Genomic DNA, 56389 nt, shown 5'->3' with positions numbered 1-56389 from the left:
GCAAGAATACATCTCGCTAAAGTGAAAAACCACATCGGGGTGGAAAGAATAATTGAAAAGTTCGGCACTGATGAATTAACCCCTCATGGAATGGCAAACTTATTCATAGAAGGCAAGTGGCTGAAGGTATCTCCCGCTTTTAATAAGGAGTTGTGCAATAAATGCAACGTGGCAACTTTGGAATTTGATGGCGACAATGATTCTCTCTTTCAGGAATATGACAAGGAAGGCAACACGTTCATGGAATACCTGCATGACTATGGCCATTTCGAGGATGTACCTTTCGATTTTATTATTCGCAACTTCACTGAAAGCTACCCCCAGATCATGGAGAAGTACAAGGGGATGAACGAATTCAAAATTTAGAATTAGCAGGATTAACTACGTTGATCCTGTTAAGGGGGGATTCAATCAAAAGCCCCCGCTCATTTCATTCGTTTCGTTTTGTATTTTCTATCCTCGCACAAGCTACGCTTGGCTCGGCTATAAAACACAAAACCCCGGGCTTTCGCCTGAGGTCTTTTGATTGTCGGGGCGGCAGGATTCGAACCTGCGGCCCCCTGCTCCCAAAGCAGGTGCGCTAACCGGACTGCGCTACGCCCCGATCTATATTTGATGATTGCAGCGGTGACGGGGGGATTCGAACCCCCGATACCCGTGAAGGTATGCCAGTTTAGCAAACTGGTGGTTTCAGCCACTCACCCACGTCACCGGGTTAATCTGAATTATCCAGCCCGAGAGCTGGAAAGTGAGCAGGGTAGTGGTTGGAACCATTTTTTCAAGCCCTAAATCACTTGCTTTTTTTTGAGGAATCCAAGCACTTTTGCCTGAATTTTTTATACTCGGTTCAACAGCGTTGCCGTCTGTTTTTCTGAGCGATTGCAAAGGTAAGAACGTCTATCAAAAAATCAAATCTTGCAGCATCTTTTTTTGCAGCAAAAATACTACCGCGCTATATTTTGCTGATTTACAAAGGGTATAACCCGGAAACTTTTTTTGAAGTTCCAGGGCAGCCCTTGTTATTGATCGTGGAGGCTCAGTTTGATCTTTTTTTCGAGCTCCGAAACGGTGTCTTTGAAGATCATATCCGTCTCCATTAAGTCAGATACAGTTTTGCAGGAGTAGATGACGGTGCTGTGGTCGCGGCCACCAAAGTTTTCCCCTATTGCCTTGAGGGACTTGTCGGTCAGGTTTTTAGCCAGGTACATCGACAGTTGCCGGGCGATGACCACTTGCCGCTTCCGGGTTTTGCCCTGCAGCTTTTCAACGGGCAGACTAAAATGCTCCGCTACCAGGTTTTGAATGTAGTCTACCGTGATCTCCTTATTGATTTGGCGAACGAAATTGCGGATGACACGTTTGGCCAGCTCTATATCGACTTCCTGCCGGTTGAGGGAGGATTGGGCGATGAGTGAAACGAGCACACCTTCCAGCTCGCGAATATTATTTTGGATATTGTAGCAAATGAACTCCGTCACATCAGCCGGCAGTTCAACACCTTCCTGATTCATTTTGGCTTCCAGGATCGCAATCCGGGTTTCCAGGTCAGGCGCCTGCAGGTCGGCAGAAAGCCCCCACTTGAAGCGGGAGATCAGGCGCTCCTCCATATCGTCCAAGTCCTTAGGTGCCCGGTCGGAAGTCAGGATGATCTGCTTCCCATTCTGATGGAGCTGATTGAAAATATGGAAGAAGATTTCCTGTGTTTTCTGTTTTCTGGCCAAGAACTGAATGTCGTCGACAATCAGGACGTCGATCAGTTGGTAGAAGTTGACGAAGTCGTTGACCGCGTTGTTCTTGATCGACTGAATGATCTGATTGGTGAATTTCTCGCTAGACACATAAAGGACGGTCTTGGAGGGGAAGCTCTGCCGGACTTCATTGCCTATTGCGTGAGCGAGGTGGGTTTTGCCCAGCCCCACATCTCCGAAAATCACCAAAGGGTTGAAGGAAGTACCTCCCGGTTTTTTGGCAATCGCCACACCTGCCGAGCGGGCCAGACGGTTGCAGTCCCCTTCGATATAGTTATCGAAAAGGTAATTGGGGTTAAGCTGGGGGTCCACCTTGATTTTCCGGATACCCGGGATCACAAACGGGTTCTTTATCGTTTGGCTGTCCAGCATGCCCGGGGCAAATGCGCCCGCCTTGCCTCCGTTCTTCTTCGCGGTAGCCCCGTTCCCGTTACTATTTCCGTTGTTGTAGTTTAGCTTTCCGTTTGGAGCAGCTGCCACTGCACTTTTCGTAAGAATTTGGTATTCCAGCCGGCCGTTCTGTCCAAGTTCGCGGCGGATAGTCGTCTTCAGCAGCTTTACGTAGTGCTCCTCGAGCCATTCGTAAAAGAATTTGTTTGGGACCTGAATCGTCAACGCGTTGTCATCAAGCCTTACCGGCTTAATCGGGTCGAACCAGGTCTTGAAGCTCTGCTGATTCACGTTCTTGCGAATCGTTTGCAGACAGTTACCCCAGACTGTAGCATGATCCTTTGTCATTCTGCAGGTTTAGATATTTAATAAATAGGGCTTTTAAAGCCTAGAGTATCAGTAAGTTAAGTTTTGATAATGCAGGGTGGCGGCTTCATCAGAAATGAATAAAACCAAGTCGCATTTTACCGATGTTTTGATCTGTTGCCTTAACTATCGGAGGACTACAAAGTTGGCAAAAAAAAGCCGGTTTTTAAACTGATGTTGAAAAGTTTTAGCGAGGCTAATCTTCAATTTATCGCATAGCTGCCTAGCTGGCAAGGGGTTGAGCGGGCCAAAAAAAAATCGGGCTGCCCCGGAAGCCTTTCCACATAGGGGGCGAAAAATGTGGATAACAAGGTGTTCGTTGTTGAAAGATACCTAAAAAGCTGTTTTTCAACGGTTTAAACTATTTGCGTATCTTGTTTAAATGTTAAGTTAATGTAAAACAGAACAGTTTACAGACCTTTTTTCTTAAATTTAGTCCAATCAAAGAAATCACCTTATGCAGCGCTCTGGCATCATTATTTTGATGGCCTTCCTGGGCCTTACTGGCCTGGCAGGATGGTATTTCCTTTCAGGTTCCACCGCTACCGAGCAAGATGAAGAATTGCGGTACGAAGTGCGGCGGCAACCTTTCTCTATACAAGTCACCGCTACAGGCGAGCTTGCAGCCAAACGGTCCGTTAAAATCAGAGCCCCGCAGGGTATGCGGGCAGCTGGTATTTTTGAAACGACCCTGTCTGACCTGGTGCCCGAAGGCAGCGTGGTGGAAGCCGGGGACTACGTTGCTTCCCTCGACCGTACCGAACTGGCAGGCAAAATGAGCGACGTGCAGACGGAACTGGAGAAAATCCAAACCCAACTGGAACAGGCCCGGATCGACACGGCTATTGACCTGCGTGGGTTGCGGGACGAGCTGGCCAACCTTGAATTCAACAAACAGGAGAAACTGCTTGCCGTAGAACAAAGCAAATATGAACCCCGCTCCGTCATTCAGCAGGCCGAGCTCGACCTGGAACGGACTGAGCGCGACTTTCAGCAGCTCTTAAAGAAGTATGAGCTGAAACAACAGCAGGCCGTTGCTAAAATTCAGGAAATTGATGCGCTACTGCGGCAAAACCAACGGCAGCTCAAAGTCTATTCCGACCTCTCCGAAGAGTTCCGCATCAATGCGCCCGAACCGGGCATGGTCATTTACGCCCGCTCCTGGCGGGGCAAGAAAGAGCCGGGCTCCCGTATCAGTGCCTGGGACCCTATCGTGGCAGAACTGCCCGACCTCAGCGATATGATTTCTCAGACCTATGTAAACGAGGTAGACATTAGTAAAGTGCAGGAAGGGCAGGATGTTGCCCTTCAGGTAGATGCCTTCCCGGAGCGTAAATACACCGGCAAAGTGATTAAGGTGGCTAATATTGGCGAACAGCTCAGCGGTTACGATGCAAAAGTATTTGAAGTCGTGGTACAGGTCAATGAATCCGACTCCATCCTCCGCCCAGCGATGACGACGAGCAATGAGATCCTGACCGGCACCTACGAGGATGTGCTCTCTATTCCCCTTGAGGGCCTGCAGTCAGACAGCCTTAACTTCGTATATAAGGATAGCGGCGCGGGCGTAGTCCGGCAGGAAGTCATCACCGGCCTGGCTAATGCTGATGAAATCATGGTTATGTATGGTTTGTCAGAGGGCGATCAGATTTATCTGGTACCTCCGCCTGGCGCTGAAGAAGCGGCATTCGTCCCGGTCGACCCCAAAATCAAGGAGGATATCCGTAAACAGCAAAAAGAGGAAGAGGCTAAACGGCAAGCCGAAGCCTTGCGCCGTAAGAATTCTGTAAAAGACATTGAGCCACCGACCAACCGCAATAAAGGCGGTGGCGGGATTATCATCTTCGAATAAAAGGCCGGCAGGCAAAACCTGATATTATGCAGCGCGTACTATTCAACTTCCTGCTGGCTGTGGAAGGCGTAAATGCCAACAAACTCCGTTCTTTCCTCACAGCTCTGGGCATTATTTTCGGGGTAGGTGCAGTGATTGCCATGCTGGCGATCGGCAGTGGGGCGAAGCAGTCGATCCTGGACCAGATGAAGCTGATCGGCACCAATAATATTGTCATCAACGCCGTTGTCCCGGAAAGTGGCGGGGAATCTGCTTCCGGAGGAGAAGAAGAGGAGGAGAAAAAGCCTTACTCCCCCGGGCTGAGCCTGGCCGATTTGTCGGCTATCCGCAAGACCGTACCTACCGTTGACCAGCTGAGCCCGGAGATCATCATGAATGTGAGCGTAGTCCGGGCGGGCAGGCAGGAAAAGGGGCGGTGCATAGGCGTTGATAATGCCTTTTTTGAACTCAACGGCCTCGGAATCGGGCGGGGGATAGCCTTCCAACCCATACACCTGGAGCGTGGGGAGGCGGTTTGCATTATTGGCAGGGAGGTTCAAAAGCGCTTTTTCAGTGAAGAAGACCCTATTGGCAAACTGATCAAGTGCGGTAAAACCTGGCTGCGGGTCATTGGGGTACTGCAAAAACGCAATGCCTCAAAGGAAAGCCTCTCCCGTCTGGGCATACGCGATTACAATTCAGATATTTACATCCCGGTCAGTACCGCCCTGCTCCGTTTCCGGAACCGGGCGCTCATTACGAACGAAGACCTTGGGGATAACAGCGAGGGCAATCAGGCTAAGAACTACCATCAGCTGGACCGCCTTGTGGTCAGGGTAGACGATAGCAAAAAGCTGCGGGCCAGCGCTGACGTGATTGCCCGTATGCTCAAAAGACGGCACCTGGAAGTGCCCGATGTGGAAATCGAGGTGCCGGAGCTGCTCCTGGAGCAGGAGCAACAAACACAGGATACCTTCAACCTGGTATTGGCGGTCATTGCCGGCATTTCACTACTGGTGGGCGGTATCGGAATTATGAATATCATGCTGGCCTCCGTGCTCGAACGCATCAAGGAAATTGGGGTTCGGCGCTCTTTAGGCGCCACCCAAATGGATATCATTTTGCAATTCTTATTCGAAGCGGTTTTTATTAGCCTGATTGGAGGCCTGATTGGGGTACTGCTCGGTGTGGCAGCGGCTCAGACCATTGCGTCCTACGCCGAAATCCCGACTATTGTCTCTGCCTGGAGTATTGTGTTGTCTTTTGGAGTGGCGGCGAGTATCGGATTGGTGTTTGGGCTATTCCCGGCACGGAAAGCCGCTAAGCAAGATCCGATCAAAGCGCTTCGCTCTGACTAAAAAATCAAATCCCGATGAAACAACTGTTTTTCCTTTTTTGCCTCAGCCTGGCTACGACTATCTCCTATGCGCAGCCTGACACCTTGCGCATGGGGCTGGAAGAAGTGGTCCGTATGGCTCAAACCGGGGCCCCTGATGTACAGATTGCTCAAACGGCCGTCAAGAACGGCTTTTGGCGCTATCAGTCCTTCCTCGCCGATTACCGGCCACAAATCAGTTTTGGGGCGACCCTGCCCAATCTGAACCGCTCCATTCAGACCATTACGCTGCCCAACGGTTCTGATGCCTTCATCGACCGGGCCCTGATGAGCAACCTGGCGAACCTCAGCCTGGAGCAGGATGTGGCCCTGACCGGTGGCTCTATCTTTGCACAGACCGGCCTGGAGCGGATTGATATCTTTGAAACCGACAATAACCCGGGGTCTACTTCTTACCTGAGTACCCCTTTTGCTATTGGTTTTCAGCAGCCGCTTTTTCAGTTCAATGCCTTGAAGTGGGCCAAGAAGATACAACCCCTGGTCTACGAAGAAGCGCAGCGGGAATATTCAGAGGATGTGGAGAATGTAGCCTACAACGCTGCTGTGCTCTTCTTTGATGTGCTGGTTGCCCAGCTCAACCTCGATGCCGCCCGCCGGGATAAACGGGATGCGGATACCCTGCTCGTTATTTCCCGGGGCCGTTTTGATGTAGGGCGGATTGCCGAAACAGAACTGTTGCAGATCGAGCTGAGCGCTATGAATGCGGACGCCTCACTGGCGTCAAGTATGCTTGATTTACAGACGAGCACGGAGGCTCTGCGCAACTTCCTCGGTATTCAGGAAGCGGTCTACTTTGAGCCTGCCACGCCTGGCAGAATTCCGGTTTTTGACATCGATGCGGACAGGGCGCTGAGCCTCGCCCGCCAAAACCGGAGTGAGTCCATTGGTTTTGAGCGCCAACTGCGGGAGGCAGAAAGAGAACTCGCCCGTGCCCGGGGCACGACTGGGCCTTCTGCTGACATCAACGGCTACTTCGCCCTTTCTCAAACTGCCAATATGTTTGGGGATGCCTACGTGGACCCGCTCGATCAGGAACGGCTGAATATACGACTGAACGTACCAATTGCCGATTGGGGCAAAGCCAAGTCCAGGAGAGAAATCGCCCGCTCTAACCAGGAATTGACGCAGTTGCAGGTACAGCAAAACCGGATCAACTTCGAGCAGGAAATCCTGATCAAGGTTCAGCAATTCAGCCTCCTGCGCAATCAGGTGGACCTTGCCCTGCGTGCCTACGATGTGGCCCGCCGCCAGCTCGAAATCACCCGGCAGCGGTATCGGATAGGCAAGATCGCAATTGCCGACCTAAATATCTCCATTAGTCAGGAAGCAAGCGCCCGTGCCGCCTACGTGAGCGCCCTGCGCGACTTTTGGCTGGCTTATTATGACTTGCGCCGCCTGACGCTTTATGACTTTGAGAACCAGGAGAGCCTGAAGCGCAGCCGGGAGTAAGCTTGTTTTAGCTTAGCTTGGCCAGCAGCCAGTCCCGGTTGTTGAGAGGCGTGGTGGCTTCAACTTTAGCCCTGAGCTTTGGGTACGACTCCGGTAGGTGCCGTAGCAGCGCCCCGGAAAGCTGGATGAAATTTGTATAGGGCGTTTTTACTTTTGTGGAGATCGACCGGTTCCGCCGCAGGAATACCTGAAAAGCCTTTAGCGAAGCTTCGAGTGCATCCCAGGCGCCCTGTTCATAGTAGATTTTGGCCAGCAGCGTCCGGCTGCCGAGGTTGTAGTGGATATCCGTGAACTCCACCTGCCGGAGCTGATCAAGAGCGGCCTCGTAGTCTGCCCTGAAGAAGTAAAGCTCGGCCAGATTGTAATGCAGCGCATCCTTTTGCTGATCAGCGGGCAGATAGTCGGAGTAAACTTTGACAAAATCCTCCACCCAGTCGTATCTTTTCAGGTTCAGCCCCAGCTTGACCATGTTTTTGTAGGTCCAGGGCGACAATTGCTTTTCCTCAATCAGAATTTCCTCATCAATTCCCTGCTGATACAAATTCAGTAAATGTGGCGCAAAAGACCGTTCGCCCTCACGTATCCTGCCAATACAATAATTAATGGCGTAATAGAGTAGGGGGCGGGCGGTTTCCGAACTCAGCCGGGCGCTCCATTCCCGGAACAAGCCCACATAATGGAAAAAAGTCTCCTGATGCCGGGCGGGTGCCTGCAGCATCTGATAGAGGTATAAGTAAAGCTGGTGTAGTGGTTTTTGACTAAGGTCTTGTCCAGACAAATGGTTGATCACGGGCTCCACCAATGTGGGATCAAAATCCTGATCAATCAGGCGCTGCCGGTTGAGCATCTCGCAGGTGTACTGCAGCTTCTGTAGCATGAAGAAATCATCAAGGGCGCGGTTAGCTTCCTGCAAATAGGGGGTAGGCTGCCGGGTATTTTGCCGGAAAAACTGCTGTTCGGCCAGGTCGAGCAATTGCCAGCTTTGCAAGTGATGCGTAGGGCTTAAAGGTGCCTTTTCCAGCGCATCGCTGGCTTTGCGGTTGGCTTGCCGGTAGTGCTTGCCCAATTGGAGCCGGACCAGTTCTTCCGCCTTGATTTGTTCGGCAAGGGCGGTGTCCTCCTGCAGGCGCTTCCAAACCAGCCAGTCTTCTGCCAGTTTCAGCAGGTCGCTCATCAGCTGATTGAGCATTTGGTAGCGGTAAGGCTGTTTTGGGAACAGCGCTTTAAATACGGCTTCCCGTTCCAATGTTTCAGGTTTCCACTCCTCTGTCCACAGGGCGTGTAAATGGGCCAGTAAGCGGTGCGCATCCGGATTGGGATTGTGGAAGGGGCGCTCCACAAAAGAAAGCAGGCTGCGCCAGTCGTAGCCGTCAAGGGTCTGGAGGAATTGGAGGAGCTTGGTGCTTTTCATGGATCAGATATGCCTTGTTTTTTAGAGAATCCTCAGTTGCTTTTACCGAAGGAGTAGAACATGGCCTTGCCGGGCTACCTTACGCCCGCTTGCCAGCTCCCGAAATTGGGCTACATAGGTATATAAACCTGAAGTTACCGGCTGCCCGTTCATTTGCCCATCCCAGATTGAATGATTCCTGTTTCCCTCAAATACCATACCTCCCCAACGATCAAATACCCTCATAATAATGGGCTCGAACCCGTCCCCCTGTGGGAAAAAGTAGTCGTTGATACCATCGCCATTTGGGCTAAATGCCGTTGGGAAATAAATTTTAGCGGCGCAATCTTCCACTGCAATATTAATAGTATCCGATACTAAGCAATCCTGAACCTGGGCAGAGACAATATAGGTGCCTGCTGTCTGTACACTTCTAACAGGTTCCGTTGCTCCATCCTGCCACAACCATTGGGCAGCCTCCAGGTGGAGGGCATTCAAGGTCAGGGGCGATTGCAGGCAGATGGTAGTGTCTTCTCCAAGATAAAGGGGAGGTTCAGCGTGAATTTCATCAAAGAAGCTAACCTCAATATCAATCGCCTGCTCGCCGCAAAAGCGGTCCGTAATGGAAAGGCGGTAGTTGCCACCGCTAAGGATTTCCCGCCCGGCTGAGGTGCTTCCGTTTTCCCAAAGGTAATTGACTGCACGAGGATGCGAAACATCTAACACGAATGGCGGAGGATCGCAAAGGGTGGTGTCTTTCGGCACTCCATAATTTGGGGCATCAATCACAACAATAGTTCTGGAAAAAGTATCCGGACAGGTATTGGTATTGATGATACGGCTTATGGTGTAGGTACCTGTCGATTCATAACATAAATCACCAAGAACAGGAAAAAAAGAGGAATCAGGCGAAGTGCCGCTCATAAACCATGAATAGCCCGAGGCTCCGGCATTGCAGGGGATTTCCGGCTGAAAACAATCGCCTACGCAAAGGGTATCAGGTGCTTCGAAGAAAGAACTTGGGAATGGGCACTCCGGGCAGAAGTCAACCAGTGTTGCAGTATCCTCAACAAATGAGATAGGAGAAAAAGGAGGAAAAGTGATGATGGTATCAACCAGCTCAATTGCAGCGTCCTCAAAGGTAATAGGGCACTCCTGAGTCGAATAGCAAAGAGATTCAAACCTGCATTCTTCAAGCTCTCCGAATGCATTGGTACGAATAATTGGCGAGACTGGCGTAAATAGCTGGTTTTGGAGCAAGAATATGGACTGATCGTCTGTCTTGGCAAGGTGATTGAAGCGCCGGGTAGAAAAATCAAAAAACATTTTTATCCACTCTGCATTTCCGAGCGCATCAATTCTTAGAAGGCCGCCTTTAAAGTTCTCCGTATTCTCAATACTGACTAAAACTGAACCGTCTTCAAGAAGAATGGGATTGGCCAGATAGCCGAGATCGTAAGGGGCATCAATTATTCGGGACCAAACAATGGTACCATCGGGTTTGCTCCTGACAAAGCAAGTGGCAGCAGTTTGACTGTCCATTGAGAACCCCCCGTACAAAAGGTCTCCATCGGCATATTCCAGGTAAGGAGCCAAACTGGCCGAAGGGGCATTTCTCACCCATTGCAGAACGCCGTCTCCATTGATCTTAATAATCACATCCTTACCGCCAAGGGCAAAATACTGAAATACCATGCCTCCATCGTCAGTGCGTACTAAATTACTCCCCCGGGTAGCCAAATCATTTTTAATGCATTTTGACCAAACGGTCTGCCCGGATGAATCTAACCTTACCAGGTATTGATCGAATACATTCGTTGAAGCATGCAATAGTATTACATCGTCATCAATTGCAATGATATCCGGAGGGGCAACCGTGTACTCCATTATTCTGATGGACCACTGAGGCGTACCATCACTACTAAGCCTCATAAGGTGATAATCCGAATAGCTATTGGCTAAATTGTCATAAATGCTGTATAATGCAGCCAGGTCTCCGTTGTCCAGTTCGGTTACTTCCCAAATATGCCCTTTGATATCCGGCACTTTTGTCCAGAGGTGCTCTCCCTGAGGATTAATGCAGGTGATAAAGGGCTGAGGGTCATCGTTGCTCCATTGACTGCCTGCAACCAGGATTTTTTCATTTCTATTTGCAACCAGCGTGTTAAGATGATACTGCTTCCCTTCAGAGCCCAAAACCTTGACCCAGTTTTCCTGCCCACCTATTAATGCCGGGAGTAAAAAGCAAAAAAACAATATCAGCGTGGGCCTATCCGGTGAGGTATTCATACTCCAGTCATTTTACCAAGCTGCTGCTCAATATTCAGCTGAAATACATCCTTGAAGAAAGCAAAGGACAAAAAGCCGACAAATCAGAGCAGGAAAACTCAGGTTTAAATATTTATCTGAACCTAAACATATCATAAAATACTGATAACCAGTGTTTATATTTTGATTAGCTTAGGATTTATACATTTACAAATATAAAAAAATGTAGTTGTACCCCCTCCACCTTCCCCTTACATTTGTAGCGTGAGAAAAAGCAATCACCCATGCGGAAGATATTTTGGATAGCAACTTTTTGGATCATCGCGACGAGCTTGCAGGCGCAGGTTTACCCGGGCGATGCCAACAACAGCGGCAAAGTCGATCAGGCAGATGTGCTTTACACCGGCTACGCATACGGCAGTGCCGGACCGGCGCGGATTGAGACCGGGACGATATTCGAAGAAATGCCAGTTTCTTTAGATTGGCAACAAACCTTTCCAAATGGCGTAGGCTATGCCCACGCCGATGCCAATGGCAACGGACAGGTCAACCTTTCAGATATGCTGGCGGTGGTGACCAATTTCGGGCAAAGCCACTCCACACCGGTCCCGGTTGTTTTCCCTGCTGCTGTACCGGGCATGGATGCGGCGCTTACCTTTACGCCTGATTTGCTGAACCCTCCGCTTACTGCGGGTTCGATTGTCAATATCGCCCTGGATTTGGACTACCCAAACCTGCCCACCGAGGTAAACGGGCTGGCATTCGAGATTGCCTTCAATAAAAACTACATTCAAAGCATTTCCCTCAACTACGATCAGGATTGGCTGGGCGGCACCTCAGAATCCTTCCGCTTCCAAACCATCAGTACGAGTCAGACTGACCGGCTGAAGACGGCTTCAACTCGCTATGGGGTTAACCCCACTGCTGCAGCGGGCAGGGTAGGGATGTTGTCCATCGTCATCGAGGATGACCTGATCACCTTCATGCAGGCCGACAGCACCCAAATCCTGTTGAAAATCCGGGAAGTCATGCTCGTTGACGACAGCCTGGAGCTCCAACCTGTAGTGACAGACAGCCTAATGCTTACGGTTTACAATCCTAGTTTTCTGGTCACGCAGACCGCTGCGGAGGAAGCGGGGGATATGCGGCTCCTGCCCAATCCCGTAAGCAACGGGCGGGTGCTGGTTGGAGCCCCCAAAGACATTGAACGCATCTGTGTATTCAATATGCTGGGGCAGCCGGTTTATGACCAACAGCCCGGTACGCCCACCTTTGAGCTTGCCGTGCCGGGCAGCTGGCCTACTGGCTACTACCTGGTCCGCCTGCAGCAAAGCGACGGACTGTTAAGTGAACAACTTTTGTACATCATTCAATAGAGTTTATTAATCACCCGATTCAATAATTAATCACCCGATTTTATGAGAACCCTAACTGTTTTATTGTTATCCCTCTGTAGTATCTTCAATAGCTACGCTACAGAACTCAGCGTTTCCGGAAGCCTTCTGTTTGGTGAAAACCAAGAGCCGCTTCCAGGATTTGAAGTGGAGTTGTTTTTGCTCTCCATTGACGAATTGATGAGCACCGTTACCGAAGACGACGGTAGCTACACCTTTACTTTCGAGCATGATTTTTCTGATTCGCCCACTTTGCCTGCTACCGTCAGTGTGGTGGACTTCTGCACGGGCACAGTACTCTTTGAAGCGTTGGTGCTGTTAGAGGACTTTACTTCTGCAACTGGCGTTGACCTGATTGTATGCAGCGATATCAACCCACCGCCACCGCCAGAGCACTGCGAAGCTTTCTTCTTTGTTGAGCAAATTGGCGTCGACCCTTTCGAAGTGCAGTTCTTTGACCTGTCCAGTACTTCAACGCCTATTGACTCCTGGGCGTGGGACTTTGGCGATGGGAATACGAGCGATGAGGCTTCGCCTATTCACACCTACGCCGCAACGGGCATTTATGAAGTGTCGCTAAGCATTACATCGGATACCTGCACCTCTACTTATACCAGCCCGGTTTTTGTAGACGACTTCGTACCTTGCGATTGCGACTGGAATGAGTACGACCCGGTCTGCATCGAGGTCGCCCCGGGCATGGTGGAGCTCTTTGAAACCTTCTGCTACGCACAGTGCGCCGGATATGGTGTTGATGATCTCGTGGACTGCAGCGATAACGGATTTGATCTCTGCGAAGCCTTTTTTAGCTACGAAGCCGGAGTGGACGGCCTGACATTGGATTTCTTCAACCTATCCTTTACTTACGGTGACAGTATCACTAGTTTCGAATGGACATTGCCGGATGGAACCGCATCCAGTCTTGAGAACCCCAGCTTTACCTTTGCGGAACCTGGCGCTTATGTAGTTGCTCTAACTATCGTGACGGAAAGTGGTTGCACAAGTACTTATACCCAGCCGGTCTGGGTAGAGAACGGCAATGGCGGCCCCTGCAACTGCGATGATGTATTCGACCCGGTTTGTGTGATCAATGATGCTGGCGTGATCATCACCTTGCCCAGTGCCTGCGTAGCCATTTGTTCCGGCTACGGTCCGGAAGATATTTACGAAGATTGCAACTTTGACGATTGCGACTGCCCGCTCGTTTTTGACCCGGTTTGTGTGGAATTGATCCCCGGTATTACTTTTGAGTTCCCTAATGCCTGTGTGGCAGAATGCGAAGGTTTTACAGCGGATGACTTTGTCAATTGCGAAGGCGATGACAGCTGCATTTGCCCGGCTATCTACGATCCGGTATGCGTGGTGGAGAACGGCGATACGCTCAGCTTCCTGAACCCCTGCTATGCGGGATGTGAGGGCTTTGGGCCTGATCAGTTTATGGACTGCAATATTGATCCGCCCTGCGGTTGTGATGATTTCTTCGATCCGGTGTGCGTAGCTACACCTTCCGGGCAAATCCTGACTTTCCCCAATGCCTGCTTTGCCGAGTGCGAGGGCTACGATGCGTCTGTCTTTTTTGACTGTGACGAACCCAGTGATTGCAATTGCTATCAGGTGTATGCCCCAGTCTGTGTTACGCTGCCTAACGGCATTGAGCTGGTCTTCCAAAATGACTGCTATGCCGAATGTGAAGGTTTCGGCCCAGATGAATATGCGCCCTGTAACGGCGGCGGCAATGCGTTCTGTGAGGCCATTTTCGATATTGTAGAAACGGATGTGCCCGGACAATTGCAATTCCTTGATTATTCCTTTGCAGACGACGGGGAGATTACGGAGTGGTTCTGGGACTTCGGCGATGGCAATACCAGTACAGAACAAAATCCGGTACACAACTACACCATTGATGGAATGGTAGAAGTGCAGTTGACCATCACCACAAGCTCAGATTGCAGCAGCACATTGGTATATCCGGTCTTTATTGGTAGTGGCGGTGGTGCCGGCAGCGGGCCTGACTGCCAGGCGATGTTCTCCTTCGAGCAGGACGAAGATGACCTGCTGTCTTTTACTTTCATGGATATGTCCATGGGCAATGACACCGACTCCTGGTTCTGGAACTTTGGCGATGGCAATAGCAGCACGGAGCAAAACCCCGTTCATACCTATACTCAGCCTGGGCTTTATCTGGTCACACTAACAACGACCAGCGGCGACTGCACCAGCAGCATGAGTATGATCATCCTGACCGATTTTGACATATTCTATGACGAAGGCTGCCTGGCCCTTTTCCTGCCCTTCAAAACCGATAGCCTGACCTACGCATTCCTGAACCTTTCTTCTGACTTCGAAGCAGACTACTTCTGGGATTTCGGCGACGGCACTACAAGCACGGAAGCCATGCCGGTGCACACCTATGCTGCACCGGGCAACTACGGAATTTCGCTGACGATGACGACACTGGATGGTTGTGTGGCAACTTTCACTGTGACCATCAATCCGGTAATCAATGGCTTTACCGGTCAGCCTTCCTTCCTGATGGCGGTTAATACGGAAGAAAACTTTGAACAACCACTTGGCCAGATCAAGGCTTACCCGAACCCCGCCCACGAACAAGCTACGCTTGATCTAAACCTTCAGCAGGGAGGCGCCTATGAACTGCGCCTGCTCAACCTGAACGGACAAGCCCTCTGGCAGCAGTCCTACAACTGGAGCGCCGGACGGCAGCAGATCGACCTCGACCTGTCGGACGTGCCTGCCGGTATGCTAATGCTGCAGGTGCGCGGCGAGCAGGGCACGGAAACCCTGCGCCTGATTAAGCAGTAAACCCGCTTGTTAGAGATCACCCAATAATACCCCGATTGTTGACAAAGAGCCTGTACGTACCACAACGTGCAGGCTTTTTTTAAATTGGCTCAGAGCTACTGTGGTCCAAGGCACGCGGAACGCAGCGTGCGCTCAAAAGAACGATTTTGAGCATTGTAAGTAGTTTTTAGTCAAGTTCGTTATCTTCGCCCACCGAAAATAAAACCGAATTCATGAAAAATATTGCAGTCATCGGTGCCGGCACAATGGGCAACGGCATCGCCCACGTTTTTGCCATGAACGGCTACAACGTCAACCTCGTGGATGTTTCCGCAGAGGCGCTCGACAAAGCGATCGCGACCATCACCAAGAACCTCGACCGGATGCTCAAAAAGGAGCGGATCACCGAGGAGGTTAAGCAAAAGACCCTCGGCAATCTGACCAAATATACCGATATTAAAACAGGAGTTGCAGAGGCTGATCTAGTCGTGGAAGCTGCGACCGAGCGTGTAGACCTCAAGCTGAAAATCTTCAAAGACCTGGACGCAGCAGCCCCAAAGCAAGCCATTCTGGCAACCAACACTTCTTCTATTTCCATTACCAAAATTGCTGCGGTCACCGAACGCCCCGGGCAGGTCATCGGCATGCATTTTATGAACCCCGTGCCGGTGATGAAGCTGGTGGAAGTTATCCGGGGCTACGCGACCACCGATGAGACCACGGATACGGTCATGGACTTGTCCCGTAAGCTGGGCAAAGTACCGGTGGAGGTCAATGATTACCCGGGGTTTGTGGCCAATCGTATCCTGATGCCCATGATCAATGAGGCCATCATCTCCCTGCACGAAGGTGTAGCCGGCGTGGAAGAGATTGATACCGTGATGAAGCTCGGCATGGCACACCCAATGGGGCCTCTGCAGTTGGCAGATTTTATCGGGCTGGATGTTTGCCTGTCTATTATGAATGTACTGTACGAAGGTTTCGGTAATCCGAAATACGCCCCTTGCCCGCTGCTGGTGAATATGGTTATGGCTGGCAAGCTCGGGGCAAAGTCCGGTGAAGGTTTCTACGCCTACGGACATGGTACCAAGGAGTTGATCGTGGCGGATACTTTCAAAAAATAACAACCAAATTGTTTTCTTGTCTTGATTTTAAACATTAATTGTTTTAGATTTGCAACAGAACGCATTTCTTAAAACAAAAATGGGACAAGACATGGAAAGCAAAAGTACCCACAACAACACCCTGTCCCTTCAAGCTCTGGCGGACGCCCTTCACCGCAACTGGTTCAACGGCGTCCTCCTGGGCCTGGGGATTTACATTCTGTTTTTTAAAAACATTAGCATTCAGTTTAACCTGAATAGCATCGAGCAACCGGTTGCAGTCGCAGAACAGGGCATCATGCCGTCGTTTGGGCAGGCGCTGCCCGCCAATTACAAAGCTGAAAAGCGCGCCAACACCCAACAAAATGTCTCACAGATCAAGTGGGATTCCCGTCAACCTGAGGACTTCCCAAACCTTACCTTCGTGCTCAACGAAGACTACGCCGAGCGCCACCACGTGCGCCCGGAGGTGGCAGAGGCGGTCAATGCCAAAGTAGAGGCTTATCTGGAGCAGTACAAAATGCTGGCGATTAGGGAAATGGAAGACTACGGAGTCCCGGCAAGCATTACCCTGGCTCAGGGGCTGCTGGAATCCAACGCCGGAGAGAGCCTGCTTGCCAAGGAGTCCAATAACCATTTTGGCATCAAGTGCAAGCGCCAATGCCGGGGCTGTACCTGCCGCAATTATTCAGACGACGATATCTACGATATGTTCCGGGTATTTGGGGATGTAAAGGAGAGCTTCCGGGCGCATTCTGAGCTGCTCAATGGAGAGCGGTACAAGCATCTGCAACGGTTGCGCATTTCTGACTACAAAGGCTGGGCGCGCGGTCTGAAAAAGGCGGGCTATGCTACCGATAAGGCTTATGCAGATAAGCTGATTCGCATTATTGAGCACCTGGACCTGAGCCGGTTCGATCAGCTGGGGGCATAGACTAACCTCAGCGCCTTGTTTTGCAGTGCCTCAATAGAAAACGCCGGGAGAGCACAGTGCTCCCGGCGTCTTTGGCTTGTACATTCGCAACTCAATAGGGTGCATATGCACAGGGGTAGCGCCCAAGTCGATACGGTTATAAATTCTTAATCTCCGAAGCCAGATTGCTCAGCGTATCCTTCGCATCCCCAAACAGCATACGGGTCCTTTCGTGGAAGAACAACGGATTTTGAATGCCCGCGTAGCCCGGGCGCATGCTCCGCTTGAGAACAATTACGTTTTTAGCCTCCCATACCTTGAGCACCGGCATGCCATAGATAGGGCTGCCAGGATCATCTTCAGCCGCTGGGTTGACCACGTCGTTAGCCCCTACAATGACCACCATGTCGGTGTTCTTAAGGGCGTCGTTAGCTTCTTCCAGATCGAGTAGTTTAGGATAAGGGACATCTGCCTCGGCCAGGAGGACGTTCATGTGGCCCGGCATACGGCCTGCCACCGGATGTATGGCGTAGCGGACTTCCACACCGTTCTTCTCCAGCAGTTCGTCCACTTCCTTACAGACCTTTTGCGCCTGAGCAACGGCCAAGCCGTAGCCAGGTACGATGATAGCGCTCTGAGCATAAAACAACTGAATGGCAGCATCATTTAAAGTCACTTCTTTAGCAACTTGATCACCATCAGCGCCTTTACCGGCGGGACCATCGCCACCACCGAAGCCACCAACGAGCACGTTAATCAGGGAACGGTTCATGGCTTCGCACATGAGTACGGTAAGGATGGTGCCCGAAGCACCGACCAAGATACCGCCAACCAGCATGAACTGGGAGCCGTAAATCAGGCCCGTAACCGCCGCAGAAAGCCCGGTGAAGGAGTTGAGTAGGGAAATAACGACCGGCATATCTGCTCCGCCAATTGGAGCGACGAAGGAGAAACCATAGATCAGTGCCAATACCATGAACACGGAGCCCATGAGCAATCCGCCCTCCATGCCACTGAAGACCAGGTAGCCACCCAGGCCCAAAGTAATGAGCAGCAGCACCATATTAACGATATCGTGCCGGGGCAGGGTAATAGTACTGTCCCAGACCAGCCCCTGCAATTTGGCGAAAGCCAGCATACTGCCGGTGAAGGAAATACCGCCAATGAGGAGGGCCAGCAAAATGATAATCAGCCCGGCCATGTCCAGTTCCTTGATACCGCTGTAGTAGGGCACCAATTCGGCATACGCCAAAACGACCGCACAGGCACCTCCCAGACCATTGAAGATGGAGACCATCTGCGGCATAGCGGTCATCTGTACCTTTTTTGCAGAAACCAGCCCTACGATAGCGCCAATGATGAGGGCACCAATGATCCACAAATAATTATTGGAAGCGCCTTCAATCGGCTGCCCGATCGCAGCGATAATGGCAATGACCATGCCCACGCCGGCTACCGTATTGCCCCGTCTCGCTGTATCCGGTGAACTGAGGAGACGAAGGCCCCAAACAATAGCTAATGCCCCAATCAGGTAGGCTATATTGATGATAAAGTCGATAATCATGATGGGTTACTTTTTCTTTTTGAACATTTCCAACATACGGTCGGTGACCGCAAAACCGCCCGCCACATTGACCATTCCAAGAATGACACCCAGAAAGCCCAGCCCCAGGGTCAGGTAGTCATCGGGCTCAGCCTGCCGGATGAGCAGGATGGCACCAATAATCACCACGCCCGAAATGGCATTCGCCCCCGACATGAGGGGCGTGTGGAGCACCGTCGGTACTTTGGAAATGACTTCAAAGCCAAGAATAATGGTAAAGAGTAGCAGATAGATGAGCAGCAGGTTGCCCTCATCGTTGAAAAACTGAATAAAGGTATCCATGATTATTCGTTTTCGTTGGCCTCGGGTGCAGGGGTGATGTAAGCGCCCCGGATGATCTCGTTCCCGAGATCGAGGTTCAGCACTCCGTCTTTGACCAGAATTTTCAGGAAATTGACCACGTTATTGGAGTACAACTGACTGGCATTCTGTGGCATCAGAGCTGCCAGGTTAGAATTCCCCAGGATGCTGACCCCGTTGTGGACGATGGTTTGGTTGTCTTGTGTAAGCTCGCAATTGCCGCCGGTGGAAGCCGCCAGGTCTACGATGACCGAGCCGGGCTTCATCTGGTCTACCGTGCTTTTGGGGACGAGCAGTGGGGCTTTGCGCCCACGAACCTGAGCCGTGGTGATGATGACATCCGCTTTCATGGCCCGGTTTTGAACTTCCTCCCGCTGCCGCTTCAGGAATTCTTCGGACTGCTCAACGGCATAACCACCGGCACCGGTGTCTTCCTTGGCACCCTCTATTTCGATAAACTTAGCACCAAGGCTTTTGACTTCCTCTTTGGCTGCCGAGCGGGTATCAAAGGCTTCCACCTGAGCGCCCAGCCGCCGGGCAGTCGCAATAGCTTGCAAACCCGCCACACCGGCACCCAGGACCAGCACGGTAGCCGGCCGGATACTGCCTGCAGCGGTAATCATCATTGGGAAATAGCGGGGTAGGAGGCGGGAAGCTTCCAGCACCGCTTTGTAGCCCGCAATAGAAGCCATAGAGGACAGAACATCCATCGATTGCGCCAGGGTCGTCCGTGGGATCATGTCCAGGCTGAAGGCTTTCAGCTCATGGGCCCGCAGACGGTCGGCGACTTCCGGATCTGCGAAGGGTTTGAATTCGGCAGTGACAATGGCTCCGGGTTTAAGTTTGGCCAGGTCGGCATCGGGGAGCGGGTGGATGCTCAGCACCATATCGGCACCTTTCAGCAAAGCTTCCCGGTCCAGGACCGTTGCGCCATCGTAGTCATCGTCTGCATAGAAAGCCCCTTGCCCGGCTCCTCGTTCCAAGCAGACCTCAATGCCCGAATCCGTTAGTTTGCCAACGGCATCGGGCGCCAGTACTACGCGAGGGTCAGTGCCCTCCTTGGGAATCGCTATTTTCATAAGTTTAAAAGTCGGTTTCTACGGAAAGGTAACACCAAATCTGACAACCGCCAAGGATTGAGGCAGCCCAAACGATGATCAGCAGAGACAGGCCGGTGAAGACCTGACCTGAGAGGTTGTACGATAACTATTTGAATATCAAAAAATTACCTTGTTCAATTACTTACGTTTATCCGCAAAATGCTCCCGGAATTTTTTCACCTTTGGGGTGATGATAAAGGTGCAGTAAGGATTGCGGTTGCCGACCTTCCGGTAATAATCCTGATGACTGACCTCAGCAGGGTAGAAGGCCTCAAGGGGAGCCAATTGCGTGACCACAGGGTTGTCCCAAAGCTGTGGAGCCGTTTCCCTGATAGACTGTTCCGCCGCGGTTTTCTGTGCCTCATCGTGGTAAAAGATTGCCGACCGGTACTGCGGCCCCCGGTCATTGCCCTGCTGATTGGGAGTCGTCGGGTCGTGAATGGTCCAGAAGATATCCAGGATTTCAGCGTAGGAAATGACTTCCGGGTCGAACTGTACCTGAACCACTTCGGCATGTTGTGTACTGCCGGAGCAGACGGCGCTGTAATTGGCGTTCTCTTTGGTGCCACCGGCGTAGCCGGAAGTAACCCGGAGTACCCCTTTGACTTCCTGATAGACGGCTTCCAGGCACCAAAAGCAGCCACCGCCGAGGGTGGCGTATTCGTGAGATTGGCTCATATGTGTTTACTTATTTAAAGTCCGGCAACACTGACGGCTGGTGCTTCATCAGCAATAGCAGCCAGGAATTGCTTCAACGCCTGCCGTTTAGGGGCGTCAAACTGATAACTAATGTATTTGGTAAAGTACTCCTCCACACTAAAATCGGGATGAGGCGAAGGCAGTAAGTATTTGAGCTTTTCAATTTGGGCCACACCGGAAGCGAGGGCTTTATTGAAGCGCTTCACGAAAGCCGCAGGCAGCGCACGATTGCTGACCCAGGCGGCAAATACGAAAGGCAGCCCGGTATGTTCCATCCAGACGGCCCCAAGATCATAAATGTATTCGAACTGCTGTTCCAGCCCGATTGTCCGGTCACCGATAACGAGCCCGGCGGTCCGGTCGCCAATCTTTTTGATGTACCCATCTTTGGCAGGTATCAGGGTGGGAGAGAGCTTCCAATAGTCGCGCAGCAACACTTTCGTGAGCTGCACTGAAGTTCGCGAGTGATGATCGAGGTATATCGTTTCTACCTCTTCCAGGGGCACATCACTGTAGATGCAGACCGTTTTGACCGCTCCGACTGTGCCAATGCAGTAGTCTGAAATAAGATGTGGGCTGCGTAGTTCAGGCAATACGGCCACCGGGACCAGCGCCAGATCGGCTTGACCCTGTGTCAGTTTCTCGGCGCAAACCGCTGGAATATTCAGCTCCAGGTCCAGCTGAGCAGCAAGTGGGCTATTGAGCAGACCGTAGAGCAGAGGCTTGGTGTTGAGATAAGAAACCGCCGTAACGCGTATTTTATCCATCAATCTTGTTTGATATTCAGGTGCTCGAGATGGGCGATATCATTTTCGAGGAGGAAAGTGTACTGCTGTTCCTGATAAGCCGCTTTGTACAGACCGGTATTGTGGTGCTTGAATGTATTCATCTCCTGAAGAGACTTCCCGCTGAGCAGGCACATTAGCGCGCGCATTGCCCGGCCGTGACTGCAAACCAAGATGCGCTCTTCCGGGCGTTGGCTGAGCAGGTCGACAAAGCGCGACAAGCGGTCGCCCATTTCCCGGGCACTTTCAGCCCCTTCCAGGCGGGCATCGAAATCACCGGCGTTCCAGGCTTCGGTCACTTCTTTGTACTGCAGGTGCATATCGGGCGTACTCGTTTTTCCTTCGTGTGTGCCCCAACTGATCTCGTTGATTTCGGCAAATTGCTCCCAGGGCAGCTCATCCTTTATAAAATGAGCCATTGTTTCGTGGGTGCGCCGGAGGGTGGAAGTCAGGATGGCATCGAAGCCGACAGACCGATAATGTTCATAGAAAGCACGGGCCTGCATTTTGCCCACCTCGTTTAGAGAAGAGTCCACTCCTGAACCCTGTACAATACCCAGGCGGTTAAACTCGGTCTGCCCGTGCCGGACAATATATACGTGTTTATTCATGCTATCGATTTACAACGGGTAAAGAGGTGTACCCCTTAAATTGTTCATCTTCCTCAAAAACGTGGTCGGTGTAGTCTTTGATGACGTTGTAAAGCGTATCGCGTTCTATCGGCTCCCGCCCAACGCGGCGGATGAGGTTGACTAAATCCCGGGTACTCATGGCGGGCGTCTGTTCCTCTGAGCCAGCCATGCTGTAGATTTTCGTGGTATCGTCAATGGTGCCGTCAATATCGTCTACGCCAAAGCTCAACAGCATTTGTGCCACATTGCGGCCAATCATCGGCCAGTAAGCTTTGATGTGGTCGAAATTGTCGAGGTACAACCGGCTAATGGCGTAGTTGCGCATATCTTCTACCACTGTGGATTCCGGAACGTGGCTCATTTGATTGTCCTTGTTGCGGAACTTGAGGGGGATGAACGTCTGGAAGCCACCTGTCTTATCCTGCAGTTGCCGCAGTTTTTCCAGGTGGTCGATGCGGTGCTCAAACTTTTCGATATGCCCGTAGAGCATCGTTGCATTGGAGCGCATGCCCAGCTCGTGCCAGATTTCATGAATACGCAGCCACTGCTCGCCCGAGCATTTGCCGCCCGCTATCTGATCGCGGATTTCGGGGTGGAAAATCTCTGCGCCCCCGCCCGGCATGCTCTCGAGGCCGGCTTCTTTCATCATCCGCATCCCTTCTTCGTAAGATACCTTATCTTTCTTGAAGATGTAGTGGTACTCCACCGGCGTCAGCGCCTTTACATGAAGCGACGGCCGGTGCTGCTTGATTGCTCTGAAAAGCTCCGTGTAGAACTTCACATCATACTGCGGGAGCACCCCACCAACAATATGCACTTCTGTAACGGGCTCATCGTCGTACTTTTCTACGATGTCCAGAATGTCCTCCAGACTGTATTCCCAGCCTTCTTCCCGCTTTTTGATCAGGCGGGAGTAAGAACAAAAGGTGCAGGTGTACAGGCAGACGTTGGTAGGCTCCACGTGGAAGTTACGGTTGAAGTAAGTGCGGTTGCCGTGCCGCTTTTCCCGCTGATAGTTGGCCAGGGCGCCCAGGTAGCCGAGCTCACCTTCCTCAAACAGGAGCTGCCCTTCTTGGGGTGTGATGCGCTCATCGTTGAGGACTTTTTCCGCAATCGCCCGTAGTGGGGCAGCCAGCGTCTGGTCTTGCAGGATGTGGTCAATTTTTCTTGCAGTGAGGGTCATATTCTTGCTTTCTTATTTGCTCAAACAATCTTTCTAAACTTTCAGTTTTCATTGAAAGTGTTAAATCTTGTTGCAAAGGTAAAGGATTGTCTGTTATTTCCGGGGCCCAACTGTCTGCAATCCCCTTGAAATGCCTCGCTTCATTTATAATTGGGTTTGCCCTGATAAAAGGGTGACAAAATAAAGGAACAAGAAATGGCCCCTCAAGTTTTTTCTGTCATTTAAAGAGTGGCAATTTTCGTCATATCAAAAAAAAGTTTCATTTTTGAAAGCAGAAACCCTACAAAACCTATCAAAATGAGCAACATGACTAAGTTGTGGGCGCTGTTGATCGGAGTCAACGATTATCCGAGCAGCCCTTTATCCGGTTGTGTGCCGGATGCCCGTGCCCTGCAGTCCTACCTGGAAAGCGACCCTCGCCTAGACACGGATGGAAGCCTCAAAACCTTGTTTGATGCACAGGCCACCAAATCAGCCATTGCTGATGGCATATTAAACCACCTGGGACAAGCCCGGCCGGAGGATGTCGTGTTGCTGTATTTTTCTGGTCATGGTGCACAAGAACGGGCAGATCCCGGCGTATGGACCGAAGAGCGGGACGGCTGCCTGGAGTCTATTGCCTGTTATGCGCCTGCGGGTGCCCCCTTGTCCCTGATGGCGGATAAAGAACTGCGCTTTCTCCTCAATCAGGCTTTCTACCGGCCCAACGAGCAGTCCCCGCATCTGCTCACCATTTTCGATTGCTGCCATTCGGGGGATAATGTACGGTCGCTGGGGCTGGAGCAGGAAGATACCCGGGAACGGCGGTTCACCTATGTATTCCCGCAACGTGAATGGTCGGATTTTCTATTTGCGGATGCCTTTCAGCCCGGGCAATTGTCCGGAGCAGGGCTGTCGGATCTGATCCCGAGTCCGCCTATGGTTCAGCTTGCTGCAGCGAAGGACGATCAGGCGGCTTTGGAAATCGGCGGCCGGGGCGTTTTTACTTCCTACCTGATACAAGTGCTGGAACAAACGGGAGGGAGCATAGACTATACGACCCTGCATCAGTTGCTTTCCAACTACATCCGATTTAAGCACGCGCAGCATCCGCAGTTTGCTACTCTCGGAGCAGGTATGGACTTGCTATATCGGGGCTTTTTGAACCAAGAGGTAGACCCAAGCGGGCGGCGCTATGGCAGAGCCAACTACAGTACGACCGAAGGCTGGCTGCTCAATATGGGGCAGATGCACGGTTTATCTGGTGGGGATGATGCTCAAATTCAACTGGAAGGCGGCGAGACGATTGATGGTAAGGTCGGGGAAGCTATGGACGTGAGTAGCACGCTGGACATCGACTTTGAGCAACGCCGCAACCTGGACAAAGCCAAAAATTACAAAGTGTTGGTGGCCTCTATGCAAAACTACCCTATACATATCTTTATAGAAGATGCAATGGGGGAGGAGCCAATGCTAAAGCGCACCCTAACTGCACTAAGAGCGCTACCAAAAACCGTACTTCTTACATCGACCGAAGTTAACGCTGATTTTGTGATCCATTTCAGGGACGGGCTGGTCTACATGACGCGAAAGTTTGACCCTTTCCGCCCGGTATTTGGTGAGGTCTTCTCTTTCGAAACCGTTGATGAGGATTCCATTCTGGAGAAGCTGATCGGGCAGGTACAGATGGCCGCCCGTTGGACCTTCACGTACAGTCTTCACAATCCACAGCTCAAAGTACTCGGGCACCCGCCGGTTGGCGTGGAAGTCCTGCAGGAAAAAGCAGGCACCTGGGGCACCGTACAACCCGATGGTGAAGACTTCCTGATTGATCAAATCGTGCGCGACCAAGCAAGTGGTAAACTGCAGGCCAGGGTAAAAGTGCGCCTGACCAATCAATTTGACCGCCCCTTGTATTTGTGCTTGTTGGTGCTCAGCGACCAATGCAAGAGTGTCCTCTCGGTAGACCGTAAGTACACCCCCGGGCTGGTAGAACAGCCCATCACCAAACTGGAACCCGGGCAAAGCCTTTGGTTATTTGGGCACCGGGGAGGCGTTATCCCGTACACGGTGGGGGCAGAAGAGCAATTCCAAAACCGCCCCTACACGCAGGGCTGGTTCAAGCTATTGGTCAGCACCGAATCTGAGATCGCCTATGACCACCTCATTGTCCCCCGCAGCCGGATGCTGCCGGACCTGGGTGGAGAGCCTGTAAAAGACTGGACAACGCAGCGGATTGGCATTCGCATCCTCAACCCCAACTACAATACGGTACAGGAAGATGCGCTCAAGCAATGGCTGTCAGACCCGGAGCGTGCGCCCCTGGCAGCCGGGCTGTACCTGGATACCGACGGGCTGGACGCAAAGCTGGTCCTCCGGCCTGAAATACAGCTGATTACCGCTGATCAGGAAAGAACACGCAGCAAGAGCTTGTTTTGGAATACCTTGCTGGGGGCTGCCAATACTTGGGCAAGGTATCAAAGGAGTCGTGATTTCAAGCGCCGGCTTCGGAAGTTCTACGACCGCCCGCTGATGGTTTCAGAAGGAGACTCCTGGTTTCAGCACCCCACGATCATGGAGATTATAGACCACCTGAGCCTGAGTTACAATATCTTCAGCCGGGGCGCTGCCGGTGACGAAATGCGCAACTACCTCATGTCGGGCGAATACCTCGATGCCTTTACCGACCTGCAGGTAATTGTGCAGGAGGTGGCAGCGTCACTTGGGGAAGCGCCCAAGAGGCCCGCTTTTTTTCTCATAAGCGGAGGAGGCAATGATATATTAGGCGATCAGTTTAAGGACTTTTTGCTACCTTTCGGGGAGGTAGAAGCAGCGGCACCGGGCGAAAAGCCGGAACGTTTCCTCAACCAACGGCTGCAGGACGAGCTTGATGCTATTATGGCGTTGTACCGGCAAGTCTTTCAGCGGCTAAAGGTAGCACAACCTGAAGTCCGCATTATCACCCACGGGTATGATTATGTCATTCCCAAAGGGCTGAACGCAGAAGGGATGAGCTGGCTGGGCAAACCGATGACGCAACAGGGTATCAAGGCGCCTGAGGACCGGCAGGCGATTGTTAACTACCTCATCGATACTTTCAATGAGCGGTTGATGGCCGTATGTGAAGATTTCGATCAGGTTACACATGTAGACTTGCGCGGTGCAGTCAAACCTTATCAGTGGGCTGATGAAATCCACCCGGACCAGGAGGGCTACCAAAATGTAGCGTTGCGCTTCAGCGCAGTGATTGACCAAATGTTGTAAAACCAATCAAACTATGGGCTTCTTTAGAATTTGTAAAAACGATATTACCGACCTGTTACGGGAGACTTTCAATGCTTTCCCCCTGCGTGTGCCCGAAACCCGTATGCAACCGCTCGTGGTGATGGGGCAGAAAGGCAGTAAAATGGACTACCGGGGCGAATTGCAATACCTGCTGGCAGACGGAAAGCCCATCGAAATTGAGATCCGGGAATCGGCTATGGCCAATGCTGCTCTGGACCGCTCCAAGTCGATCAGCCTGAGCTTTGGGCTGAAAATACTGGAAGGCTTCCTGTCGGGCTTTGGTATGTCGCCCGCTCCCATTGGCGCCAGTCTGAAAGGAGTGAGTGAGATCAGCTTTTCCTTTACCGATTGCAAGCGGCGCTTCATCGACCCGGCCCAACTGGGCAGTGTACTGCGGGGCCGCAATATTGACCTCAGTCACGGTTCGCTTGGTGTCTTTAAAGGAGAAGACGCTTACCGAATGTTGCTGATTTCGGATGCGATTGTGAGCAAGAGTTTCACCATTAACATCGAGAAAGCTAACGATAGTGAGTTTGATGCGTCTCTGCCCGAGTTGCAGCCCTACCTGGCGGATGTAGACGCCAAAGTCAAAGTGAATACCAAATCCGGCAAGTCCATTACTTTTGAAGGGGATGAATACCTGACCTTTGCCTTTTCCTGCTTGTTGCTGGAAATGGACAAGGAGCATGGTGCGCTTGCGATCGGGGAGACCGTGCGCAGCCGGGGTGCCGGTGGGCAGGAAGAAGCGACACCCTACGCCACTATTGATGAGGATGTGTTTGAACCCGGAATGATAGAATTTGAGTAGGTGAGGGGAAGTATAGCCGGATCAATGGAACGTACAGTAAGAGCTCCAAACATGCTCTAAGGGATGTGGTGCTAAAATAAGGCTGTACAACTTGCAAATTCAGTAAAAAAAAATTAATTTTGTTTTGTATTGAATTAATTAAGCTTAGGATTGGATAGTTTGTTTTTCGCTTTCTACTTTATCCTGTCTTAATTTTTTCTATTTCATTATCTTTTTTGACTTTTCCGCGCAAGCGGAGTTCTAATTACTTGTTATGAATATTTTTGTTGCTAAACTGAATTACGACACACGCGAATCTGATTTGCAGTATGCATTCGAAGAATTCGGCGTTGTCGATTCAGCAAAGATCATCATGGACCGCGACACTGGCCGTTCCAAAGGCTTCGGGTTTGTGGAAATGCCCAACGATGATGAGGCTCGTGCAGCCATTAATGCACTGAACGACCAAGAGCTTGATGGTCGCACAATCGTGGTGAAAGAAGCTGAGCCACGTGGCAACCGCGGTGGCGGTGGCGGCGGAGGATTCCGCGGAAGAAGATATTAATCGAGTGAGGCTTAGCCTCACCTCACGATAATATATTCTGATTTTGAAAAGCCCTGATCACTCAGGGCTTTTCTTGTTTTAGGCTTAGAGCGTTTTGGGTTTTTGTCTTCTAGTCGAAAACTAACCGTTTTTTGGTTAGACAACCTGCATGCGTGTCGAACACTCCGGTCTCCGGCGGCCAAAGCCCACAGGCGACGAGACACAGGCAGGAAAGTGCCCCGGTGCACCGGGACAGACCGATTCTAAAGTCCCAACACCCTCTAAAGGGCTCCTTTGGTTTCAGGCGCTTTTGGATTTGACAAAAAAAACTGATTCCATACCCGTACAAAAACGACATTCATAAATGCTATTGCGGAAAGTGGTTTTGACTTATTTTTGAATTGTATGCAAAAAAACGAGCATCATAACAAAATATGTTGCATCTTTGTACTCAGAATCAATTAAGAAACAAATCTAGTTCTTAGGTTTTTATCTCCTACCTACTACATTCTTTCCTTAGTTTTTTCATTATCACCTTATTATTAGTAAGCTGTGCACTGCACAGTACCAATTCTGTTTTATGAATATTTTTGTAGCTAAGCTCAATTACGACACACGCGAATCCGATTTGCTTGAAGCATTCGAAGAATTTGGCGCCGTCGATTCAGCGAAAATCATTATGGACCGCGACACTGGACGCTCAAAAGGCTTCGGTTTTGTGGAAATGCCAAACGACGATGAAGCCCGCGAGGCGATTCACCAGTTGAATGACCAGGAGATGGACGGTCGTCAGATCGTTGTCAAAGAAGCCGAGCCACGTGGCAACCGCGGTGGCGGCGGTGGTGGTGGCGGAGGATTCCGTGGAAGAAGATATTAATCGAGTGGGGCCTAGCCTCATCCTATGATAATATATTCTGTTTTCGAAAAGCCCTGAGCAATCAGGGCTTTTCTTGTTTTAGGCTTAGAGGGTGTTGGGATTTTGCCTTCTAGTCAAAAACTAACCATCTTTTGGTTAGACGATCTGTCTGCCAAACGGGTTTGCCGGGCAGGCAAGGGCACGAAAACCGGAGTTTAGCCTGAGTTAAATAGCCCTTCCCGCAGTTTGCGGGAAGGATTTTCGGGACAAAGTATAAGCAAAACTGCCTGCGTGTCGAACACATCGGCAGGAAAGTGTCCCAGTGCACCGGGACAGGCCGATTACTAAAGTCCCAACACCCTCTTATATTCAGATGAGCCTGCCGAAAATGTGCCTGATTGCCCGGATCTGTAAATTTTATCCCGCAAATCATTGCTCATCATCCCATCTCCAACAGGCAGCTAAGGCTTCTTATTTTCGGTTTTCAAAATAAACCACCCCTCGTTGCAAGTCATAAGTCGTGTTGAAATCCAGCAACAAAGCCTGCCCAATCAGGCCATCGGCTAATCGCTCGGAAGTTTGGCTGATGGGGTCTACTTCAAATACCACCGATACTCTTCTCCATTCTTTTCCATTGAAAGTCGCTGCGAACAGTTTGCTGCTTAAGTTATTCGTCACGGTTGAATCTGCCCCAAAACCTTGTTTGCTTTTGATTCTTCTGTTAACGGACTCCAGTAGTTTGTGTTGGGTTACCGCTCCGTTGTGAAAGGTCAGGGCATTATCGGCACCAGTATCTATTTTGAAAATCATCTGCCTGGGAGCCGCTTTCCGCCTCGTGGTGATCTCGAGGGGGATGCCAAAGTGGCCCGCCTCCAGGCCAATAATGTCATAGCCCGTCCAATTTTCCCCAGGTTCAAATCCCTCGAATGCATAGAACCGGATTTCCTGAGCGTCATTATCAGTCTCGGTGACAAAATTTTGCAGCAAGTCGCTCCCAATAATTCCGTCAATCTGATTTTTGAAATACTGGCTCAAGTGCGACAAATCCATGATGGCGATTTCCACACTATCTAAAGTTACCTGGGTACCAATACGGACCCTGTTATTGGCAGAGATGCCTGACCGGATACTTTTGCCGGCAGTACCTATCGAGATCTCGTCTGTGATTTCCAGGCCTAACGCAGTTGAGACGGCCGAATCAATAGCCGTTATCCCTGCACCCGTATCAAATAGAAAATTGAGGGGGTCTGCTTTTTCATTCAGCCTGAGCTCAATGAACATCAACCCTTCCAGAAACGCGATCGGTATGCGTGCTATTTCCTTTTGTCCTTGTACAGGCAGATTTAACAGCAGAACAAAAAAAACGATGAGACTTGATTTCATTTTATGGGAGATTTAGGCGTAACTGATGAGGTAAGGTGGGGGCTATTTTACTCCAACCTTAAGTAAGGTACATCAATTCCATCTATCCTCAACCCATTATTTGCTCGTCGCTTATACTCCATTAATGCGCTGTCAAGTAGCCAACACGCTCTTAGTCCTCCCGCTGTAAACTAAGCACCCAGTCCTGTTTCGGCCCGGTTGCAGGGGGCTGGAAGGTATTCTGCTGTTTCGCCTCCATTTTCCTGGCCTCAGTAAGCTCACCTGTCCGGGGATCAAACCACTGGTAAGTATAGTTGCTTTTGCCTAAACGTTTAAGATTGATCTGCACCGGTTCGCCCATTGGCGTGTAGGCATAGGCATAGGAGCCATCCGAAGCCACTGCTGCCATCATTTTGCCAAAGCCGCTGCCGGGGTCGTTGAGCAGCAAGTCCGCATCGGGTACCAGTAGCCGGAAGTCTCTGGACTCAAACAACTGCCTCATATAGCCCATCTGTGCAGCACCCGGGTGGGAAAGGGCGGTTTTCCAATCGGAACGTGGATAAACATTTGGCTTTCGGCCGTACTCGTACATTTGCCAGATGTTGTTATTACCATAAGTATGTCCACAGGCTCCGGAAAGTACAGACCAGTAAGCGGCATTTCTTACATCATGGGCATCAAACCAGCCGGCTTTGAAGACCGTATCGGCACCAGCTGCCGACAAAGTATATGGACTGGGCATGGGGCTGGGCTCCCAAAATCTTTTGGGGATATCTTCGTAACAAGGCTCGCCGTCCAGGCTTGGCTTTACCGGCTTCAGGGCCCGGTCTTGTTGATTGACTGTCCACCGGCTCTCCGGTGCTTCCCCGTGCCCGGACTGGTGCATGTTGAAATCCAGCCAGCCCGAACCGTGAAAGAAATCGGAAGAGCTCGTGCCGCCCTGCGGATGGTAGGTCATCAGATGCTGACCGCCATCCCCTTCTTTTATGCCTTCGGCCATGGCATTCCAAATGTCACGATGCGTTTGGGTCTCGACTTTCCGGTCGCCGCCAAGTATCCAGATGATCGGTTTGTCTTTGTACCGTTGGCCCAAAAAACGGCCGAAGCTGAAAGCGTTCTCCGGCGTGAAAATCTCCGGCCCTACGCCCCATGCCAGATTGACCTTGTCGCCCCAGGTGGGCAGCATGCCGATGTATAGCCCCAATCGTTCTGCCTGCTCTACGATGTAGTCCACATGCTCAAAGTAGCCTTCGACCGGCTTTTTGGGGTCCAGATTGTCCAGGGGGACATGCCCGTATGGGTTGGGTATGAATAAGCCGTCTATCTCAGCCAAGACAACAGCCTGAATGACGTTGAACCCTTTTCCTGCCCGGTCCCGGAGGTAGGTGGCAGCATCCTCACGGTCAAGGCGGTGGAAAAGCTCCCAGGCCGTATCACCAAGGTAGAAGAAAGGTGCGCCATTTTCCTTTTCCAAATAACGGCCATTGGCAGCTACCCTGAGGCGGGGTAGTTGGGTAGGCGGCAGCTCCCGGTAGCCAATCAGCTGAACGCCCTGATCTCTTATAGCTGCTTTTACGATAGGATGGGTAAGTAAATCAAGGTCCTGCTGCCGGTCGTGCGCCACGGGTGGTTTCCCAATAAGGTGCACAGCGTTTTGCTCAGGCGTATCGTGAGCCGGGTGAGTGACCATGAGGTAAGTGCCGGGGGCTGCCTGTTCGAGTGCATGCGCAAAAAGTTGGGCCTGCTCATCTATCGTTAGGCTGCGGTCGTTTTTGAAAGGCAGCCGCTGCACCTCATAGTCTTCGGTGAAAATATCCAGCGCATAGTCGCGACCGAGCTTGCGCAAAAGCTGCCGGGAATCCTCATTCATGCTAAGCGCGCCCATGTGCATCGTCATATGGCTGGTCTGAGGCAGGTGCTTGAGTACCAATTCTATTTGTGCCCGGAGTTCCCGTTCTACTTCTTCAAGTTTCCAGTCGTGCTCCTGCAGGGTACTTCCTTCCGGGAAATTCGGATTGGGCCAGATGGCACGGTAGAAGTAGCCGTCTTCGTCGGTCAGGCTTGGCGCATGGGTCAAGGGGCGCCATCGGACCTTTTCCCACTCGCTGGTTAGCGTGAGGTGAATACCGACATCCGTATCCAGACTGTTGGCGACTTCCACAGCTTCCATAAACCAGGGAGAAGGCGCCATAACTTCCATAGTGGTGGCTATGCCGTCCGAACAAGCCTGATAAATCCCGGAATTCGCAGAATGGGTATAGCCTAAGTCGTCCGCCCGGACAATTAACCGTTTGCCACCCTCATCATTTGGGGGCGCTTGCCCACAGAGGCTAATGGAAAGAAAAATAAAGATGATGGATGTTATAGTCGTTTTCATAGGGTCAATTAATTTCATTTTGAGTTTCCTGAGGTCCCTCTTTTTCCCAAAAAGGACCGGTATTTTGCTTTCTCGTTAAAATGTCGGGCCTATTCACCAAAATAGCGAACCTCCTCCCGGCTTGACTTCACGACATTAGCCCTACAAGTTTCATACACATACTAGATGGAAGGGGCAGTCCACTTCGGTGGCTGCTCCCAATTTATATCAAAGCCAATGAAAGACCAATTTGACAGCCGACTTTCAGCCTTAAAAGAAGCACATCTCGCCCTTGTTCAGCGGCCGAACCGGTCAGAACCATTGGGCAATGGCATTTTCAAACGTTACGAGCATCCGGTACTTACCGCAGCACATGCGCCTCTGAGCTGGCGCTATGATCTCAATCCCGCGACCAATCCTTACCTGATGGAGCGGCAGGGCGTTAATGCGGCTTTCAACCCCGGGGCGATCTACCTCGATGGGAAGTACCTGCTAGCCGTACGTACGGAAGGGGCTGACCGGAAGTCCTTCTTCGCTATCGCCGAAAGCCCAAACGGTATTGATCAGTTTAAATTTTGGGACTATCCGGTCCAAATGCCGGAAACGGAGGAGCCGGACGTCAATGTCTATGATATCCGGCTGACCCAGCATGAAGATGGTTGGATATACGGTCTCTTCTGTACAGAGCGGAAAGACCCGGACGCACAGGAGGGGGACACATCAGCTGCCGTAGCCAATTGCGGCATTGCCCGTACCCGTGACCTCAAATCGTGGGAGCGCCTGCCGGACCTCATTACCTACACCGGGCAACAGCGCAATGTGGTCTTGCACCCGGAGTTTGTAAATGGGAAATACGGGCTTTACACCCGCCCACAGGACGGCTTTATCAGCGTAGGAAGTGGCGGCGGGATCGGCTGGGGGCTCACCGACAGTATGGAAAATGCAGAAGTAAAAGAAGAGATTATTTTAGACAACAAGGTTTACCATACGGTCAAGGAATTAAAGAACGGGCTTGGCCCATCGCCTATCAAAACCAAGGAAGGTTGGCTGCATTTGGCACACGGGGTGCGCAATACTGCAGCAGGCTTACGATACGTGCTCTACATGTTCATGACCGATCCGCAGGACCCAACAAAAATCACCCACTTGCCCGGCGGTTACTTTCTGGCACCGGAAGGGCAGGAGCGGGTAGGGGATGTCTCTAATGTTGTTTTCGCCAATGGCTGGATCGTGAACGAACACGATGAGGTCTTCATTTATTACGCTTCTTCGGACACCCGTGTGCATGTGGCGACAAGCACTGTTGAGCAACTGGTAGACTATGTGAAGCATACCCCTGAAGATGGTCTGCGATCTGCTGCCAGTGTAGCTGCCCGGATGGCGCTGATCCAAAAAAACATGGAGTACTTAAAGCAGCATTCATAATGCCTGGTATCTCTTTTCCACACCGTATTTGCTCAGTATTGGCCACTGCCTGGCTATTGATCGCAGTTTTCAGCTTAGGTACTTTTTGCCAAGGCCAGGCGCAACAAATGGATTTTCAGCCCCGGGGCTGGAATACCTGGGATAACCGCAGTGTGCTTCACCATGTACTGCTCCCGGATGGGCTAGCAATAAAATTACAACTGGTCGATACCCTTGCAGGTGATGTTTTGGAGTATGCTTTCACCGGTAATAAAGTAGAGGGCACAGAGCAGGTCCGGCCATTGGCGCATACGCCCGATGGTCGTTTCACCGCTCTACAGTTGGAATGGAGAGGTTTTCGCCTGGAGGTGCATACGGTAGCTGAAGGATCGGATTTGCACCTCAAAATAGTACCGGAAAAGAGTGCGCCCAATCCTGGTTACCTTCGGGTAGAACCGGTAATGATGTACGGGCGCAAAGGAACGATTCAAAGGAAAGGGATGGGGTGGACTATTCAAACTGCCCACCGTAAGCTGGAACTTACTCCAAAAAATGGGTTCGGTAAATGGATGGGTAATGCACTGGACTTATCCCTTGGACAATCCTTTTGGATATCCACCCAGGATATATCAATCGCGCAGGCTGATGCCAGGCTTACCGCTGCCGAGACGGATTACTGGAGGCAGCGGGAGCACTATGGCGAAGCCGGCACTTCCTGGCATATCATACAAAATGCCGTCAACTGGAACGTTGTCTATGATCCCTCACTCGACCGGGCGGTGACCCCGGTCGCCCGAACCTGGAGCTATGGCTGGGGCAATCGGGAGGAAGGCGGCTTTGTTCAGTTTTGCTGGGACAACTTCTTTGTTGCTTACATGCATGCCCTGGAAAGCCGGGCGCTGGCTTTCAATGAAGTGGAACAACTCACGAGGCTGATCGATACACTTGGGTTTGTGCCCAATTACGCCGGGCCGGGTGGAGAATACAGCCGTGACCGATCTCAGCCCCCGGTAGGCAGTATTATGGTTAAAGAAATTTTTAAGCTTCATCCGGATACCGCCTTTCTGACGGCCCACTTTAGCCGATTATTGAAATGGAACCGATGGTGGGAGGAAAAACGGTCGGTGGACGGCTATCTGGCCTGGGGCTCAAACGCTTACGCTCCGGTAAAACACCCCCGGCAGCAAACGCAGCATAACCACCCAGCGGCTTCCAATGAATCTGGATTGGACAATACCCCCATGTACGATGGTGTGCCCTTTGATACTGAACAAAATGTGCTCCTGCAAGCTGATGTGGGCTTGATGGGAATGTACGTTGCGGATTGCGATGCCCTTGCCGAGATGGCTAGTTTGCTCGGGCGTGAGCCAGAACAAATAGAACTCCAGAAAAGAGCAGGAAAATTTCGTGCTCAGATTCGCACCCTATGGCACGAACCCACCGGGCTATTCCTGAACAAACGATTAGACACTGGTGATTGGTCCTTCCGTTTGAGCCCCACTCATTTTTATCCCCTGTTGGCAAAAGCAGCTACACAGAGGCAAGCCGAGCGAATGATCAATGAACATTTTTATAATCCGGAAGAATTTTGGGGCGATTACATCCTGCCTTCAGTTGCTCGTAACGATACTGCATATACCGGCAGGGATTACTGGAGAGGAAGCATCTGGGCACCAATGAATTTTTTAACCTATCTGGGGCTTCGAAACTATGCTCTGCCGGAAGCCCGGGCAGATTTGGCTAGCCGCTCCTTAAAACTGCTGGTCAAAAATTGGGAAGCGCAGGGCTGGGTGCTTGAGAACTACCATGCTGAAACTGGTGGTTATCCGGGGTACCGAAGTGAATACTTTTATCATTGGGGTGCCTTGCTGGGCATGATCAATTTGATTGAAAAAGAAGCCATAACACCTCCGGAGCACTCACTTCAAACCCCATAACTTATGAGAAGCCTAATTGTCCTGAGTTCATTTGCCTTTTTGTTGAGTAGCTGCTCCAATCCCGGCAACCAAGCTGCCAGCTCAACAGATAGACCACTAGACGGAAAAGTTGAGGAAATTTTAGGGCGTATCCATGAGCCTGTAATTCCTGGCAACACTATCGACCTCGCCGAATTTTCCGGGCATAGCCCTGACCAGGGAGGCTCCCATGATTTCTACGAGGATATCCGCCGGGCGATTGATACGCTGTCTGCAAGGGGAGGCGGCCGTTTGGTGTTCAGCCATACCGAAGGACCTGATTTCTGGATCCGCCCCACCGAGACCTACCGGATTAGAGGGCCCATACAGCTCAAAAGCAATATTGAGCTCCGTCTGCACACCAATATTCGGTTGTTTTTCGAATTCGACCCACCGCGTTATTTACCAGATGGGCAGCCGGTGCTGCGACGGTACGAAGGTACTACGCTCTATTCTTTTTCACCGCTCATCAATGCTGTCAATGCGGAGAACGTGGCCATCACCTCCGTTGGCGAACATGGCGCACTGCCTGTAATTGACGGAGACGGGGAAAAGTGGCAAAAGTGGTCCTACGGTGGTGACTTGAGGGTGCAAGAGTCAGGGCGCACACCTGCTTACAAGGCCATACGCTCAGAGTTTAATAACGCGGACCTGCCCATCGCAGAGCGAATCGCAATGGATACCGGCTACCATTTCCTGCGCCCGGACCTTATGTCTTTTTTCCACTCCCGGAATATTTTGGTCGAGGGGCTGCGGTTAGAGCAGTCACCATTTTGGGTGGTACACCCGGTATTCTGTGATAATATGATTATGCGGGATGTCATCTTTGACTGCCAGATCATCAATAACGACGGCATTGATATTGAGAGCTCCGCTAATGTATTGGTTGAGCATGTCATTTTTGACAATTACGACGACAACGTGGTCATCAAGTCGGGCCGGGACCGGGAGGGGCGGGAGGGTGCCCTTGTTGCCGGTACCTTGTTGGATGACCTGAATTCACCTTATGTGACAGAAGGCCGGATCACTGCGCCAACTCAGAATGTGGTGGTGCGGGACTGCGTCTTTAAAGGGCATTATGCCTTTTGTGTTGGAAGCGAAGCTTCAGGCGGTGTCCGCAATATACATGTGATGGACTGCTGGGGCCCTATGGAAGTCGCCAAGGGTATCTTTTTCAAAAGCGGGCGTTCAAGAGGTGGATTGGTCGAGGATGTTTACATTCGCAACCTGCGTTTCAACGAAGTGGAAAAGGAGGCGATCAGTATAGTGCCCCGATACGATAATGATACTACAAGTGCTTACCCACCAACTTTTCGCAATATCCAAATTCAAAATGTGACCGTAAATCAGGCGGGGCAGGGGCTGCTTTTATTCGGATGGCCGGATGCTCCAGTACTCGGCGTAGAGCTGGAGGACGTTTTCATTGAAACCGTATCAGGAGAAGGGGGTAACGATAAGCTATGGCTCAACCAGGTAAAAGGTATAAAACTGGAACGGGTAAACATAGAAGGAGAGGACTTTAGCGGGCGGTACAGCCAGCAGGACAGCGCCTCTCTTCCACCACGGCGCGGCTAATCGCAACCTGTTGGACTCATACGTGAAAATAGTGGACTATTGTTGGCTAAGGACGGGCTACTTTTAGCATGGTGTAGTTCATCTCACCACAGAAGCCTTTCGGCTTTTATGTGATTACTCAAGAAATTGAAAAACATGAAGCATCTTTACCTCGTACTCCTGTTGCTCCCTTCACTAATTGCAGCCCAGAACCTGCAAAGCCTGCATCTGCAGGAACCTGATTCCCTAATTCCCCATTTGTTGCGGAGCGCTGACTTTTGGAAACACTCCGTAGACTGGGAAGACGGAGGCTTTTACACCGAAGTGGAACAGGATGGTACTCCGGAGCGGACCGACCGGAAATCTTTCACCCAATGCTCCCGCCATGCCTACGGCTTTTCCCGTGCCTTTATGGTGAGTGGGGATGAGGCTTACCTCGATTATGCGGAACACGCTATTCAATTCGTTTACGACCACGGCTGGGATCAGGATAACGGCGGCTGGTACTTTAGCAGCGACAAGATGGGCAATCCTTCTCCGCCATACGGTGGAGGCTGGAATCCCAACGAAAGTAAGTGGTCTTTCCAACAGCATTACAGCATTCTGGGCATTGGGGCAATGGCCGAGGCTACCCGGGAGCCTCTTCACCTGGACTGGCTGGATCAGGGCGCTCACTTCAATGACAGTTTACTCTGGGACAGCCGTCCTGCCTATCTCGGCTATTACCACGATGCTGATGAGGACTGGGGCAATCCCCGTGGCAAAGGCTTTACCGCTACCGTGGATGCCATTACCACCTGGGTCCTGACCAAAGCGTTGTTGTCCGATGCGCCGGAAGATGAAGACCGCTTACTGGCGGTGGCAGAAAATATCATGGATCATCTCTACGAAAGCATGTTTTTACCGCAGGTGAATTTTGGCTTCGCGGAATCCTACAACGCAAACTGGGTACTAAATACCAATTCCCAGGGCGGCTCCACCGGGCACGTCATCAAGACCGCATGGTGCCTTGCACGCGCCTATATGATTGACCCTAATCCGGCTTATCTGGAAGCTGCTCAGTACATGATCGATGATATGATGTACAACGGCGGCTATGACTATAACAACGGTGGCTTGTTTACCGGCTACAATTGGGTAACAGGCGCGGTAACTCAGGAAAAAGACTATTGGATGCTGGAGCAGGGCGTAACCAGCGGACTAATCAATTATTACCTGGCTACAGACAGCATCGACCGGGAATTGAACCTGGGCATGGCAGATGGGTGTATGAAGTTCTTCATGGAGCATCTCGTCGATCCTGTTTATGGTGAAATTTTTTCCCAGACCAATGCAGCGGGCGGGGTAATCAATAATGACAAGTCAGACCCGTTTAAGGGGGGGTACCACAATATTGAACTCGCCTATCTGGCCTATATTTACAGTAAGCTTTTTGTACATGATGAAGAAGTGAAGCTGTTTTATAGGTTTGAGTCACAGCCCGAAGCAAGATCATATAAAATGACGCCTGTTGCCGTGCCGGATGTAGCGCTTAACATTTCCAATGTGCTTCTGGATGGAGAAGCGTACACTGACTACGACCCTGATAGCCGTGTCCTGAATATACCGGCAGGTACAGGTGGGATATTCGAGATTACCTACAATATGGATGAGTTTGTCGATGCTGGCGAGGTTGCTGCGAATCCGGAAATTAATTTATTCCCCAATCCATTCGTGTCTTACTTTAGTCTGGAAGGGTTGACAGCAGAAGCGGAACTGGATCTGTATAGCTCGAACGGACAGTTGCTCAAACAATATGTAAACGTACAGAATGGTCGGCAAATACAGCTTAGTACATTGCCTGCTGGTGTGTACATTGCAGTGGTCAGAGCCGGTGGGCAAACATCCCGTCAAATGCTGGTGAAGCAATAATATTTGGCACTGACAAAAATCACCATATTTAATTAAAATTGGTTTTGCAAACAAATACAGTCCCTTTGCAGATATTTGTTCTACAGAGGGGCTGCTTTTTAGGGGTATTTATAGAATTAATTTAAAGGAGCAGACTAATTTTTCATTTACTAACCCTCTTTGTTTGTGTTTTTGTCGCAGAATAGTATCAATGGAAAATTTTGTTTTGTATATTAGGGTTAGAAAACACAGCAATTCCTAAATCACCTCCTAACCAAAGAGTTCTCTATGAACTTGAAAACCACACTAACAACCCTAGCCGTTTGCCTATTTTCTTCCGGCGTTCTTATTGGGCAAATGCAAAATATACGCTTTGACCGGTTGAATAAAGAAGACGGACTGAGCCACTCTCTTGTAAATGCAGTTGTACAAGACGACGTAGGATACCTTTGGTTCGGTTCCCAGGACGGGTTAAACCGCTACGATGGATACGAATTCAAAGTTTTTCGGCCGGGCCTAAGCAAAGATGACCTGATGCATCAGTGGGTCACCTTTTTATTTAAAGATAGCTATGGCCAAATATGGATCAGGTACAACAAGCAGGGCTTAACCCGCTACAGTCCGGAAACAGAAGCCTTCCGAAACTATTTGCATGATCCTCAAAATCCAAACTCCATTGGGAGTGACTTCATAGAGGGCGAGATGGCGCATAACAAAACACTGGTTCATGAGGATGCCTGCGGCGAACTGTGGGTGGCTACAAGCAAGGGGGTGAACCGCTACCGCAGAGCGACAGATGATTTTGAAAGAATTCATTTGAAAGGCTTAAATGGGGCGCCGGAACAACCTGCTATTACCTATCTGGAATCAAACGGGGATGGTGTGCTTTACCTGGGTACCTACTATGGGCTAATACGGTACGAGCCTTCAACCGGAAAGGCGAAATTAATTATGCCGCTCGAGAAAGACTCCGGAGACTTCATTACTACGATAAATTGCGACCGCAGAGGTGCGGTATGGGCCGGAACCCGGCAAAAAGGGATCTTCCATTTCATTTTGGATGATAATGGCAATAAAATAAAAGAAACTCAATTTTTTGATTGCTTCCTGACTGATCCGAAGCAGGACGAGGTGTGCGCCTATCGTATTCTCGAAGACCGGCAGGGCGGGCTTTGGTTTGGAGTCACCCACGGTTTGTTTCACCTGCCTGCGAATGCTGATGTAAATCTGGCTTCTTTGGCTATGTTGCCCCTTGGTGATGTTGGAGAAAGCATCTCTCTGATCATGCAGGACAGCCGGGGTAAAATATGGGCTGCGCCAGGCTTTGTTAATGGACTTTTTTTGATTGACCCCAATACAAAAGGTGTTCAGAAATTCAGCTATGACCCGGAAATAAATAACAGCCTCGGGCCAAACGACATCAACTTCTTACTTGAGGATAACAAAGGTAACCTTTGGGCCGGGCATGAAAAAGGTGGAATATCAAGAGCAAACCTTTATAACAAAAAATTCTGCCACCTGAATCAGACTAACCAATTCACATCAGGCCTGCCCCATAACGACATTTATGGCATTTTCAAGGATCAGTCCGGGGGCCTATGGCTGGGCACCTATGGGGGATTGTACAGAAAAGACATGGTAACGGGTGTTGAAACCGTTTTTCAAAAGGGGACTAAGGATTTTGATCAAAAATTTTCTATTGATCCCAGGCCCGATGGACGGCTTGCGGGCACCATAGAAAGCGGAGAGAACGGTAAAATCTGGTTCGGGTTTTTCGACTATAAAGTTAGTGAATACAATCCGGAAACTGGTTTCTTTAAAAACTATCAGCACCATCCGGAAGACTCTGCTGCTTTTCGGATTTGGTCAATGCGGGACATCTGTAAAGCTAAGGATGGAAGTGTATATTTTGCGGGCACTAACTTTGGCCTATGCCGGCTGGAACCGGAAAGTGAAAACTTTGAGTATTTCATGGCCGATGAAAACAACCCTGGTTCAATTTCTGACAACTGGCTTTATCGGTTGTATGAAGATGAAGAAGGATTCATTTGGGTAGGGACTTCAAAAGGCGGGCTTAACAGGTTCGACCCCCAAAGTGAGACCTTCAAAGTCTATCTGCATGATTCCAATGACCGGACCTCGCTACCTGGGAATACGGTGAAATGTGTCCTGGAGCGGGAAGGCAGAGATGGTGGAAGGTTTTTATGGCTGGGTACGGAGAATGGGCTTAGCCGTTTCGACAAAGAGACAGAAACGTTTAAGACTTATTTCTCCATAGATGGTATGTTTAGCAATGTTGTGCACGGTATGCTTGAAGATGATCACGGCCGTCTTTGGATCAGCACCAATGGTGGAATTTCCTGTTTCAATCCTGAAAAGGAGCAATTTACCAACTACACCAAAGAAGACGGGCTTCAGGATAATGAGTTTAATGAGGGGGCCTACTTTAAGGACGATAATGGCTGGCTGTACTTTGGCGGTGTAAATGGTGTTACGATGTTCCATCCGGACAGTTTAGCGCCCAACCCGTTTTTACCCGAACTGACGATCACTGAGGTTGAAATAGACAACCAAAGAGTAAGTCCGGGTGATACACTCAACGGGTACGTGGTCCTGGATCAGTCTATCAGTTATCAGGATAAAGTCACCCTGCAGCCAAAGAACCGAATGGTTTCTTTCTCCTTTGCCGCCTTCCACTTTGCGGCGGCCTCAAAAATACGTTATCGTTACCGGTTGCTACCTTACGAAAACACCTGGACTGAAGTCGATGCCTCCAACCGGCGGATTAGTTATATGAACATTCCTCCGGGAACTTACGAGCTGGAGCTGGAGTGCTCCGGAATAGACGGGCAATGGGGTGGTGACTTTCGGCGGCTGAAACTAGAGGTTCTACCTCCATTTTGGAAAACCAACTGGTTCCGGGCGCTGCTCATGACCCTCATTTTCCTCACTATTCTGGCCACCATTCATATCCGGACCCGCGTGCTGGCTTATCAGAAGCGGGTACTAACCCGTGAAGTTAGCGTACGTACTAAAGCCCTGAAACATAAGTCGGATCAGCTCCGGGAATCCAACCAACAACTAAAGGAGCGGCAGGCAGAAATCGAAGAACGTAACCTGCAGATTGCAGAACAACGCGATAACCTGGAGAACCGCAATCAACTGCTGGAGCAACAAAAACAGGAAATTCAGCGTATGGCGGAACTGGTGCACGAATCCGATCAGTCCAAGCTCAACTTTTTCACCAACATTTCCCATGAATTCCGAACACCGCTTACCCTCATTATCGGTCAAACAGAGGGCCTGCTCAACCAACAGGACTTTAAATCTACGGATGAGGTGAAGCGTGAATTACAACTCATCTACCGCAATGAGAAACGGCTTTACCGCCTGATCAATCAACTCCTTGAAGTCCGGCAAATGGAGTCCGGAAAACTGAAATTAAAGCCCCAACGCCAAAATGTAGTCGGCTTCACACAGGAACTGCTGGATGTTTTTCAGCCTGTGGCTGCCAGAAGAGGCATAAAGCTTGACCTGAAAGCCAGCCGGGGTAATATGGTTATGGATTTTGACAGAGATAAACTCGAGAAAATACTTTACAACCTGCTTTCCAATGCCTTTAAGCATACTCCCGACAGGGGAGAGATTTCTGTCCACTTTGAGGAGTCGGTTCAGAAACGTCGTCTATCTATGAGGGTCATTAATACAGGGCAGGGAATTGATGAAGATGACCTTGGGCAAATTTTTGACCGGTTCTACCATACCAATAATACACACGGTGAACTCAGCACCGGTATTGGATTAGCTTTGGTCAAAGACCTGGTCGACCTCCACAACGGCTCGATAGAAGTCCACCTGGTCGAAGAAGGGACTTGTTTCCAGGTCTGCCTTCCCATGCATCAGGAGGCTGCCACTGAATCAGCGGAAGCCATTATCGGGAATTTCAATTTCTCCCGTTCCATGATCGAACAGGCGGCAGAAACACCCGTTAGAAGTGAATGGAATATAGGGCTATCCAAGTCAGCAGACAAAGCCATTGCCAAGGCAGAAAAACCCCTGCTGCTCGTGGTGGAGGACAACCATGACATGCGGACGATGTTGGGCAATCAACTAGGCAGAAACTTTAGTGTCATCACTGCAGAGCATGGCAAAGACGGTCTGGAAAAGGCATTTGAGCGCATACCAGACCTCATACTCAGCGACGTAATGATGCCGGAAATGAATGGGTACGAGATGACCAGTATCCTTAAGGAAGACAAGCGTACCTGCCATATTCCTGTACTTATGCTAACCGCAAAGGTAGACCTGGGTGATCAGATTACCGGACTGGAAAGCGGCGCAGATGACTACCTGGTCAAGCCTTTTAACCTTAGAGCTTTACTGCTAAAGTTGCATAACATGCTGGAGACCCGTCAGGCACTGATCAACACCGTGGGAGAAAGCGTTCCCCTGATTCCGGATAATATCAATGTGAAGACAATTGATCAGGACCTACTCAGCAGCATTGTAAAGGTCATTGAAGAAAACCTGGACGATACCACACTCAATGGCGACCGCCTTGCCATGGCTGTGGGCATGAGCAAAGGCAACCTTTACCGAAAGCTTAAAGCCATTTCTGGTATGACGGTAAACATTTTCATTCGGACGGTCCGTCTGAAAATTGCCGCTCAATTATTGCGGCAGGGTCAGTATAACATCTCAGAGGTAGCTTATTCAGTAGGGTTCGACAACCCAAAGTATTTCTCGGTTTGCTTTAAGGAACTTTACAATCAGACTCCACGCGCTTACATGAATGCGCATGCTGAAAAAGTCTAATTTCTACCGGTAGTCAGGGCGAAAAAAAGGCGCCCCGGATTGCAGCAGAATATACTGCTTTCCGGGGCGCTTTATTTTTTTCAGTAGAAGGAAGTTTTAGCAGTTGGCCCGGCGCAGAGCCGAACCTTACTGCTAAATAACTAAAACTAATTACTGTACGAAAATCTTACCTACTACTGTCTGCTCATTCTGAATGAGCTGCAGGATGTAGGTCCCTTTTGGGAATTGTTCCAAATTGACATCAAAGCTTGCACTTTCGACATCCTCTTCGAACATAGTAGCCCCATTGGCACTCATGATGCGTACGTGCTGCAAGGGGTTGCCGCTCCTGATGTACAGGCTTTGATCTGCAGGTACGGGGAAGACCTCTATACCGGCATCCTTGAAAGAGGAAACATCTGTCGGCAATAATACCTCGACATCAAAGGTTTTCGTGATGCTGGTCAGGCCACTTGAGATAGTAACCGTCATTGGTACGGTGCCTTCTGTATCCTCTACCGGTGTAAAGGTGATCGTACCTGTACCGCCGCTGACTTCGCTCACTTCCGGTGCCGGAATGATAGATGCGTCTCCGCTGACCACATCAAGGCTGATATCATCCATTTCACCATTAAACTGAATATTCGCGACATCTACCTGGTAGGAACTACCATCGGACATCACTTCCTGGTCAGGAATATTATCCGCTGTGAAGCTTGGGCTTTCCAAAATCTCATCCGTAACCAATGTAGTAATACTGTATGGCGGGAGAATCATCCGGTTATCTGCCGAGCGGTCACCTTCCATAAAGTAACTGCGGCTAATCGACTGGAAGTACTCGAGCCCTTCTGGTAGAGCACCGTTGATGTCCCACTGAACACCCAGCGCACGGTCGCCTGCATTGACCACAACAATAGCCGTTGTACCATCCGGGCGGATCCCTGCATTAACGATCAGGTTGTCCTCATCGGAGGAAATAGCCATCATCTGTGTACCTGGCTGGAAGTACCGGTAAAAGTGCTTGGCCGCATAGTACTTCACGGTCTTCCGGCGGCCCCGGTAGTAGCCAAACCGGGCTCCGTCATCACTCGCACCAGACTGCAGGGTCCAGTATACCCAGCCCTGTGCCTCGCCTTTGCTCAGGCCCAAACCGATGGCGCCCGCTACCCGCATCGCTCCTTCCTGATGGTTATCCGGCTCTCCACTCGTCTCAGTCATCCAGAGTTCCTTAGGCCCTCCTTCTGCTGCTGTATAATCGCGCGACTGATTCTTCATTTCAATCCATTCCTCACCACCGAGGTTGCCAACGCCAATACCATCAGATGCATAGCCGTGGGTGGCAATGATGTCTGTGTATTGAGAAGCCGTTGGATGCGCCTTGAGTGCTTCCATGTAAGCCAACATGCTGTAGCCATTGACACCTTGGTCAAAGTTCTGTTCCGGCATGAAGATTTTGGCGGTAACGCCCAGCTCTTCAAACTTGGGCCCGGTTACGGCCACAACTTCTGCAAACCGCTCAGGGCTAAGAATCGCTGAATTGTAAAACTGAGAGTAAGCCGGTTCATTCTGCGGGCAAATGGCGTAGACTTCGACGCCAGTCTTCGCCTTTACCGCAAGCCACCAGGCGGCCAGAAACTCTGCATACTCTTCGTATAATTCCGGACGGACCTTGTTGTCGGTTCCGCCCCAGCCTGGCGCACTATTCAGCGGGCCACCAATTTCTGCCAGAGAATACTTCATCCAGTAGGGAGGAGACCAGGCCGTTGCAATGACTTTCCAGTCCTGCACGGCGGCGGCTTCAAAAGCGGCTTTGTATTTCGCAATACCCGGGTGGATGTAGTCAAAGTCCAGCGCATCGTAGTTAACGATGCTGGCGTTGTCGTTATCATTCACCGGCTCAAATTCCGGTTCGATTTCTACCCGGATGATGCTCAGCCCCATATCGTTGACCGCTTCTTCTGCCAGGTTGCCACTGCGGTCATAGAAGGCACCAAAGCCTTGAATCTCCTGCAGCTCAGTTGAAGCGTCCAGTGTTAATGTGGCCTGATTGATTAGCTTAGGGTCAATCACCCGGATATTGAATGTTGAGCTGGCGGGGATGTCCACACCCATGCCCGATACCTCCACGGTAATATTACTGGAACCCGTTTCGCCCGTTGGCACAAAGGTCATCGTTGCCTGTCCATCAACAACATCAGAGAAGCTGATTTCACCTAGTTCCGGGTTGGAGTTGTCAGTGATTGTGAGTTCCGGCGGGTTATCGTTACCCGATTCAATCCCGGAAATGGTCACTTCCCGCTCTTCATCACTAGTGGTAATCCACTGCTGAGAGATACCATTAATGGACGCCACCACTGTATTATTACCGGTAAGCTCAGTGACTTCCGAACCAATCCGCAGGTCGCGGATGTAGTAATCGCCAGCTAACCAGGGAAATAAACTGCCGGCTTTTCCACCCTCGATGTGAAGATGGAGGCGGGTCATCCGGGCAGCATTCAGTGGAACCTGCTGAGCCGTATGGAACAACTGATTGGTGAAGTCTATGGTAATGCGGTGCCACGCTCCATCAGCAGGGATGGCTTGAATGGTAGTGGAGGGGCTTGACCCTGTGGTGTAACGCCCCTCATTGTCCCACAGGTACACATTGTAATCGGAGTTACTTGAGCCACCATCCCGTACTACCCGGGCTTCAAAGGTTACATAAGGGTAGTCAGTCAGGTTGAGTTCGTTCACGAACTGGTAGCCCTGGCCATTCCAGTTACGCTTGTTCTCTGTGAATGTTGCCCTCCAGGCTTCTCCTCCCTGGCCATCATCGACAATCTCATCGGAAGAGCCATCGTCGGTATCAATGTTCCAGCGGGATTCTTCATACACCGCAATCTCGCCGGTAATCGGCTCAGGGATAATGTCAATGCGGAACCCGGTTGTTGTGGATTGATCGCCGTTGTTGACGCCATCGATACCACCGTCATCGGATATGTTAACGGTCAGCTCCACAGACCCCGTAGAGTCCGGGGTATAGGTCAATATAGCTTGCCCATCGGTAATTGGGCTGATTGTAAAGGCGTCGGCATTGAGAATACTGGTATCTGAGGTTTCGATGGTGAGGGATAAATTTTCCGAATCGTTGCCTCCATCAGAAAGGCCTGTCAGGGTAAGTTGTGCCTCTTCGTTGACAAAAACTTGCTGATTTTCCACACCGCTTATGGTAGGTGGTGCGTTCAGCGATTCAAAGACTTCAACGGTAAAGGTCTGTATACTGCTCTGTTCCTCATCGCCTTCCCCGTCAGTCAGGGTAAGTGTAACGGTAACCGGACCGCTGAAACCCTCGGGTGGAGCAAGGCTGACCACACCATTTCGCTCCCGCTGATCAAAGCTGGCATCACCGCTTTCGGACAGGGCCGTTGGGTTGGGCAGTATGGCTTCGTTGGATGAGGTCAAAGTGGCGCTTACCACCTGTGCGGCTTCCGCATTGCCATCATCAATACCGGAAAGGGCGAGTGTCGAGGTTTCACCGGCAACGATTTCCTGATCGGCGGGCTGATCTGCGGTAGGCGGCTCATTTCCTTTGACCTCTAAGATGAAAACCTGGCTGCGGGTATTGGTTCCATCCGTAGCCGAGAAAGTAAGTTCTACTTCGCCCTTTTGATCTGCAACCGGGGTGTATTGAATCGTTCCGGTTGCTCCGTTGAAGGCCACTTCTATGCTGTCAACGGGCAACAAGGCCTCATCCGCACTGCTGATTTCCAGCTCTGTGATGTTGTCACTAAGGTCAGACAGTACAATAGTCTGAGCTTCTGAACCTATATAACAGGATTGGTCGTCAATGGCATTAAAGTGGATGCCAGTGGGTGTGGCAGCACTTCCGATCATCAATTGGTCAATCAGTAGCGTACCTTCGTAAACGGTTGCGCGCCTGGTCCCGGAAAACTGCCAGCCATTGGGGATAAACTCTATGGCTGCCACGCGCCCCAGGTTGAATTCCTCATTGCCTTCAAAGGTATACTCGTACCAGACATAGGGCTCAACATCTTCAATCGTGCGGCGCATTACATCGCTGCCGTTCCCATCCACATCAATCAGGCGTACGTCAAAGTTGAGCGCCCGGTCGGTCTGCGCCTCCACCATGAGGTAAGGGCTCTCCGTGATATTGATTTCCGTAGGGAGCGTAAAACGGCCAAAGACGACTTCAGCCTGTCCTTTATTCATATCAATTTGCAGTAAGCTGTTGTCTTGGGTGTAGCTGTAGAATTTGGGCGCTGACCACATCGGGGTTTCGTCCTGATCATCGTAGTGGGTGACGTAGCTCTTATTGTCAAACACCAGCAGCTCAAAGGCCTGTGTCACTGATAGCGGCGGATTGCCGTTATCGGTGACCGTGACCGTAATGGTGGTGGTGCCGAATATGCCATCTTCCAGGTCCAGGTTCAGATCAGCAGATAAGTTAGAAACATCACCAATAGAGATGTTGCCATCCTGCAACATAGCCTGGTTACTGGAAGTAGCCGTAATGGTCAACTCCTGCGTACCATCATCGCCATCAGTGATGCCAAATAAGGGTACCGTTACAGTTTCGAGTGCTTCGGCGGGGATCAGTGCCACATCCTGAATCGGATTCAGGGTAGGGTAGAAGTGGCTTTCCGGAAAGGCCGCCTTGCCAATAGCGTAGTCATCCATGGTGAACAACCCCTGAATGCTGTTGCCGCCTTGCTGGAAACCACCGGGATCAATCTGGATTTCCCTGATTTTAGAACAATCGAAATCAGGAGGGGCATTCGCAAACAACTCCGTGAAGTCGTAGGTGTAGGTCGTGTACTGGCCGTCCCCGGTTATGGTTTGATTCACGTTACCTACAGAGATACCATCATTGGGGCCCACACTTTTGATATTGACCCGCCAATTGGTTTGCGCAACAGCCTCTGTTTTAAGCCGGAAGCTTAAATAGGGATATTGGCAAAGGTTAAAGTCCGTTTCATTCCCGAAAAAGTCCTGGAAAAACCACCAGGCCTGCTTGTCCAGGTCAATTTCAAGCTCTTCGGTGTCGTTAACAGAAAGGTTTGCCAGGCTCCCTGGGATTGCGACAAACTCAGTATTGCCAGTTGAGAAATCGTTTAAATAAGAATCATTGACCACCACCGGGCCTACAGGCGCAGCCGCCTGCCCAATCGCATAATCATCCAGGTAGAACAGGGTGCCCGGCATGAAGTTCCCCGGTTGTATGAAGCCCGGGATATCGAATTTAACCTCCGCAAGCTCATTGCAGTCAATATCTCCGATGACATCTGTAAAATCGAATAAATACTCGTGGTACTCCCCATCTCCAATCAGGTCCCCATCGAGCCATGGGGTATCCGTACCTCCGCCCCGCAGCTGAATCCGGAGACCTACGGCAGTGTCAGTCTTCATTTTAAACCGCACAAAGGGAAAGTCACAGACATTCAGGCGGTCGGCCGGCGGCCAAAAGTTTTGAATGAAGTACCATTCCGTTTTGTTATTGGTAATAACCAGCTCGTCGTTTTCGAAAGAGAAGGCATAAGGCACTGTTCCATCAGAGTGCTCTGGCAGGATGGAGGCCATGATCAGCCCGTTCGACCCGCCTGTGAAGTCGTTTTCGTAGGAACTCTCCTGAGCATGAAGTAAAGGAGGGCTTGTTATCCAACCTGCTAAAAGCAGTAGGATGTAAACTAATCTACGCAACATATAATTTGATTTTGGTTAAGGATAAATAGGTTTCCTTTCCAATTTCTATAATGTTGATCGGAAAAGTGTCCTGATGAGTGCTGTGGAAGTGTCCTGTTGAGTCATGGTCTGAATTTGGTATACTAGCTTTACTTTAGCACAAAAAATATGCGGCTTTCCATCCTCTGTTTGTGCCTGCTCTTTTTGGTGGCAGGCTGTACTGCACCATCCGCTACGGAACAGCCCGGCGAAAGCACGCCAGTAAATATTCTTTTTGCCATTGCTGATGATGCTTCCTATCCGCACTTTAGTGCTTACGGTTGTGAATGGATTGCCACGCCAAACTTTGACCGTGTGGCAAAGGAAGGCCTGCTTTTTACCCGGGCCTACACCCCAAATGCCAAATGTGCGCCCTCCCGCTCCTGTATCATCACCGGGCGCAACAGCTGGCAGTTGGAGGAGGCTGCTAACCACTGGCCGTATTTCCCTGCTCATTTTAAATCTTACGTCGAGGTACTTAATGAGCAAGGTTACTTCACCGGCAAAACAGGTAAAGGATGGGCACCGGGCATTGCTCTGGACAGTTCAGGACAGCAGCGCCATCTTGCAGGCCCCGATTTCTCAGCGGTAAAGACTACACCGCCCACTCCGGATATCTCCAATATTGACTACGCTGCCAACTTCGCTGAGTTCCTCAATGCCAGGCCTGAGGATCAGCCATTTTGCTTTTGGTACGGTGGCATTGAGCCTCATCGCGCCTACACCTATGGTTCCGGGCCCGAACTGACCGGAAGAGCTATTTCTCAAATTGATTCAGTGCCCGCCTACTGGCCCGATAACGAGCGGGTGAGAACGGATATGCTGGATTACGCCGCCGAGATCGAGCATTTTGATCGCCACCTGGGGCGTATGCTGGACACCCTGGAAGCCAAAGGTCTACTGGATAACACCTTAATAGTTGTCACTTCCGACAATGGTATGCCCTTTCCTCGAGCCAAGTCGAACAGCTACGAAATGGCCAACCACATGCCTCTGGGCATTCGCTGGCCTAACGGGATAAAGGAACCCGGTCGAACGGTAGATGCTTTTGTGAGTTTCATTGATTTCGCGCCTACTTTTCTGGAGGCAGCAGGGGTAAAGGCAGCGTCCGCAAATATTCAGCCCATGACTGGACAAAGCCTGATGCCCATACTTCGAAGTGAAAAAGAAAAAATTCGTGACTACGTGTTGATGGGCAAGGAAAGGCATGATGTTGGGCGCCCGGATGATGTCGGCTATCCCATCCGCACCTTGTTAAAAGACAGCTTCCTGCTCATCCAAAACCTGAAGTCCGCCCGCTATCCGGTGGGGCCGCCCCAAACGGGCTACCTGGCTACCGATGGAGGTGCCACCAAAACAGAAGTCCTAAACAGCCGCCTGGAAACGCCAGACGCGCCCTACTGGGCATGGTGTTTTGGGAAAAGGGCGGCAACCGAGCTCTATGATTTACGAACCGATACCGATTGCATCTTTAATTTGGCAGGGCAAACGGAGTACGCTACTGTTCAACAAGAAATGTCACAGCAGCTATGGGCAGCGCTCAAAGCAGAAGGCGACCCCAGAGCTTTCGGCAAAGGCGATCAATTTGATGCTTACCTTTATTCACATGAAAAGGACCGGGATTTTTACAACCGGATGATTAGAAGGGAGCCCGTTGAAGCCGGATGGGTAGAGCCCACCGATTTTGAACCTGATTTTCCCAAACGAAAATAGTATTACCTAATGCTAAGAATAATAATGTTGCTGACTATTGCGGTCCTGCCGGTTTTAGTGCTCAGGGCACAAAACCCTATTTCTCCGCCCGGACTGTATTTAGCTGACCCCTCCGCCCGTATCTTCCAGGACGGGCGATTATACCTTTATACCTCACAAGACGAAAGCTGCAATTACTATTGCTCACGCAGGCATTCCCTGCTCAGCACTTCCGATATGTACTCCTGGGAGGTGCACGCTGATGTTTTCCACTCCAGTGGCCCGCAGGACGAAGTGGCCGCTAGTGATGCCCTCCTTTTTGCTCCTGATGCTGCTTTCCTCAACGGGCAGTACCACTTGTACTACTGTATGCCCGATCAGGCACATAGTGAGGGCGTGGCGGTCAGCGATAGCCCCATTGGGCCTTTCGTCGGCGGACAGAAAATAGATTTGGGCGGCTATGATCAGATTGACCCGGCAGTCTTCATTGATGATGACGGGCAAGCTTACTACTTGTGGGGGCAGTTCACCTTGAAAATGGCACCCCTGAACCCGGATGGTAAAACGCTGGATTTATCTGCAATTCGGGATAGTGTGCTGACAGAATCTGACCACTTTTTTCACGAAGGTGCCTACCTTGCCAAGCGCAACGGTCTCTACTATTTGGTTTATGCCGATATAAGCCGGGCGGACAAGCCAACCTGCATTGGGTATGCGATAAGTGAATCTCCGATGGGCCCCTACACCTACGGCGGAGTCATTATTGACAACCGGCAGTGCAACCCCGGCAACTGGAATAACCACGGCTCAATCGCTGAATTTGATGAGCAGTGGTATGTATTCTACCACCGTTCAACGCATGGTTGCAATAAGATGCGCAAAGCTTGCCTGGAACCGATTGCCTTTACCTCTGACGGGCATATTCCGGAGGTGCCCATGACCACGCAAGGTGCTTTGCCACCTTTGCCCGCCAGAGATACGCTTTCTGCAGCCAGGGCGTGTTTGCTATTTGGAGAGGTGCGTGTAGAGCAATCGGGCCCACACGCTGAAGTCCTTTCCAATTTCAGCAATGGCAATAAAGCAGCATTCAAATACATCAAGTTTGATAAGGAGCTGAAACGGGCTACCATCCGCCTTAAGCAAGGTCAAAAAGGAGGGCAAATTCGGCTACGCCTTGATCAGCCCTGGCATCAGGAGCTCGCCCGGTTTAACCTGCCGGAGGGGCAGCCCGGGTGGAAGACCCTCTCTGTAGACCTGAGCAGTAATCCTTCCGGGGAACGTACCCTCTGGTTCCTAGTCTACGGTGAAGATGCGGTAGAGGCTATTGACTGGGTGGTTTTTGAGTAAAATCAGCCCGCTTTGGATACTCCACCCAGCCATCATTAGGGCCAAAAGCTCCAATGTAGGTTTGCAGGCTGGTATCAATTTGCCCACTTGAGTCCATGCCCACACCCGATCTCAGTAACGAATTCCCGGCTCTCAGCCGAAAATCGCCGGCTTCAGGATCGCGCAAAATTGAGCCTTCCACTACTTCCAGGCCTGTGGTCCGGTAGGAACGCCAGGGCGCATTTTCCGGCAGGTCAAATATGGAGCTGGGCGTTTTGAGGTCCGTGTAGTTTTTGTAAAAGTTAATCCGGCTCCCGGCAGGATCGCCGGGATAGACCAGTGCCAGGGCATAATCCCGGGGTTGCAGAATCAGGTTGTTAGCCACGGTCACATCTTCGACTACACCATTTACCTTCCGGCCGGCCTTGCCTTCACCGCTGGGGAAGGAGATAGCAATACCACCTGCCGGACCGCTATTGCTGTCCAGGTAGCCATTCCGCCAGGCTGTATTATTGAACACTGCAATGTGCTTCAGGTCAGCATCCGAGTCGCCCCACGCTCCCGTGACGCTGTGGGCGTTCCAGGCACAATCGTAGGATAAGTTGTGATGAATGCGAACGTATGCACCGGTCCCACCGCCTTCCGTACCGATGCCCACACCGGAGCCTACCCGGACTGCGATATTGTGGTCGAGCTCAATATGCTGCTGTTTACCGTAGCCATTTGGTGCAATGCCCCAGGCCCAGGGACGGTTGTGCGCATCGTGGACGTAATTGTGATGGACGCGCAGCTCATCAACATCGCCATCGATAAGGAAGGTTTCTTTATCTGCCCAGGCGATTTCGTTGTAGCCCACTTCGATATTGGAGAAGTGTGCCCCATCTATGCCTTCCATGGGAGGCTTACGCGACCGCTCTCCCTGTGCCGCATTAATTTCAGGCATGTACAAAGGTTGGTTAGGATTAATGAAGGTGGAGTCTCCCGTATCCATTGCCAAAGGCGCACTCCCGGCATCCTCCAATCGGGTAGGCCCCATAAGTATACTGGTCGGGCGGATGAGTGTATTGCCAATTATCTCGCCTTTGTCGATATGTGCGAACCGTATACCCGGAGAAAAAGTCAGATAAACGGAGTTGTAGAGCAGGGAAATATTTTCCCCGTATTCCGCTCCAATGCCCCGGGCACGGGAATGCTGCAGGTGTAGATTTTTGAGTACGAAATGCTTGCAGTGGTCAATGCTGAACATGGCCTGATCCAGATTTAACCAACCCTCACCTGTTCCAAATGGATTGCTGCCGTAGGTGAGATGCGTTGCTTTGAAATCAAACCGGGCCGTTTCTCCCGGCCAGCCGATAACCCGGGTGGGGTGCCCTGCGGTAGCCAACAAGCTGTCGAACAGAACAGGGGCGGTACAGGTGTATTGCCCCCCTCTCACAAAGACAGTACTGCCTGGCGCTATCGCTTTAGCTGCGTGCTGCAAGGTCGCCCAGGGGGTGTCAAAGCGGCCTTCCTGATTGTCATTTCCATACGGTGCGACAAAATAGGTGGGCACGGCAGGAGGCGCCTGTATTTCTTCCAACTGATAAACTGTAATGAGGGCTCCGTCATTCAGGCTGTCTGGAATGGCAAGCTGGATTTCCTGAATCCTTACTCCAGGCATAGGGTTGGGTACATCCATAGCGTATTGAACGGCGTATTTTCGGTTCAGGGTATCAGATAGGCCGACTGAGCTTAGCCTGGCAAAGGGCAAGCTGTAGATAAATCCATCGGTTTCATTCCACCAGTCCCGTTCATGGGCTCCAATTGATTCCCCATAGCGGATACCAATGGGAATTTCGCGCCCGTTTTCAAAAACTATGGTTAGTTGCGCTACGGCTGGTCGGTCTGGTAACTGGCGGCCATTAGCTCTTGCTGACTGAGCGGCTTTCTTCCAGTTGCTTATCCGGCTACCCGGCTTTAACGCGAAGTGTATACGGAGAGCCTCCGCTGGCTGATCCGTCTTCCATAAAAATGGATGGTCAAAATGAACCGTAGCTAATGGCTCGCTGAGGGAGGATGGGGCATTTTTGCAACCGGAAACCAGAAGGCTGAGGGTGAACAAAACGCCCGAAAAGCAACGTAATTTCTTTTCAATATTCATCTTATTGGGATATTTATTGGAGCACCACGTACAATGCATTTTCCGGCAGAGTGACCTGAAGCCCTTCTGAAAGGCGACGTGTGACTAATTCCCGTACCGCATACCCATTTTCATCCAATAAAATGGCAGTAGACAAATAAGGATTATTGATGGTCAGGGTAACGCGTGTCGCAGCGGCTTTCCAGGGCAGGCGGCCGGTTTTGAGTATTTCATAGCCTTCCACTTCTTTTTTGCCCAGCTTATAGGTAGCTCTCCGCTCCTCAAAACCGGTAAGTTCGTATAGGGTATTGACTTGCACCAGCGCTTGTTGCGTGGAAGCCAGGGGGCGCTCATCCATGGAAACGGTTAAAATGGTGGCATAATCGTTTCCACTTTGGATCACCAGGTCTTGGGTGCGGAAAGTGCCGTTGTCTGCGTTGAGAAACCCGGCAAGCCCCTGAGCAGCAGGGGCATCTAACCGGCATTGTCCTTTCCCGTAATTCCAGATCAGTTCTCCGGTAGCGCTCGTGACGCTCTGAGCTTTGTAATCAATCCATTCCTCCAGCTTTGGGGCAATATAATCGTTCTGATCAGAATCATAAGACACCCTAACTTTACCAGTTAGGTAAGCCAGCGGGTTGACCGGAGTACCCTGTGATACCACAGCCTGGTCTCGTAAATCCCGGTTGGGGTCAAAGCCACTTTCTTCGGTTAGCAGTGGTGCTTTTCTCTGGTGCATATCTTGCAGGGCCCGGTGCTCACGTATAACAACCGGGGCTTCCTGTACATAGCCTTTGCGGTAAAGCAGCGCATTGGCCGGGAAAGGTGCAAGGTAAGCCGGGGTGGAAATATTAAACTTGAATACCGGAAAGTTGCCTTCCTCAAACTGTTCATCAAAAGTAAAGAACAGCTCGTTGCCCTCACTGTAAGTTGCTGAACGGGGCGAAAACCAGTAGTAGGTATCAAATCCACTGAGTGAGGCATAGGCGCTGGTAAGAAATACGGACTCTGCAATGTAGCGGTGGGGTAGTGGCCAGCTGCTTTCCGTCATGGTGAAAGGGTGCCCCTCGACCTGCTTTACATTGACAGGCAGTTTATGAGGCTGGTGCATCACGGATTCCCCCTGATAGTAGTCCCCAGCCTGATAGCGCCAGCCTTTGTAGGGGCCTTCGTGCCCGGCACTGAAGTAACGGTTGACCGCCATGACCTCCGCTGCAGCATTGGTGTGCCGCTCCAGGTCCAGTAATTTGGTATTATTGGCCGTTTTCCAATTCGTACAATTGATCAGTTGCTGACAGCCAATCGACCGGAGATGATCGTGGACTTCCTGGTAAAAGCCGCGTTGGATATCGGTGAAAAAAGCCATTTGATCTGCCAGGCGGCGTTGATTTGCGTCGGATTGGTCCAGCGTGGCCTCAT

At 50.9% G+C, this 56389-nt stretch carries 33 protein-coding genes, 2 tRNA genes and 1 pseudogene (1 of these 36 running past the window's edge); 19 read left to right on the top strand and 17 right to left on the bottom strand.

Features of this window, described 5'->3' with window-relative positions; all coding sequences use genetic code 11:
• A pseudogene (locus tag RIC19_RS13925) lies at nucleotides 1-366 on the top strand (transglutaminase); the annotation flags it as partial.
• A 163-nt stretch (nucleotides 367-529) separates the two neighbouring features.
• Here the strand turns inward: RIC19_RS13925 and RIC19_RS13920 are convergent.
• The 3 genes from RIC19_RS13920 to dnaA form a co-directional block, all read right to left on the bottom strand.
• Nucleotides 530-604, bottom strand: a tRNA-Pro gene (locus RIC19_RS13920).
• A 21-nt stretch (nucleotides 605-625) separates the two neighbouring features.
• Nucleotides 626-712 (bottom strand) — tRNA-Ser (locus RIC19_RS13915).
• Nucleotides 713-1019: 307 nt separating this feature from the next.
• Nucleotides 1020-2486, bottom strand: a complete 1467-nt coding sequence (gene dnaA, locus RIC19_RS13910; RefSeq protein WP_350178939.1) for a chromosomal replication initiator protein DnaA — start codon at nucleotides 2484-2486, stop codon at nucleotides 1020-1022.
• A 475-nt stretch (nucleotides 2487-2961) separates the two neighbouring features.
• On the opposite strand from dnaA, the gene RIC19_RS13905 reads away from it, so the two are divergent.
• Genes RIC19_RS13905 through RIC19_RS13895 form a run of 3 tightly spaced genes read left to right on the top strand, consistent with a single transcriptional unit; the run spans nucleotide 2962 to nucleotide 7180 of the window.
• Nucleotides 2962-4356, top strand: a complete 1395-nt coding sequence (locus RIC19_RS13905) for an efflux RND transporter periplasmic adaptor subunit (protein ID WP_350178938.1) — start codon at nucleotides 2962-2964, stop codon at nucleotides 4354-4356.
• 26 nt (nucleotides 4357-4382) lie between these two features.
• A complete protein-coding gene (locus tag RIC19_RS13900; protein WP_350178937.1) occupies nucleotides 4383-5693 on the top strand; it encodes an ABC transporter permease in 1311 nt (436 codons plus the stop codon).
• 14 nt (nucleotides 5694-5707) lie between these two features.
• Nucleotides 5708-7180: a TolC family protein gene (locus RIC19_RS13895; RefSeq protein ID WP_350178936.1), complete on the top strand. Its 1473-nt coding sequence runs from the start codon at nucleotides 5708-5710 to the stop codon at nucleotides 7178-7180.
• 7 nt (nucleotides 7181-7187) lie between these two features.
• Here RIC19_RS13895 and RIC19_RS13890 read toward each other — a convergent pair whose 3' ends face one another.
• Both RIC19_RS13890 and RIC19_RS13885 read right to left on the bottom strand, forming a co-directional pair.
• Nucleotides 7188-8591: a tetratricopeptide repeat protein gene (locus RIC19_RS13890; protein WP_350178935.1), complete on the bottom strand. Its 1404-nt coding sequence runs from the start codon at nucleotides 8589-8591 to the stop codon at nucleotides 7188-7190.
• Nucleotides 8592-8633: 42 nt separating this feature from the next.
• Entirely contained in the window at nucleotides 8634-10859 is a 2226-nt protein-coding gene (locus RIC19_RS13885) for a T9SS type B sorting domain-containing protein (RefSeq protein WP_350178934.1), read from the bottom strand.
• A gap of 263 nt (nucleotides 10860-11122) precedes the next feature.
• Between RIC19_RS13885 and RIC19_RS13880 the strand changes: the two genes are divergently transcribed.
• The 4 genes from RIC19_RS13880 to RIC19_RS13865 all read left to right on the top strand — a co-directional run bounded on the left by RIC19_RS13880 (nucleotide 11123) and on the right by RIC19_RS13865 (nucleotide 17068).
• Complete coding sequence (locus RIC19_RS13880; RefSeq protein ID WP_350178933.1) at nucleotides 11123-12214, top strand: T9SS type A sorting domain-containing protein; 1092 nt, start codon at nucleotides 11123-11125, stop codon at nucleotides 12212-12214.
• A 42-nt stretch (nucleotides 12215-12256) separates the two neighbouring features.
• Entirely contained in the window at nucleotides 12257-15052 is a 2796-nt protein-coding gene (locus tag RIC19_RS13875; protein WP_350178932.1) for a PKD domain-containing protein, read from the top strand.
• Between the two features lie 212 nt (nucleotides 15053-15264).
• Nucleotides 15265-16155, top strand: coding sequence for a 3-hydroxybutyryl-CoA dehydrogenase (locus RIC19_RS13870; protein WP_350178931.1), 891 nt, complete (start codon nucleotides 15265-15267; stop codon nucleotides 16153-16155).
• Nucleotides 16156-16246: 91 nt separating this feature from the next.
• Entirely contained in the window at nucleotides 16247-17068 is an 822-nt protein-coding gene (locus RIC19_RS13865) for a glycoside hydrolase family 73 protein (RefSeq protein ID WP_350178930.1), read from the top strand.
• A 136-nt stretch (nucleotides 17069-17204) separates the two neighbouring features.
• On the opposite strand, the gene RIC19_RS13860 is transcribed toward RIC19_RS13865, so the two are convergent.
• From RIC19_RS13860 to mqnE, 7 genes are all read right to left on the bottom strand, one after another.
• Nucleotides 17205-18611 (bottom strand): NAD(P)(+) transhydrogenase (Re/Si-specific) subunit beta, encoded by a 1407-nt coding sequence (locus RIC19_RS13860; RefSeq protein ID WP_350178929.1) that lies wholly within the window; start codon nucleotides 18609-18611, stop codon nucleotides 17205-17207.
• Nucleotides 18612-18617: 6 nt separating this feature from the next.
• Complete coding sequence (locus RIC19_RS13855) at nucleotides 18618-18932, bottom strand: NAD(P) transhydrogenase subunit alpha part 2 (RefSeq protein ID WP_350178928.1); 315 nt, start codon at nucleotides 18930-18932, stop codon at nucleotides 18618-18620.
• A gap of 2 nt (nucleotides 18933-18934) precedes the next feature.
• Nucleotides 18935-20029 carry an NAD(P) transhydrogenase subunit alpha gene (locus RIC19_RS13850; RefSeq protein ID WP_350178927.1) on the bottom strand — a complete coding sequence of 365 codons (1095 nt, stop codon included), beginning with the start codon at nucleotides 20027-20029 and terminating at the stop codon, nucleotides 18935-18937.
• 159 nt (nucleotides 20030-20188) lie between these two features.
• Nucleotides 20189-20728 carry a peptide-methionine (S)-S-oxide reductase MsrA gene (msrA, locus tag RIC19_RS13845; protein WP_350178926.1) on the bottom strand — a complete coding sequence of 180 codons (540 nt, stop codon included), beginning with the start codon at nucleotides 20726-20728 and terminating at the stop codon, nucleotides 20189-20191.
• A 14-nt stretch (nucleotides 20729-20742) separates the two neighbouring features.
• Entirely contained in the window at nucleotides 20743-21516 is a 774-nt protein-coding gene (locus RIC19_RS13840; RefSeq protein WP_350178925.1) for a menaquinone biosynthetic enzyme MqnA/MqnD family protein, read from the bottom strand.
• Complete coding sequence (locus tag RIC19_RS13835) at nucleotides 21516-22145, bottom strand: histidine phosphatase family protein (protein WP_350178924.1); 630 nt, start codon at nucleotides 22143-22145, stop codon at nucleotides 21516-21518. The genes RIC19_RS13840 and RIC19_RS13835 overlap by 1 nt, the downstream gene beginning before the upstream one ends.
• Before the next feature lies 1 nt (nucleotide 22146).
• Nucleotides 22147-23349, bottom strand: coding sequence for an aminofutalosine synthase MqnE (gene mqnE, locus RIC19_RS13830; RefSeq protein ID WP_350178923.1), 1203 nt, complete (start codon nucleotides 23347-23349; stop codon nucleotides 22147-22149).
• A 306-nt stretch (nucleotides 23350-23655) separates the two neighbouring features.
• Between mqnE and RIC19_RS13825 the strand changes: the two genes are divergently transcribed.
• The 4 genes from RIC19_RS13825 (at nucleotide 23656) to rbp (RIC19_RS13810) (ending at nucleotide 28821) form a co-directional block, all read left to right on the top strand.
• Nucleotides 23656-26592: a caspase family protein gene (locus RIC19_RS13825; RefSeq protein WP_350178922.1), complete on the top strand. Its 2937-nt coding sequence runs from the start codon at nucleotides 23656-23658 to the stop codon at nucleotides 26590-26592.
• Between the two features lie 13 nt (nucleotides 26593-26605).
• Entirely contained in the window at nucleotides 26606-27421 is an 816-nt protein-coding gene (locus RIC19_RS13820; protein ID WP_350178921.1) for a gasdermin, read from the top strand.
• Between the two features lie 253 nt (nucleotides 27422-27674).
• On the top strand, nucleotides 27675-27965 hold the full coding sequence (gene rbp / locus RIC19_RS13815) for an RNA-binding regulator (RefSeq protein WP_350178920.1): 291 nt from the start codon (nucleotides 27675-27677) through the stop codon (nucleotides 27963-27965).
• A gap of 559 nt (nucleotides 27966-28524) precedes the next feature.
• A complete protein-coding gene (rbp, locus tag RIC19_RS13810) occupies nucleotides 28525-28821 on the top strand; it encodes an RNA-binding regulator (protein ID WP_350178919.1) in 297 nt (98 codons plus the stop codon).
• A 450-nt stretch (nucleotides 28822-29271) separates the two neighbouring features.
• Here the strand turns inward: rbp (RIC19_RS13810) and RIC19_RS13805 are convergent, their stop codons facing one another.
• On the bottom strand, nucleotides 29272-30183 hold the full coding sequence (locus tag RIC19_RS13805) for a retropepsin-like aspartic protease (RefSeq protein WP_350178918.1): 912 nt from the start codon (nucleotides 30181-30183) through the stop codon (nucleotides 29272-29274).
• Between the two features lie 151 nt (nucleotides 30184-30334).
• Complete coding sequence (locus RIC19_RS13800) at nucleotides 30335-32539, bottom strand: apiosidase-like domain-containing protein (protein WP_350178917.1); 2205 nt, start codon at nucleotides 32537-32539, stop codon at nucleotides 30335-30337.
• A 216-nt stretch (nucleotides 32540-32755) separates the two neighbouring features.
• On the opposite strand from RIC19_RS13800, the gene RIC19_RS13795 reads away from it, so the two are divergent.
• The 5 genes from RIC19_RS13795 to RIC19_RS13775 all read left to right on the top strand — a co-directional run bounded on the left by RIC19_RS13795 (nucleotide 32756) and on the right by RIC19_RS13775 (nucleotide 44136).
• On the top strand, nucleotides 32756-33943 hold the full coding sequence (locus RIC19_RS13795) for a glycoside hydrolase family 130 protein (protein WP_350178916.1): 1188 nt from the start codon (nucleotides 32756-32758) through the stop codon (nucleotides 33941-33943).
• A gap of 107 nt (nucleotides 33944-34050) precedes the next feature.
• Nucleotides 34051-35859 (top strand): MGH1-like glycoside hydrolase domain-containing protein, encoded by a 1809-nt coding sequence (locus RIC19_RS13790; protein ID WP_350178915.1) that lies wholly within the window; start codon nucleotides 34051-34053, stop codon nucleotides 35857-35859.
• Between the two features lie 3 nt (nucleotides 35860-35862).
• Nucleotides 35863-37452: a glycoside hydrolase family 28 protein gene (locus RIC19_RS13785; RefSeq protein ID WP_350178914.1), complete on the top strand. Its 1590-nt coding sequence runs from the start codon at nucleotides 35863-35865 to the stop codon at nucleotides 37450-37452.
• A gap of 135 nt (nucleotides 37453-37587) precedes the next feature.
• Nucleotides 37588-39342: an AGE family epimerase/isomerase gene (locus tag RIC19_RS13780; RefSeq protein ID WP_350178913.1), complete on the top strand. Its 1755-nt coding sequence runs from the start codon at nucleotides 37588-37590 to the stop codon at nucleotides 39340-39342.
• A gap of 267 nt (nucleotides 39343-39609) precedes the next feature.
• The gene (locus RIC19_RS13775; protein ID WP_350178912.1) at nucleotides 39610-44136 is read left to right on the top strand and encodes a two-component regulator propeller domain-containing protein; all 4527 of its coding nucleotides are present in this window, start codon (nucleotides 39610-39612) and stop codon (nucleotides 44134-44136) included.
• Nucleotides 44137-44286: 150 nt separating this feature from the next.
• Here the strand turns inward: RIC19_RS13775 and RIC19_RS13770 are convergent, their stop codons facing one another.
• Nucleotides 44287-49815, bottom strand: a complete 5529-nt coding sequence (locus tag RIC19_RS13770; RefSeq protein WP_350178911.1) for a T9SS type A sorting domain-containing protein — start codon at nucleotides 49813-49815, stop codon at nucleotides 44287-44289.
• A gap of 147 nt (nucleotides 49816-49962) precedes the next feature.
• Between RIC19_RS13770 and RIC19_RS13765 the strand changes: the two genes are divergently transcribed.
• Nucleotides 49963-51546 (top strand): sulfatase family protein, encoded by a 1584-nt coding sequence (locus RIC19_RS13765; protein WP_350178910.1) that lies wholly within the window; start codon nucleotides 49963-49965, stop codon nucleotides 51544-51546.
• Nucleotides 51547-51555: 9 nt separating this feature from the next.
• Nucleotides 51556-52872, top strand: a complete 1317-nt coding sequence (locus RIC19_RS13760) for a family 43 glycosylhydrolase (RefSeq protein ID WP_350178909.1) — start codon at nucleotides 51556-51558, stop codon at nucleotides 52870-52872.
• On the opposite strand, the gene RIC19_RS13755 is transcribed toward RIC19_RS13760, so the two are convergent.
• Both RIC19_RS13755 and RIC19_RS13750 read right to left on the bottom strand, forming a co-directional pair.
• Nucleotides 52847-54991 carry a right-handed parallel beta-helix repeat-containing protein gene (locus RIC19_RS13755; protein WP_350178908.1) on the bottom strand — a complete coding sequence of 715 codons (2145 nt, stop codon included), beginning with the start codon at nucleotides 54989-54991 and terminating at the stop codon, nucleotides 52847-52849. The genes RIC19_RS13760 and RIC19_RS13755 overlap by 26 nt on opposite strands.
• 13 nt (nucleotides 54992-55004) lie before the next feature.
• Nucleotides 55005-56389, bottom strand: the 3' portion of a protein-coding gene (locus tag RIC19_RS13750) for a hypothetical protein (protein WP_350178907.1). It continues 853 nt past the right edge of the window; only the last 1385 of its 2238 coding nucleotides appear in the window; its start codon lies beyond the right edge, outside the window — the gene reads right to left on this strand; it ends in the stop codon at nucleotides 55005-55007.

It is taken from the genome of Phaeodactylibacter sp., assembly GCF_040219495.1.
Classification (GTDB): Bacteria; Bacteroidota; Bacteroidia; order Chitinophagales; family Saprospiraceae; genus Phaeodactylibacter.
The sequence above is the reverse complement of the archived record's forward strand: the minus strand, read 5'-3'. Positions and strand labels throughout refer to the sequence as shown.

Excerpts from the sequence above, each read along its gene's own strand:
- RIC19_RS13890 (WP_350178935.1), bottom strand. The coding sequence starts at position 8,591 with ATGAAAAGCACCAAGCTCCTCCAATTCCTCCAGACCCTTGACGGCTAC.
- RIC19_RS13825 (WP_350178922.1), top strand. The coding sequence starts at position 23,656 with ATGACTAAGTTGTGGGCGCTGTTGATCGGAGTCAACGATTATCCGAGC.
- RIC19_RS13820 (WP_350178921.1), top strand. The coding sequence starts at position 26,606 with ATGGGCTTCTTTAGAATTTGTAAAAACGATATTACCGACCTGTTACGG.
- mqnE (WP_350178923.1), bottom strand. The coding sequence starts at position 23,349 with ATGACCCTCACTGCAAGAAAAATTGACCACATCCTGCAAGACCAGACG.
- RIC19_RS13850 (WP_350178927.1), bottom strand. The coding sequence starts at position 20,029 with ATGAAAATAGCGATTCCCAAGGAGGGCACTGACCCTCGCGTAGTACTG.
- RIC19_RS13900 (WP_350178937.1), top strand. The coding sequence starts at position 4,383 with ATGCAGCGCGTACTATTCAACTTCCTGCTGGCTGTGGAAGGCGTAAAT.
- RIC19_RS13870 (WP_350178931.1), top strand. The coding sequence starts at position 15,265 with ATGAAAAATATTGCAGTCATCGGTGCCGGCACAATGGGCAACGGCATC.
- RIC19_RS13905 (WP_350178938.1), top strand. The coding sequence starts at position 2,962 with ATGCAGCGCTCTGGCATCATTATTTTGATGGCCTTCCTGGGCCTTACT.
- RIC19_RS13800 (WP_350178917.1), bottom strand. The coding sequence starts at position 32,539 with ATGAAAACGACTATAACATCCATCATCTTTATTTTTCTTTCCATTAGC.
- RIC19_RS13840 (WP_350178925.1), bottom strand. The coding sequence starts at position 21,516 with ATGGATAAAATACGCGTTACGGCGGTTTCTTATCTCAACACCAAGCCT.
- RIC19_RS13880 (WP_350178933.1), top strand. The coding sequence starts at position 11,123 with ATGCGGAAGATATTTTGGATAGCAACTTTTTGGATCATCGCGACGAGC.
- RIC19_RS13785 (WP_350178914.1), top strand. The coding sequence starts at position 35,863 with ATGAGAAGCCTAATTGTCCTGAGTTCATTTGCCTTTTTGTTGAGTAGC.
- RIC19_RS13795 (WP_350178916.1), top strand. The coding sequence starts at position 32,756 with ATGAAAGACCAATTTGACAGCCGACTTTCAGCCTTAAAAGAAGCACAT.
- RIC19_RS13865 (WP_350178930.1), top strand. The coding sequence starts at position 16,247 with ATGGAAAGCAAAAGTACCCACAACAACACCCTGTCCCTTCAAGCTCTG.
- RIC19_RS13790 (WP_350178915.1), top strand. The coding sequence starts at position 34,051 with ATGGATTTTCAGCCCCGGGGCTGGAATACCTGGGATAACCGCAGTGTG.
- RIC19_RS13895 (WP_350178936.1), top strand. The coding sequence starts at position 5,708 with ATGAAACAACTGTTTTTCCTTTTTTGCCTCAGCCTGGCTACGACTATC.
- rbp (WP_350178919.1), top strand. The coding sequence starts at position 28,525 with ATGAATATTTTTGTAGCTAAGCTCAATTACGACACACGCGAATCCGAT.
- RIC19_RS13760 (WP_350178909.1), top strand. The coding sequence starts at position 51,556 with ATGCTAAGAATAATAATGTTGCTGACTATTGCGGTCCTGCCGGTTTTA.
- RIC19_RS13860 (WP_350178929.1), bottom strand. The coding sequence starts at position 18,611 with ATGATTATCGACTTTATCATCAATATAGCCTACCTGATTGGGGCATTA.
- RIC19_RS13885 (WP_350178934.1), bottom strand. The coding sequence starts at position 10,859 with ATGAATACCTCACCGGATAGGCCCACGCTGATATTGTTTTTTTGCTTT.
- RIC19_RS13755 (WP_350178908.1), bottom strand. The coding sequence starts at position 54,991 with ATGAATATTGAAAAGAAATTACGTTGCTTTTCGGGCGTTTTGTTCACC.
- RIC19_RS13765 (WP_350178910.1), top strand. The coding sequence starts at position 49,963 with ATGCGGCTTTCCATCCTCTGTTTGTGCCTGCTCTTTTTGGTGGCAGGC.
- RIC19_RS13775 (WP_350178912.1), top strand. The coding sequence starts at position 39,610 with ATGAACTTGAAAACCACACTAACAACCCTAGCCGTTTGCCTATTTTCT.
- msrA (WP_350178926.1), bottom strand. The coding sequence starts at position 20,728 with ATGAGCCAATCTCACGAATACGCCACCCTCGGCGGTGGCTGCTTTTGG.
- dnaA (WP_350178939.1), bottom strand. The coding sequence starts at position 2,486 with ATGACAAAGGATCATGCTACAGTCTGGGGTAACTGTCTGCAAACGATT.
- RIC19_RS13780 (WP_350178913.1), top strand. The coding sequence starts at position 37,588 with ATGAAGCATCTTTACCTCGTACTCCTGTTGCTCCCTTCACTAATTGCA.
- rbp (WP_350178920.1), top strand. The coding sequence starts at position 27,675 with ATGAATATTTTTGTTGCTAAACTGAATTACGACACACGCGAATCTGAT.
- RIC19_RS13805 (WP_350178918.1), bottom strand. The coding sequence starts at position 30,183 with ATGAAATCAAGTCTCATCGTTTTTTTTGTTCTGCTGTTAAATCTGCCT.
- RIC19_RS13855 (WP_350178928.1), bottom strand. The coding sequence starts at position 18,932 with ATGGATACCTTTATTCAGTTTTTCAACGATGAGGGCAACCTGCTGCTC.
- RIC19_RS13875 (WP_350178932.1), top strand. The coding sequence starts at position 12,257 with ATGAGAACCCTAACTGTTTTATTGTTATCCCTCTGTAGTATCTTCAAT.
- RIC19_RS13835 (WP_350178924.1), bottom strand. The coding sequence starts at position 22,145 with ATGAATAAACACGTATATATTGTCCGGCACGGGCAGACCGAGTTTAAC.
- RIC19_RS13770 (WP_350178911.1), bottom strand. The coding sequence starts at position 49,815 with ATGTTGCGTAGATTAGTTTACATCCTACTGCTTTTAGCAGGTTGGATA.